The following is a 55,163-nucleotide window of genomic DNA, read 5'->3' as shown; positions in this document are numbered from 1 at the left end:
AAGCCGATCCCCTCGTTACTCGGGACGTGGCCGAAGATCAGGAACGGCGACGCGATCGCGACGCCGATCGCGAGCACGATCACCGCGGCGACGGCCGAGAGCGCGACCCGCCACAGTTCGTGCGCCAGCCACTCGGCGCGGCTCTCGGGGGCGGAAGCGGGCTGGAGGCGGTCGGCCAGCGAGTCGGGCAGCAGCGTCGCGGGGTGGGCGTCGGCGGCGCCGACCGCGAGGGCGGCCAGCCCCGCGGCGGTCGGCAGCGACCACGTGTTCATGAAGCCGAACACGCCGGCGACGGCGCCGAGACCGCCGAAGACGAGCGCGAGCCGCCGCTTCCGCTCGGCCGCCGGCGTGACGTAGTACGAAAGCGCCAGCGCCGCCGCGAACACGACGTAGGGGTTCGCGAACGTGTGGCCGTGGAGGTCGGCTTTCACGAAGGAGTACAGCGGCACCTCCTGAATCGTTCCCGGGACGACGTAGCGGGTGTACCACCAGCCCCAGTCCAGCGGTTTAGAGAGGTTCGCGACGGTCGCCGCGAGGTCGCCGCCCTCGAAGCGCTGGGCGACGAAGCCGAACGCGGCTTGCTCGACGATCCCGCGGACCGAGTCGGGGAGGTACGGCGTCGCGAGCCGGACGGCCGTGGTCGCCGCGCCGCCGAGCGCGACGAAGAACGCGCCCGCGACGCCGCCGACTCGGAGCGAGCCGCCGCGGCGGGAGACGAGCGCGCCGCCGACGCCCGCGGCGGCGACGAACAGCATCCCGTAGAACGTCGCGATGCCGAGGTTGAAGCCGTAGCGCATCGCCGTTCCCGTCAGCATCGCGAGGCTCGCGACCTGCAGTTGGGTGCCGTAGTAGTACCGCAGCGGCTTCCCGGCGAACCAGACGTCCTCGGGCGGGAGCTGTTCGGCGCGTTCGAGCGTGTTCACCAGCGCGAAGTGGAGGAACTGCTCGCCGGCGGCGGCGGTGATCGCGGGGTTGGCCGCCCGGAACGCGAGCATGATCCCGAAGCCGACGACGAACACGCCGTACATCGCTCCAACGGACCGCCAGTCGGGGCGGGCGCCGCGGCGCCACGCGAGCACCGAGCCGGCGAGGACGATCCCGAGCCCGAGCAGCAGCGTGTGGAGGCCGAACGTGAGCTGGCCGATCCAGAAGATCAGGATCGCGAACGGAACGAGTGCGGTCGGGAGCGCGAACGCGGCGCCCTTCCGGGGGAGGTGCTCGAAGAGGGCGGCGGCGATCGGCGCGCCGATCGCGGTGAACGCCGCGACGAGCGCGAGATACGCGAGGACGGGGAGCCACTCCATGGGGTAGGCCTACAGGCGGATCGTTTTGGTCTTTCTGGACGCCTCTCCAGTTCTCCCGGCTGCGCTGACGGATCGCCGGCGGTGCGGTGGCGCGAAAGCGGGCGCGACTTCGTGTCGCGCCTCAGCGCGAGGGACGAGGGAGCGAAGCGACCGAGTCGGCTGGGGAGGTGTGTGGGCTGTGCGGTCGGGCGGGACTGAAAGGGGCTGGCCGCTCCGGGAAGGTGGGCGACGCAAGGACCGCAGGCGAACGAAGTGAGCCGAGGACCGCAGCGAGCCCCCCGACTGGAGCGGGCAGGGGGCTTTCACGGTGGTGTCGGTGCTACTCACTCGTTCACGACGAGCCAGATCGATGGAAGAAATCCACCCGAAAGGGACGCCACCGACGAATCGACCGAAAACTCAACAGATCGGTTCGCTCTCGCCGTACGCCGCCAACGCCACCACGCACGTGTGCTCGCCGGGCGCCGCCTCGGCCGACTCGATCAGCGTCTCCTCGTGGTCGAACGACCACTCTCGGAGCTCCCGCCCCGCCGCGAGCCCCGCCTCCAGCCGGGACTGCACGTCGACCTCGGATTCGGCGTCGGCCTCGTAGAACAGCCCCGGGCCGGGCCCGGTCGCCCAGCCGATACCGGCGGCGACGGTCTCGGGGCCGACCGCGCTCCGCTCGGCCTGCACGACGTTGAGGCGGTTCCCCGCCGGGCCGAGATCGGGCGCCTGCTCGACGGTTACCACCTCGGCGTCGGCCGGGACGATCGAGGAGACGGGGACGAGGTTGTAGTTGTGAAGGTTCGCGTCGGCCAGCGCGGCGTCGTAGGCGGCCTTCTCCGTCGGCGCGGTGCCGGCGCCGGCGACGACGTGGATGATGCTGCTCACGGCCGATCTCGACGCCGGGCGGAGAAAGGGGCTACGGACTCACCCCGGGAAGCCGACGGCGATGACGATGACCACGATCACGAACCCGATCACGACGGTCGCGACCCCGTAGGTGATCACGCCGAACGTCAGCGCGATCCGGCCGTCGTACTCGCCGTCGGCTTTGGGCCGCCACCGGCCGAGAAGCGGGAGCGCCACCCCGACGACCAGCCACCAGAGCACGAGGTTCACCAGCGTCATCCCGGCGAGCCAGCCGACCACGTTGCGCTCCAGGCTCCCGCCGTGGAGCGCGACGGGAACGAAGATCGCCACCAAGTGGACGATCGCGAACGCCGTCGTCCCGGCGAGGTAGTTCGGGATCAGGTAGTCGGTCGGCCAGTCGGCGAACAGGCGTCTCACCGCGCTCGAGATCAGGATCGGGAGGAGCGCGGCGCTGTCGAACACCCAGAGGGCGAGGAGGAACAGCAGCACGTCGGGAACGATGCCGGGGACCATGCCCGGCGCTGGTGTCGATGCCGTGAAACGCTTTGTGGTGCTACCCGCGTTCGGCTCTGCGCTCCCGGAGCGCGATCAGGAGGCTCACCCCGGCGAGCACGCCCGCCGTCGGGAGGACGAAGATCCACAGCACCGCCTGCGGCAGGCCGAGCAGCGCGAGCAGTCCGGCGCCGACGGCCGCGAGCCACGCGCGCCCGGTGACAGCGCCGGCCGTGCCGAGGACGGCCGCGCCGGCGAGTGTGCCGAACAGCAGCAGCCGGAGCGGCGTGTACCCGGGGCGGTCGAGATACACGACGAGTACGCCGAGAAACAGCAGCAGCGCCGCCAGCGCCAGTCCCTGCGCCGGATGGGTGTCCGGGAGCCGGTCGCCGGCGCTCATCAGCCCGTTACTGGAACGCGACCGGGCCGGTCGTCGGCGCCTCCTCCGAGGTCTCCTCGATCTTCTCGTGGGCGTCCTCGAAGTCGGTCGTCCGGACCTCCTCGCGGCCGTCGCGGATCGCGAACATCCCGGCCTCGGTCGTGAGGGCGGCGATGTCGGCGCCGGAGTACCCCTCCAGCGCCTCGGCGAGCTCGTCGAAGTCCACGTCGTCGCCGAGGTTGAGCTCGCTCGCGTGGATCTCGAGGATGCGCTTGCGCCCTTCCACGTCGGGCTTGGGCACTTCGATGAGGCGGTCGAAGCGGCCGGGCCGGAGGATCGCCTCGTCGAGCATGTCGAAGCGGTTGGTCGCGGCCATGATGCGCACCTCGCCGCGGTCGTCGAACCCGTCCATCTCCGAGAGCAGCTGCATCATCGTGCGCTGGACCTCGGCGTCGCCGGAGGTCTTCGAGTCCGTCCGCGTCGTCGCGACGGCGTCGATCTCGTCGATGAAGATGACGGCGGGCTCGCGCTCGCTCGCGAGCTCGAACAGGTCACGGACGAGGCGAGCGCCCTCGCCGATGAACTTCCGGACCAGCTCGGAGCCGGCCATCTTGATGAACGTCGCGTCGGTCTCGTTCGCGACGGCCTTCGCGAGCATCGTCTTCCCCGTCCCGGGCGGGCCGTGGAGCAGCACGCCGCTCGGGGGCTCGACGCCGACCTCGCGGAACGTCTCGGCGTTGATCAGGGGGTCCTCGACGGCCTCGCGCACCTCGCGGATCTGGTCGTCGATGCCGCCGATGTCGGCGTAGGTGACCTCCGGCGACGCCTCGACCTCCATCGCCTGTGCGCGGGCGTCGGTCTCGTCGTCGAGCAGCTCCTGGACGGAGAAGGAGTCGTCGATCGCAACGCGGTCGCCCGCCTCGACCTCTCCCTTCAGCGCGGGGGAGAGCTCGGTCAGCACCTCCTGATTGTTGCCGTGCTGTTTGATGACGACGCCGTCGTCGGTCAGCTCTTCGACGGTCGCCAGATACAGCGACGACGTCTTGAGCGTCTCGTTGCGGCGCTTGAGCTGGTCGACCTCGTCGCGGAGCTCCTCCTTGCGCCCCTCGGCGTCCTGGAGGCGCTCGTTCAGCTCCTCGTTGACCTGAACGAGCCGCTCGAAGTGTTCCCGGATCGCCTCCAGGCGCTCGGCCTGTGACATCTCGGGGTCCAGGTCCAAGCGGGGGCGGTCGGGAAGGGACGGGCTGCGTGACATCTCTCTGGTTCGGTTAAGGGGTAGGCGTAAATGTGCCTTTGGGTCGGGGAATCGCTCGCTCCAGCCGCCAACCGCGTACGTCGGTCGGAACGCGAAAGCGGGCGTCGCGTCAGTTCAGGTCGAGCAGGTCGGCCGCGTCCTCGAGCCGGTCGCCGTACACCGACAGCGCGGACTCGATGGGGTCGGCGCTGGTCATGTCGATGCCCGCGATGTCGAGCACGTCGATGGGGTACTCGCTGCCGCCGGCTTCGAGCGCGGCGCGGTAGTCCGCGGCCGCGGGCTCGCCCTCCTCGCGGATCTTCTCGACGATCGCGACCGCCGCGGAGATCCCGGTCGAGTACTGGTAGACGTAGAAGTTGTAGTAGAAGTGGGGGATGCGCATCCACTCCTTGGCGATCAGGTCGTCCACGTCGGCGTTGGCGTAGAACGTCCCCTTCAGGTCGCCGTAGATCTCGTCGAACGCGTCGGGGGTGAGCGGCTGGCCGTTCTCGGCGCGCTCGTGGATGCGCTGCTCGAAGTCCGCGAACATCGTCTGGCGGTACAGCGTCGAGCGGAACCGTTCGAGGTACTGGTCCAGCGCGTGGGCGCGGATCTCGTCGTCGTCGACGTTCTCGAGCAGGTAGTGGGTCAGCAGCGTCTCGTTGACCGTGCTCGCGACCTCGGCGACGAAGATCTCGTAGCTGGAGTACTGCCACGGCTGGGCTTCGCTGGCCAACTCGGAGTGCATCGAGTGGCCGAGCTCGTGGGCCAGCGTGTACATCGAGTTCACGTCGTCCTGGAAGTTCATCAGGATGAACGGCTGGGTGTCGTACGTCCCCGAGGAGAACGCGCCCGAGCGCTTCCCGCGGTTCTCGTACACGTCGACCCAGCGGCTCTCCAGCCCCTGCTCCATCCGGGCCTGGTACTCGTCGCCGAGCGGCGCGACGGCCTCGACGACCCACTCCTTGGCCTGCTCGTAGGTGATCTCCGGCCCCTCCTCGCCGGTGAGCGAGGTGTAGAGGTCGTGCATGCCGAGTTCGTCGACGCCCTGGGCCTGTCGCTTGAGGTCGGCGTGGCGCTGGAGGTAGTCGAGGTTGTCGTGGACCGTGTCGACGAGCGTGTCGTACACCTCAGTCGGCACGTTCGTGCCGTCGAGGGCGGCCTCGCGGGCGGTGTCGTAGTTCCGCGCTCGGGCCAGCTTCACGTCCTTCTTCGTGCTGTTCTGGAGCGCGGTTCCGACCGTGTTGCGGTAGTCGTCCCAGGTCTCGTAGTACTGCTCGTACACCTCACGGCGGAACTCGCGGTTCTCGTGTTTCTGGAGCTTCGTGAAGTTGCTCTGGGTGATCTCCACCTCCTCGCCGTCGGGCTTCTCGACGGTGGGGAACGTGAGGTCGGCGTTCGAGAGCATCCCGTAGATGTCCGACGGCGCCCCCGTGACCTCGGAGAGGTCCGCGAGGAGTTCCTCCACTTCGGAGGAGCGCGTGTGGGGTTTCATCCGCAGCGCGTCGTCGAAGAAGTGTTCGTACTCCTCGAGCGCGGGCTCTTCGGCCATCAGTTCCTCGACCTCGTCCCAGTCGAGCTCCTGAAGTTCGGGCTCGAGGAAGCTGGTCGCGCTGGAGGCGTCGGACTGCAGCGACTCGGCCTTGGCGGCGAGCGCCTGGTACTCCTGGTTCCGCGTGTCCTCGGCGGAGCGCAGGCGGGCGTAGGCGGCGACTTTCGACACGTCGCGCATCACGGCCTCGTACTGTTCGAGCAGTTCGGCCAGCGTCTCGGCGCTCTCGGTCGCGCGACCCTCGTACGCCCGCAGGTCGTCGACGCGTGCCTCCACGTCGTCGTAGGCTTCCTGCCACGCCTGCTCGTCCGGGAAGATCGATTCCAGATCCCACTGGTACTCCTCGTCGATGTCCTCGCGTTCGGGGACGGTGCTCATCGTGATACTGTAGTGTCGAATCCGGTGGTAAGTCTTCCCACTTCACCCGACGAGGCGGCCGGTTTTGCCGTGTTTTCCGTCCGCCGCCACACTCGCCCGGAACGTCTTTGGGCCGCCCTCCCACACGCCGGGGCATGGACGGATTCGACGCCGCGATCGGCCGAACCTGGATCGACGACCGACCGGGCGAGTTCCTCACCGACCTCACCGCGATCGGAAGCCGGATGGGCGGAAGCGAGGGGGAGGCCCGGGCCGCCGATATCGTCGCCGACGCGTTCCGCGACGCGGGCGTCCGCGAGGTCGAGCAGGACCCCTTCGAGATGCAGGCCTGGCAGCGCGGGGACTCCTCGCTCCGCGTTCGATCGCCGGTCGAGCGGGAGTTCGAGACGATCGCGCTGCCGTACTCCCCGGCAGGGGAGGTCGAGGGCGAACTGGTCGACGCGGGCTACGGCACGCCCGAGGAGATCGACGAGCTCGACGTCGAGGGGAAGATCGTCGTCGCCTCGACGACGACGCCCGAGGGCGGGCGGTTCATCCACCGGATGGAGAAGTTCGGCTACGCGATCGGGCAGGGTGCGGCGGCGTTCGTGTTCGTCAACCACGTGCCCGGCCAGCTTCCCCCGACGGGCTCGCTCACGTTCGGCCGCGAGGCCGAGGCGCCCGCCGTCGGCGTGAGCAAGGAGACCGGCGCGTGGCTCACCGAGTTCGCCGAGGACGACGTTCGGGTCCGCCTCACCGTCGACGCCGAGACGACGACGGGGCGGAGCCAGAACGTTCAGGGGCGCCTCGGCCCCGACACCGACGACGAACTCCTCCTGCTGGCCCACTACGACGGCCACGACATCGCGGAGGGCGCGCTGGACAACGGCTGCGGCGTCGCGACGGTGCTCACCGCCGCCCGCGTGCTCAGCGAGGCCGAGAACGGACTGGACCGCGGCGTCCGCGTCGTCGCCGTCGGCTGCGAGGAGGTCGGGCTGCTCGGCGCCGAACACCTCGCGGAGTCGGTCGACCACGACGACGTGGCGGCGGTGGTGAACGTCGACGGCGGCGGGCGGTTCCGCGATCTGGTCGCGCTGACACACACCTCCGAGTCGACGGGCGAGGCGGTCGAGCGCGTGAGCGAGCGGGCGAACCACCCGATCGAGGTGGAGTCCGACCCGCACCCGTTCAGCGACCAGTGGCCGTTCGTCCGTGCGGGCGTGCCGTCGGTCCAACTGCACAGCGACAGCGGCGAGCGCGGGCGCGGCTGGGGGCACACCCACGCCGATACGCGGGACAAGGCCGACGGGCGGAACATCCGGGAGCACGGCGTCCTGACCGCGCTGCTGGTCGACGAGCTGGCGTCGACGGACGCCGACCGGCTGGACCAGGAGGAGCTCGCCGAGGCGTTCCGGGAACTGGAGTTCGAGACGGGGATGAAGGCGGCGTCGCTGTGGCCCGAGGGGTGGGAGTGACCAACCACGGCGCGCGACCGGCCGTGCGCTCCGTCGCGCGACCGCGGAGCGCCATGCCGTGGTTGTTGTGACACCAGATCGACGCAGTAAGCAACGCCGCACAACGCTGAGCCCGGTGCGCGACCGCGGCCACGCCGCGACTCTCGACCGCCGACCTACTCCCCCAGCCCGTCCAGTACCGTCTCCGTCACGCGAACGCGCTCCAGCGCGCCCACGCGCCGCTGGCCGAACACGCCGCGGGCGCTCTCGAGCGCTTCCTCGTCGACCGAGAACGTCACGTCCGGGTAGGTGACGCCAGTCAGCACCAGCGGCTCGGCCGCCGTCCGCGGGACGCCGCGGCCGCCCTGTAGCGACTCCTCGCTCAGCACCTCGGCCACTCGGGAAAGCGGCTGCCCGTCGACGGCCACCTCCGCGAGCACGCCGACCAGCCGCCTGACGAACCCCCGTGGGAAGCCGCCCGCGGAGACCCTGACGACGAGGAACTCCCCGTCGCGTTCGAGCCGGACCGAAACGTCCCGGACGGTCCCGCTCTCGTCGCTGGTGAGGTTGTGGAAGTCGTGCTCGCCGGCGAGCCGCTCGGCGGCCTCGCGCGCGGCCCGGTCGTCCGCGTCGGGGGCGTGGAGGTGGTACGTGTAGCGCCGCTCGCTCGCGGCGTGTGTCGCGTGGAAGCCGTCTGGCACGTCCGCGGCGGCCCACGCCCGGATCGACCCCGGGAGCCGGCCGTTGAGCGCGGCGGGCGTACACCAGTCCGGCGCCTCGAACGCGACCGTCTGGGCGACCGCGGAGACGCCGGCGTCGGTCCGGCCCGCGGCGGCGTACCTCGGCGGCGTCTCCCCCTCGTCGACGATCCCGGCCTCGACCAGTGTTCGGAGGAGCGTCCCCTCGACGGTCTGCACGTCGGGCTGGCGCTGGAAGCCGTAGAACTCCCGGCCGTCGTAGGCCAGCCTGAACGCCCGCATCTACCGCGGCACCGTCAGTACCGGTGCGGGGGAGTGCCGGACGACCTTCTCGGTGACGCTGCCCAGCAGCGCGTGTTGCAGCCCTTCGCGGCCGTGGGTCGCCATCACCACCACGTCGACCGCCTCGGCGGCGTCGACGATCACGCTCGCCGCTGGGCCGCGACCGACCCGGCTCTCCACGTCCAGCCCGCGCTCCTCGGCGCGCTCGGCGGCCGTCTCCACCGCCGCCTCGGCCTCCTCCTCCAGCGCCTCGTGGAGCTGCTCGGTCTCGACGGTCATCGGATCGAACACCGCGGGATCGATCGCACTCACGAGGTGGAGCGTGGCGTCGTACTGCGCGGCGAGATCGACCGCCCGGCCGACCGCCGGGTCGTCCTCGGCTTCCCCGAGCGCGACGGGGAGTAGCACGTCGTCGTACATGAACCGAGGTTTCGGTCGGCGACCCTAAACGGTGCCGGCCGGGGGCGCCGGACCGGCGCTGTGACCCACGAACACCCCCTTCCTTCGAGTAGAAAACCCGGCGAAGTAACCGCGGTCTCGTCGGACGCGTTTCACTTCCGCCGTGGTTCGGTCAGGGTTATACCGACCGCTTCCCTACCCCTACACGAGTGCCGCGACGGCGGCCACACGCCTCACACCATGACCAGCAACAGCCACCAGACAGTACAACCGAATTTGTACTACTGCAACCGTACCGGGAACCAAACGGTTAATGCGGGTCCACGGAATAGGACTTCTCCGCTACAGATGTTCGATCTACCCACTCCCGACGAGAACCGCATCCGCCCACACGGGGTGAGTGCACAGTGAGTTCGCCCGATCTCGGCGCCGACGAGCTGACGCTCCCGATCAAGCGTACCGACGGCGAGACGCTGGAGGACCGCCTCACCGAGAACGCCTACCAGAACATCCTCCCCGCGCGGTACCTCCGGAAGAACGCCGACGGCGAGGTCGTCGAGGACCAGGAGGAGCTGTTCGCCCGCGTCGCCAAGAACATCGCGCTGGCCGAGGCGGTCTACGAGGCCGAGCGCCAGGGCGTCGAGGTGACGGTCACGCCCGAACAGCTCAAGCCCGACCACCCGCGGCGCGACGAGCTCGCCGAGGACGTGTTCGGTGCGGGCGTCGACGCCGAGACCGACACGGAGACGACGCTGAACGAGCACAACGTCAACAAGTTCGCCTACGACACCGTCGTCCCCGAACTCGACGAGGAGATCGCGGCGGCCGTCCGCGAGACCCGCGAGGAGTTCGAGACGCTGATGACGGATCTCTCCTTCATGCCGAACTCGCCGACGCTGATGAACGCCGGCGACGAGCTGCAGCAGCTCTCTGCCTGTTTCGTCGACTCTCCTGCTGACGACATCACCGACATCCACCAGACGGCCAAGGAGGCCGCCGAGGTGTTCCAGTCCGGCGGCGGCATGGGGTACGCGTTCTGGAAGCTCCGCCCGTACGGCGACTCCGTGGGCTCGACCGGCGGGATCGCCTCCGGCCCGATCACGTTCATGCGGACGTTCGACCAGATGTGTGAGACGATCGCCCAGGGCGGCGCCCGCCGCGGCGCCCAGATGGGCGTGATGCGCGTCTCGCACCCGGACGTGATCCAGTTCATCCACGCGAAGAACAAGGACGTGAGCCTCGCGAACACGCTCCGTCTCAACGACCCCGACGACTTCACGCACAACTCCTTCGCGGACGCGCTGGAGGAGGCTCGCGACCTGATCGACGACGAGGGCCGCGTGCCCGAACACCTGCGCAACGCCGTCGAGGGCCACCTCTCGAACTTCAACATCTCCGTCGGCGTCACCGACGACTTCATGGAGGCGCTGAAAAAGGGCGAGGAGTTCACGTTCACCAACCCCCGGACGGAAGAGCCCCACATCGCGACGCCGGAGACGAAGGAGCTCTACGACATGTTCGGGCTCGGCGAGCACGTCGAGGTCGGCGAGGAGCTCTCGGTGCCCGCCGAGAAGCTCTGGGACCAGCTCATCGAGGGCGCCCACGAGAACGGCGAGCCGGGCGTGATCTACCTCGAACGCGTCAACAAGCGCCACTCCTTCGACGTGGAGGAGCACCCCGACCACCGCATCCTCGCGACGAACCCCTGCGGCGAGCAGCCGCTGGAGGAGTACGAGGCCTGTAACCTCGGCCACATCAACCTCTCCACGCTCGCGGCACAGGACGCGCCCGACTGGCGTGTCTGGGCCGACGAGCACGCCGACGAGTACGACTCCCACGAGGAAGCCGTCTCGGCGTTCCTCGACGAGGCGATGAACTGGGAGGACTTCGACCACCGCATCGCGTACGGCACGCGCTTCCTCGAGAACGTGGTCACGATGTCGGACTTCCCGGTCGACGAGATCGAGCAGAAGGTCCGACAGATGCGCAAGATCGGCCTCGGCGTCATGGGGCTGGCCCAGCTGTACATCCAGCTCGGCGTGCGCTACGGCACCGACGACGCCGACGAGATCGCCCGCCAGCTCATGACCCACATCAACCACGGGTCGAAGGACGCCAGCCACGAGCTGGCTCAGGAGCGCGGCACCTTCGCCGACTGGGAGGACTCGAAGTTCGCCGACCCCACGTCCTACCCCGAGTGGTTCGAGCACCACACCGGCGAGGACCCCGAGGAGTGGGCCGAGGGCTACCCGCTGCGCAACCACAACACGACGACGATCGCGCCGACGGGCACCACGTCGATGATCGGCAACACGACCGGCGGCTGTGAGCCGATCTACAACGTCGCCTACTACAAGAACGTCTCCGGCGACGTGCAGGGCGACGAGATGCTCGTCGAGTTCGACGACTACTTCCTCCGCGCGCTGGAGGACAACGACCTCGACGTGCAGGCGGTCAAGGAGGAGGCTCAGGAGCAGATGGCCAACAACGAGTTCGACGGCGTCGAGGGGCTGGAGACGGTCCCGGACGCGCTGGGCGAACTGTTCGTGGTCACCGGCGACCTGAGCGCCAAGCAGCACGCCTCGATCCAGTGTGCGGCCCAGGAGGGCGTCGACTCCGCCATCTCGAAGACGGTCAACGCGCCCAACGACGCCAGCCTCGCGGACGCCAAGGAGGCGTTCGAGTACGTGTACGACAACGGCGGCAAGGGCGTCACCTACTACCGCGACGGCACCCGCAGCAAGCAGGTGCTCACCACCCGCGCCGACAACACCGAGTTCGCCGACGAGGACGAGGCCGCCGAGGCGCTCGTCGAGCAGATCACCGAGGTGTTCGGCGGGCTCGAAGGGTTCCTTGAGAACGAGGACGTGCAGGCCGCCCTCGACACGCAGGTCGAGCAGATCCTGGCCGACGCCGACGGCGAGGACACGCCGCTGGGCCGCAAGCGCCCGCGCCCGGACGTGCTCCACGGCGTCACCCAGCGCATCGACACCGGCTACGGGAAGCTGTACGTCAACATCAACGAGGACCCCCAGACCGGCGAGCCGTTCGAGCTGTTCGCGAACATCGGCAACTCCGGCGGCTTCACCGCCTCCTTCACCGAGGCGCTGGCGAAGACGATCTCCACCTCGCTCCGCTCGGGCGTCGACCCCGAGGAGGTCGCCAGCGAGCTGCAGGGCATCCGCAGCCCGAAGGTCGCGTGGGACAAGGGCGAGCAGATCCAGTCGATCCCCGACGCCATCGGAACGGCGATGCGGCGCTACCTCGACGGCGAGATCGACAAGGGGATCCCCCAGCAGCAGACGATCGACCAGCTCGACGAGGAGGCTGCCGAGCCCTCGACTGACGGTGGGGCGACGACCCAGCCGCCGAGCGAGCCGACGAACGTCGATATCGACGACGCTGCGGGCGCCGCCGAGGCCGCCACCGAGGACGACGCCACGAGCGAGCTGATCGCGTCGGGCGAGAGCCCGGAGTGTCCCGACTGCGGCTCGATGAGCCTCTACTACTCCGAAGGCTGCAAGACCTGCGAGTCCTGCGGCTGGAGCGAGTGCTAAGCTAGCGAGCCGTCGACGTTTTTACGCTTCGCCGTCTTCCGCCAGCGGCAGCGACACGGTGATCCGGTTGCCATACGTCGCCGGCGCGTCGACGTGGATCTCCCCGTTGGAGAGCTCCACGGCCAAGTAGACGAGCCAGAACCCCAGCCCGCTGCTGTGGTAGACGTTCGTCATCTCGTCGTAGTCGCCGGTGAGCACGTCCGCCTCGATCGCGGGGATCGGCTCCCCGTCGTCCTCGACGACGAGCTCGGCGCTGGTGTCCGTCTTCCGAAGTCGGACCGTCACCGTCGGGGTCGCGTCCTCGCAGTGCTGGACGGCGTTCTCCAGTAGCTCGGTGACGGCCTGCTCCAGCTCCGGCCGGCCTTGGACGACTGCCGGCGCCAGCGTCCCCACCTCGATCACGCTGTCGGGGTAGCGGTCGCGGACGGTCTCGACGCCCGTGACGACCGCCTCACGGACGTCGAACGGTTCGCGCCACCGTTGATCAGTGAGCAGGTCGATGATCTCGCGCTCCTTCTCGGCGCTCTGGAGGAGCTCGTTCCCGACGCGGTGGATGATCTCGGTGTACTCCGCCGCCTCGGGGAACTCGTCGTCGATCAGGGCTGCCTGCCCGAGCACGACGTTGAGGTCGTTCCGGAGCGTGTGCCTGAGGAGGTTGTCCATGACGACCAGCTGTCGCTCCCGACGCCGTCGGTCGGTGATGTCCCGTGCGAACCCGGCGACGCGCACGACCTCGCCGTTCTCCGTGATCGGCTCGCCCTGGACCCACACCCAGCGCTTGAACTCCTCGTCGGGGTTGACGCGGTACTCCATCTCAACCGAGTGGCCGGCGGCGACACGCCCCATCGCCTCCTCGACCGCCGGCCGGTCCTGTGGGTGGATGGCGTCGAGGAACGCGCTCGGATCGTCGTACGCCTCCTCGATCGGTCGGCCGAAGATCTCCTCGTAGGCGGGGTTGACGAACAGCAGCTCCGACCAGTCGGCGTCGAACATCCAGAGCACGTCGCCCGACACCGCGGCGATCCCCTTCAGCCGGCTGGCGGTCTCCGCCCGCTCACGTTCGGCCTCCACGCGGTCGGTCACGTCCCGCGAACTCACCACGTAGCCGTCGAGCTTCTCGTCGGTGAGGTTCGACATCCGGCTCTCCAGCCACACCCAGCCGCCGTCGCTGGTCCGGTACCGGTACTCGATGGTCCCTTCGAGGAGGCTGTCGCTCCGAACCGTCCGGTAGAACTCCTCCCGGACGGTCTCGACGTCGTCCGGGTGGACGAACTCGAAGACGTCCACACCCACGAGTTCGTCGGGCTCGAAGCCGAGGATGCGCTCGGCCGCCGCGTTGACGTAGGTGAAGGTTCCGTCCTCGTCCAGGAGCGCGATCTTGTCCTGAGCCCGATCAAGGAGGAGTCCGAACAGGTCGGACTGATCCATCGTCTATCGTTCGACGCTCTGTGGGGATAATTCCCACGACAGTTCAGATATCACAATTCTTCCACTACGGCCGGATCGTCTCGCTGACCCAGCCCGTCGCGCCCGAGGGGCGGACCCCCTCCCGCTCCCGGGTTTGCCGCTCGCCGTCGCCGTCGATCGCCCGGACCACCACCTCGTGTCGCTCCTCGGCGTCGTACTCGTGTTCCCACATCCGCCACGCGTCGACGGCCTCGCCGTCGGGCTCGGGCTCGTCGGCGTCGAGCGGCACCGCGCCGGGGAGCGGCGCCGAGAGCGTCGCGTCGGTCCAGTTTTCGCCGCCGTCGGTCGACACCTCGACGGCGTCGATCCCGCGCGTGCCGGCGTAGGCGTGCCCGCCGACGCGGGCCGTCCCGTCGCGGACGGTGGTGCTGTGGAGCTTGGCGACCGTGTTCACCTCGCCGGTCCCCTCCCAGCCGCGCTGCTCCCAGTAGCCGTCCTCGGGCTCCTCGCGGATCTCGATCTCGGTGAGCCACTTGGCGTTCGTCTCGCCCCAGTGCCCCGGCACGAGCGTCCGGAGGGGCGCGCCGTGGCTCCTGGCGAGGGGGCGACCGTTCATCCCCCACGCGAGTAGCCCGTCTTCCAGCGCGGACCGCGGGAAGGAGACGAAGTAGTCGTCGGCGGCGTGGAGCGTGACACAGCAGCTCTCCGGGGCGTCGACCGCGTCGAGCACCGTCGAGACGGGGACGCCGTCCCAGAGCGCGGTGTCGATCTTCTCGCCGTTCAGCGAGTCGCTCACGCAGCGCAGCGTGACGAACCGTCGCTCGGCGTCGAACGCTTGCAGCTCCGAGAGCGTGAACGACCGCTCCGCGGGCACCTCGCCGGTGACGGCGAGCGACCAGTCGTCGGCCGAGATCGACGGATCGACGGTCGCGATGTCGACGGTGTAGAACCCCTCCGAGACCAGCCCGTCGGCGTCCGGCAGCGGGAGCGAGCGCTCCTCGGCGACCGAGAGCAGCGACTGGGCGGCCGGGTCCGGCGGCTCGGGGCTGCTCGCCGATCCCGAGCCGGCGCCGCCGAGTCGGACCGCGCCCGCCGCGAGCGTCCCGAGCGCGGCGGCGCCGGCCTGCAGCAGGCGGCGGCGTCCGGGCGACCGCACGGCCGTCCGCCCGGAGCCGAGGGGCCGGGACGCGGCGAGTACGACAACCGCCGCCGCGACGCCCGCACCGGCCGCGCTCGCGAGGCTGCCCGTGAGCAGCAGCGTGATCCCGCCGACGAGCGCCAGCGTCGTCGCCCCAGCCGCAGCGGCGCCGTCGACGGACCGCCGGGCGAGGATCGCCGCCGCCGCGTACGCCCCGAGCAGCAGGAGCCCGGTGACGACCGCCAGCAGCGGCTGCGCGAACTCCCCGAGGCCTCTGACTTCGACCGCGACGAACCCGGGTGCGGCGTCGCGCACGACCGCGGCCCCGCCGGCGCCGACGAACGCGGGCGTGTCGCCGGCGACGAGCAGCGATCCAGCGACGGCGGCGACCCCCGCGAGCACGCCGATCACGGCCTCGATCGACTGCCTCCGGCTCGGACGGTACATACCCGTGTTGTGGTGTGCCACGGGGGAAAGCGTTCCTCCGGCGGCATCGCTCGTAACTGCTTTCTCGTCGGCGCTCTCACTCCCGACCGTGAGCGACACGGAGGAGTCCACGGCGCCCGGCCGGCCCTGCCCGCACTGCGGGGAGACGATGGTTCACCGCCACTGCGAGTACGTCTGCCCGCAGCACGGGGTCGTGTTCGACTGTGCGGACACGTTCTACTGATTTCCGTGCCACCGTGCCGCACAGTTAAGCCGCTCCGGGGCAATTGATACGGTACGCGATCGCTCCCGAACACCGTCCCGGCGAGCGTCGCATCACCATGGTCGAACAACGACAGCTCGCCCGGAGCAAGCAGATCCACCGGGAGACGGGCAAAACGTTCTACGTCGCGACGCGGTTCCTCCCGGAACGGGTGCGTCACCCGACGTACGTACTGTACGCGTTCTTCCGCGTCGCCGACGAGGTGGTCGACGGCGACAACGATCTCGCGCCCGCGGAGCGCGCCGAGCGACTGGAGTCGTTCCGCCGCGCGGCGCTGGGCGAGGAGCCGACCGACGACCCCGTGCTCGCGGCGTTCGCGGAGATCCGCGAGGAACACGACATCCCCGAGTCGGACGTGAACACGTTCGTCGACGCGATGGCGACCGACGTGGAGAAGGCCCGCTACGAGAGCTACGACGAGCTCCGCGAGTACATGGACGGCTCCGCGGCCGCGGTCGGGCGGATGATGACCGCCGTGATGGCGCCGGAACACGCCGAGGCGGCGCTGCCGGCGGCGACCGCGCTCGGCGAGGCGTTCCAGCTCACCAACTTCGTCCGGGACGTGCGCGAGGACGTGCTCGAACGCGACCGGATCTACCTCCCTGCGGAGACGCTCGAAGCGCACGGGTCGAGTCACGAGCAGATCGCCCGACTGGAGTTCGACAGCAACGTCGCGGGCGCGGTGCAGGCCGAGCTCTCGCGAGCGGAGGCGCTGTACCGCGACGGCGTCGCCGGCATCGAACTACTCCCCGAGGACTGCCAGTTCCCGGTGCTGCTCGCGGCGGTGCTGTACGCCGACCACCACCGGCTGATCCGGAAGCTCGACTACGACGTGGTGTCGACGACGCCCTCGCTGTCGACGCCGCGGAAGCTCTGGCTCGCCGCCCGGACCCGGATCGCGTGGCAGCGAAACTCGGATCCGCTGGCGGTGTTCCGCACCGTGAGCGCGATCCCGACCGACGAGAACTGTCACCGACTCCACCGACTGACCGGGCGGCTGCCGGTGCCTTAGCTCGGCGGCCACCAGTTCAGCGACTCGTTTCTATCCGCGAGATACTCGTCGGCGATCCCGGCGTCTCGGAGCCGATCGAGTCGATCTCCGTGACGGTCTCGCAGGCTCTCCGTCATCCAGCGGTCAGCTGGGTCGTACTCGGGGTTCACCCACAGACGTCCGGCTTCGTCGAACGTCCATAGCGCCGCGTCGAACGCGAAGTGGTGGGTCCAGTTCAGCAGCAGCGCATTCCGGGGGTCCTCGGCGATGTCCGGTCGCTCGGCTCGCGGGAGGACGTGTGAGACCGTGAGCAGGCTCGGGTGATCGATCCCCGTGACTGCACAGCGGCCGTCGAAGCGGTCGTAGACGGACTGCTTGAACGACTCGGAGACGCGCACCCCGGCTCGGGTCTGCGTGACCGTGCGGCCGGCGGTGTCGACGGGGTCGAACGGCGCCGGCGGAGTGTCGACAGCTTCGTCGTTCTCGACCACCTCGCTCGTCCGGCCGTCGAGGTGGCGCATCTCGAACTCCAGCACCTCGCGTTCGCCGCTCTCGTCGTACACCGTTTCGTGCCCTTCGACGGCGACTTGGCCCTGGTACTCCCAGCCCGGCCCGTCGCCGGACTTGTAGAAGAAGTAGATCGGGACGGGGTCGGATTCGGCCTCGATCAACGCGGCGTTCCCCAGCGTCTCCGGCGACTGGTCGCCCTTGTCGGGCAGCCCCTCCCCGACGTAGGTGAACGTTCTCGCAGAGACGTCGTCGTCGTAGGGCCCGCCTTCGCGAGCGAACAGCAACACGTAGCGATCCCCTTCGTCGTCGTTCCGGACGTTGATGCCCGAGACGCGGTAGCCGAAGCCGGTGTCGAACAGGGCCTCGATGTCGGTCTGCTCGTAGCGCTCGCCGCGTTCGATCTCCGGATGGGGATGCTCCATCGCGTTCGGGAGTGGGCTCGGCGGGCGGACTGTTCAAGCTACCGCCCCGAACTCCCGACGAACGGCACCATCCCCGCGTCGAACCGATCCGTCCGGAGCAGCCCCGCGCCGATGACCGCGGCGACGAACACGGGCAGCCAGTTGCCGTAGACGGCGTTCACGCCGCCCCACAGCAGGACGAAGCTCACCATGTCGTCCAGCGCGAACTCACAGGCCTCCAGCCGCGCGCCCAGCGCGGTCCGGTCGAACGTCGCATCGAAGACGACCACCGCGACCGTCGCCGAGAGCACCCAGCCCGCGTAGTTCGAGAGGGGGACGCCGTAGAAGGCGCCGCCGCCGTACGTCCAGAACCCCAGCGCGACCGCGCCGGGGTCGAGCACCACGTCCATCGCGAGCACGAGCGCGATCACCGAGAGCAGTCTGGGCAGCGCCCGATCCGCGAGCGTCCCCAGCAGGAGCAGACAGAGCAGGTACGCGTTCGCGACCAGCGGGAGGAAAAAGACCGGGAGCGCGACCGGCACGCCGCCCAGCATCGGGCCGAGCGAGACGCCGTACTCGAACTGGCCGTACGGCCAGCCCGTCGTGACGCCGACGATCTCGATGGCGTAGCTGTACGCCGCCAGCGCGGCGACGCCCAGCGCCGCGCGGCGGTCGACGACCGGGAGCACGCCGACGATCAGCGGCGAACGCATCACGACCACGCCCGCCAGCACGAACAGGGGGTTGAACGCCAGCGGTTCGGGGAGCCACCCCTCCGCGCTCGCGATCAGCGAGACGGCGCCGACCGCCGGGAACACGACCGCGATGGTGAAGCGGTGCTCGCGGATCAGCTCCGCTAGTGCGAGCTCCCACGACCGACGGTCGGTGGGGTCGTCGGGCAGCCATCGGGCGACGCTCACGCGATCCACCCCTGCATCGCGAACAGCCCGCCGAGGGTCAGCACCATCCCCACGACGCCGTTGACGAACGGGAACCACCAGTATGCCCGGTCCACGTCGACGCCGGTGCCGACGGTGCCGAGCAGGAACAGCGGATAGACCCCGAGCAGCGCGCCCAGCCGCGGGTCGAGCAGGCCGAACGCGACCGCGGCGAGCGTCCAGCAGCCCCCGCAGTAGAGGTACGTCCGCTGCTCGCCGAGCACGGTCGCGGTGGTCTCGATCCCGGCCGCGCGGTCGGGCTCGATGTCGGGGACCGCGGAGTAGGTGTGCATCGCCATCGTCCAGAGCCAGCCGCCGACGAGCGCCGGCGCGGGCGGGTGCGTTCCTGCGATCGCGGCGTAGGCGGCCGCGCCCGGGAGGAGGTACAGCCCGTTCGAGAGCGAGTCGAACAGGGGCCGGGCTTTGAACCGCAGCGGCGGCGCGCTGTAGGCCGTCGCCAGCGCGAAGAAGCCCGCGAGGTAGGGCCACGCGACCCGGGGCGTGAGCGGGAACAGCGCGAGCCCGACGAGCCCCGAGAGCGCGACGACGGCCGTGACTTCCGAGGAGTCGCGCCAGCGCGCTTCCGGGCTCCCCTCCGCGGCCTTCTTGGGGTTCTCGGCGTCGATCTCGCGGTCGAAGCGGTCGTTGACACCGTAGAGATAGACGTTGGCGGGCAGCAGGAAGTAGAGGAAGAGGGCGGCCGGCAGCGCCGCGAGCAGGTCGCTCACCGCGTCGGCGGCGTAGGCGACGCCGACGAGGACGGGCCCGGCGGTGTACAGCCAGAACCGCGGGCGCGAGAGCGTCAGCAGGTAGCGCAGCATCAGGCTTCGCGGTCGCTCATCGCCTCGGCGGTCAGCTGTCCGCTGATTAGGCACATCGGGACGCCGATCCCGGGGGTGGTGTACGAGCCGGTGAAGTACAGCCCGTCGACCTCGCTGGAGGCGTGGGAGGGCCGCAGCAGCGCGGTCTGCCGGAGCGTGTGCGCCAGCCCGAGCGCCGAGCCCTGCATGGAGTTGTACCGCGCGCCGAACTCCGAGACGGAGAACGTCTCCTCGACGACGATGCGGTCACGCAGGTCGGTGTCGGTGTTCTCGGCGATGTCGTCGAGCACCGTCTCGCGGTAGGCTTCCCGCGTTTCCTCGTCGTCGTCCAGCCCGGGCGCGATGGGGACGAGCGCAAAGAGGTTGCTGTGTCCCTCGGGCGCGACGGAGTCGTCGGTCTTCGAGGGCGCACAGAGGTAGTACGCCGGGTCCTCGGGCCATGCGGGCTCGTCGAAGATCGTCTCGAAGTGCTGGTCCCACTCCGTGGGGAGGACGAGCGTGTGGTGGGCCAGTTCGGGCAGGTCGCCCTCGACGCCCATGTAGAGCAGGAACGCCGAGGGGGCGTAGGTTCGGGAGTCCCAGTACGCCTCGCTGTACTGGCGTTTGTTTTCGGGCAGGAGCGCCTGCTCGGTGTGGGCATAGTCGGCGTCGCTGACGACGAGATCCGCGAGTTCGTAGCCGCCGGAGTCGACGCGCCAGCCCTCGTGGCGGTCGCTCGGCGCGAACTCGGCCGGGTCGGCGGCGGCGTAGTCGACCTTGAAGCCGCCGCGCTGGCCGTGGATCTGCTGGACGTCCGCGCCGGCGCGGTACTCGACGCCCAGCTCCGCGCCGAGGTCGACGAGCCCGTCGATCACCGCCGCGAGGCCGCCCTCGGGGTAGTAGACGCCGAGGTCGAAGTCGACGTGGCTCATGAGGTTGTACAGCGCGGGCGTGTTGTGCGGCGACCCGCCGAGGAAGACGAGGGTGTACTGCATCACCTGCTGGAGCTTGGGGTGGTCGAAGTAGTCCTCGACGTGGTCCTGCATCGAGCCCAGCAGGGCGAGCCCCTGTGCCCGTTTCCCCACTTCGGGGTCGAGGTAGTCACGCAGCCGCGGGCGATCCTCGTAGACGAAGTGCTCCATCCCCACCTCGTAGGTGTACTCGGACTCGTCGAGGTAGGATCGGAGGGCGTCGCCGGCGCCGTCCTCGTACTGCTCGAAGCGTTCGACGTTGGTCTCCACGTCGGGCGCGAGGTCGAGCGAATCGCCGTCTTTCCACTGGATCCGGTAGTGGGGGTCGAGCCGGTTCAGCTCGTAGTAGTCGCTCACGTCCCGATCGAAGTGGGCGAAAAAGCGCTCGAACACGTCGGGCATCAGGTACCACGACGGCCCCATGTCGAACCGGAAGCCGTCGCGTTCCATCACGCTCGCGCGGCCGCCGAGCTGCTCGTTGCGTTCGAGCAGCGTCACGTCCGCGCCGGCGTCGGCGAGGTAGCAGGCCGTCGAGAGGCCGCCGACGCCGCCGCCGATCACGACGATGTCGCGGCCGGCGAGGGAGGCGAGATCCGGAGCAACGTCCATGCGCTCACCAGGGGCGCGTGGGGCTTAAAACGGCCGACGCCGGTAGGAGCGGCTCCGGGAGGCGTACCGATAAGTCGGCGGCGCCCCTCCGGCCACCATGGAGAACTCCACAGTCGTCGTCACCGGCGCCGGGGGCGCGATCGGCGGGGCACTGGTCGAGGCGTTCGCCGACGAGGGCGCGACGGTGTTCGCGGGCGTCCACAGCGACGAGGGGCAGTTCGCGGACACCGACCGCGTCGAGACGATGCGCGTCGACGCCCGCGACGAGTTCGACGTGGAGTACCTGATGGAGGACGCCGCCGGCACCGGGGAGATCGACCTCGTGCTCCCCTGTGCGGCGGTGTTCCACGGCGATCCGGGCGAGCAGCGGCTGGCCGAGGAGGGGTACGCCGCGTTCGACGACGAGTACCGGACCAACGCCCGCGGCGTGTTCGTCGCGATCAAGGAGGCGCTCCCCCACCTCGCCGACGACGCGCGGGTGCTCGTCCCGTCGGGCTCGATCACACAGGACGCGAAGCCGGGGTACGGCGGCTACGCGGTGTCGAAAGCCGCCGCCGAGGCGGTAGCGCGGCAGTTCGCCGCCGAGATCGACCAGGCCGTCGGCGTCGTCGATCCGGGCGTCGTCGCGAGCGACCTCACGGGCGAGCAGGGGCGCGATCCCGCCGACGTGGTCGGGCTGTTCCACTGGGCGGCGACGGCGTTGGCGGCGGGCGAGCTGGACGGCGAGCGCGTCGGGCTCGGCGACTGGAAGAAAGCGACGCGGTAGAGCCGTACGTTCTTGACCCTGCCGCGCGTTCGTTCGGCCATGCAACTGGAGGCCATCCGGACCGCTGAGGGGGAGACGGTCTACGTCGACCGGACCGACGGCGAGAAGGGCTCGAAGGGGGCCTTCTTCGTCGCGTACGTCTCCGAGGCCGGCGAGGAGCGCTGGGGCTTTTTCTGTCAGAACTGCGAGACGACCGACAACGCGGTCGACCCGATGGGCCGGATCGAGTGCAACGTCTGCGGCAACGTGAAAAAGCCCGACGAGTGGGATGCAGCCCACGAATAAGCCGGATAGCGACTGCCCTAGAACGCCGCCTCGATCCCCGCCGCCAGCGCCTCGACGGCTTCGTCCACGTCCGCGCGGTCGACACACAGCGGCGGCGAGCAGATGACCTGCGTCGCGGGCCGGCCCGTGCCGAACAGCACGCCGTGGTCCTGTGCCACCTCGCACACCGCCTCGACGGGGTTGTCGGCGTCGGGCTCGACCCGCGGGTCGACGAACGGTTCGCCCGTCTCCGGGTCGGCGAACACCACCGACCAGAGCAGTCCCCGACCGTGGACGGTGGCTACCTCGTCGTAGCGGGCTTCGAGGTCGCCGAGGCGCTCCTCAAGGTACGGCGCCAGCTCGCGGCAGTTCTCGATCAGGCCGTCGGCGTAGGCGTCCATCGCGGCGTTGCCCGCGGCGCAGGCCACGGGGTGGCCGGCGAACGTCTGGCCGAGCGGGTGGCCCGCCGCGCGGATCCCGCTGCCGATCTCCTCGCGGGCGATCACGCCCGCCAGCGGCGCGTACGCGCTCGTGACTCCTTTCGCGAACGTGATCATGTCCGGCTCGACGCCCTCGGTCCCGATGCCGAACCAGTCGCCACAGCGGCCGAACCCCGAGATCACCTCGTCGACGATCAGGAGCACGTCGTACGCGTCACAGATCTCTCGGACGCGCTCGAAGTAGCCCGGCGGCGCCGGGTAGGCGCCGGAGGTACCCGCGATCGGCTCGGTGAGCACGGCCGCGACCGAGTCCGGCCCCTCGTTTTTGATCACGAACTCCAGGTGGTCGGCGGCCTGCTGCCCGATCTCCGCGGGCGTGTCGCCGTCGAAGGGGGAGTCGTGGACCATCGGCGGCAGGAACTTCCCGACGCCGGTGGTCGCCGCGTGGCGTTCGACGACGGCGCGGGTCTCGGGGTCGCCGGAGAGGCCGCCGGCGGCGTACGTCGAGCCGTGGTAGGAGCGCCAGCGCGTCAGCACTTTGGAGGCGTCCTGCTGTTCACGGGCGATCTGGATCGCCGACTCGTTGGCCTCGCTGCCCGAGATCGAGAAGAACACGTCGTTCAGGTCGCCCGGCGCGCGGTCAGCCAGCCGCGCCGCCAGTTCGTCGCGTGCCGGCGTCGTCTTCGAGGAGGAGACGTACGGGATCTGCCGGGCCTGCTCGGCCATCGCGTCGACGATCGGCTCGCAGGAGTGGCCGGCGTTCACGCAGTACAGCTGTGCGACGAAATCGAGGTACTCGGCGCCGTCGTCGTCGGTGACGCGGGCGCCCTCGCCCGCCGTGATCGAGAGCGTCTCCCCCTCGGGGGCGTACCAGTGCGGGATGTTCCGCGATCGGTCCGTGCGTGCCATACGCTCGCAAAGTCGAACGGGTGGTTAACTCTATCCCCGACGCCGCTACCACTAACTGCGCCCCGGCGGTCGCTCCCGTATGACCGAACCACAGTACGTCGTCAACGTCGACCCCGTGATCGCCCGCGAGGGGACAGACGGGACGGAGTACCTCGTGATCGTCCGGAGCGACGACGAGGAACACGCGCCCGGGATGCTGGGGTTCCAAACATAGAGAACATAAGAATTGAATAAAGTTCTCTGCTGTCCGGGGGACAGACGTGAGAGTGAGCGGGAGTACCCGCCGGTTGAAACAATTATGACGTTTCGCGTTCGCCGGCATAAGTGACTTTCTCTCAGAGATTGGTGAAATATAGTCTGGATTTAACCGATTGTCCACTTCTAAAAGAGTGTACTAAAAATATGTACACTCTAAGGTAGCCCACAGTCGCCGTGAGAAACTTCGTGGGGTTATGAGTAGCTGGGGCCGTCTCAAAATCAAAGCGATTCTAAGGCTACTCACGGCTCTTAGAGAGCATAGGAGATTCTGACCTAAGCCGCCGATTTTCAGACTGTTGGGGAATAGTAGAGGAGCGAGTATGGGAGAAGCCCTTAGAGACGGTAATAATTCTTCTAAAGTGTTTAGCACATAGACGGAGAGAGAAACCCCGCCTCAATGCGCCGAAACTCTCCGGACCCAGATACAACATTAATCCGGTGTGAACTTGCGTTGCTGTGTTCACTAAGTAGACAATAATTGCTGTGTTCTCGTAACGACCGAAGGGAGCGAGAACTACTCGAAAAGAGAGAGGGAAAGGAAAGGGGACTACAGGGGATAGGATAGGAGAGTAGAGTTTGACAGCGCGTGTCTTTGAGACGAGAGGAAAGGAAAGGGGACTACAGGGGAGAGGGAAGGGAGAGAGAAAAGACGCGCTGTTCTGTTAATGAACATACTTATCAGACGGCAGAGAAAAGTAACCTTATGGGAATAGCTATTCGGAATGGAGTTGCCCTTGCAGGGAAGATGGCACTTGTCGGTTTTATTCCAGTTATTGCCGCTTCTTCTCAGTTAGATGGCCCAGAGGGTAATATGGGGATAGTTCTCTTTTGGATCTTAGTGTTGGCTGTTTTACAGGGTGTCGTGATAATGAACCAAGCGAAGATTGTCGCAGAAGGGGTTTTTCGATCTCACGAAACATCTTCTGAGTGAGTCCCCGCCGAAATACCGGGATTACTTTTTGCTACGCTCGAAAATGCCCATAGCCGACCGTTCCAGCTTGTGGATAATCTCGACAAGTTCGGAATCCCCTTCAGCCTCGGCGTCGATACGGAGTTCCTTCAGGTTTTGAGCCAACACCAACGAACTACTACGGTACTGGTCAAGTTCCCTGTGAGCTTCCTGTAGATCGCCGGCTATCTCCCGAAGGGTCATATCGGTTTCTGCGTAGGAGAGTGATTCCGTGGTGACGGCGTCGGGTATTCCGATTGTGCTATCAGACACAAAGAATCTTTTAGCAGGCTTCTACTTAGTTCTAAGCTCTTAAAGATCCGACATTGATTCTTTGGCGGCACTTACGTTGCGTAATGCCGCCTACCCCAGTAAAGCCGTGGAGGGGGTATTCCGGCGGGAGAAGGTGGGGGTTTGACCCTTTAGAAGTCCGTGAACCGTTTCGACTTCTCTTTGGCTTCCTCGTCAGACATATTCACGTATATCATAGTAGTGTCAAGTTCTGAATGGCCCATCAATTTTTGAAGTGTGACCACATCTACTTTCTTGAGCTTATCCATCGCAAATGAATGTCTTAGGGTATGTGCGGTTATTTTGTGCTGTTCTCTGCCATTTGAATATATGGCTGCAGTTTCCTGTATCCCTGCATTTTCAGCTGCTTTTTTCACCATACGATTGAGATAATTGCCAGAAATATGCTCTCCATAATTTGTCGGGAACAAAAAGTCTGAATCAGGGGCGTAAGTCATACTCTCACGACCACCACGGTTTAGCCAACGGTCCAGTAGTAGAGAAGTATCTTCTCGGAACCCGACAATACGGCCTTCCGATTTTCGGGGCGGAATCCTGATAGTATCGTCTTCATTGACGTGTTCGACCTTCGCGTTAGCCAACTCTCCCCGCCTGAAGCCGCAGTCGAACAACAAGCGAATGATAAGCTCATTTCGCAAGCGGGGAGCGGGGACATTATTTATTAATTTTTCAATCTCTTTGTGGCCAATGTATGGATATTTGTCTCCGTCCGACTTTTCGAGAGATTTCTGCTTTTTTGAATCCCCATTAAGCATCTTTCTGTCTTGATCGTTAAATCCATCATAGGGATTAGTTGGTACGTCCGGCATACCATCATACCTATCTTCGATCCTATTACAATCTTGATAGAATATGGAAATAGCTGAAACGCGTTGACTGACTGTAGACGGAGCCTTACCGTCAAAAATCAAGTCTTCGACAAACAGCCGGAGATCGGTTGTTTCAGCTTCCCAGAGTGTCTTATTTCGTTCTTCAGCGAGCCAACTTTTCCAAGTCCGAACGTGGGTTATATACGTGTCAGCAGTTGCTTCGGTGGATTCACCAATATCTGACGTTCGACGTTTTTTAAACTCCGTTAGAATACGTTCAAAGTCCATCAATTGTTACCAATATGGGCGTAGAAGTTCTGGCCTTCGACATTTTCGACTCTCTCGACAATGCCCATCTCATTGCCCATCTGTGACAGAACCTCCTCAACACGGTGGGGACTTTCATTAATTTCTTCTGCCACTTCTTCTGCCGATTTCCCGGTAGGCCCTTCCTGTGAGTCTATCTCCGGTAGTGCGTCAATGATGTTGTTTTTCAGCTCAACCCGTTTGGTGGTCGTAACCTCTTTCTCAATCTCCGTTAGCCGTTCGTCAAAGGCTGTAAGGGCGCTTTCGATGTTTTCGAGAGTGTCAGGTACATCCTCAAAAGCCTCCGGAACAGCCTCCGCCTGTTGCGTTTCGTGGCCTTCTGCTGTGCGTGGGGCCACGGTTGGAGTATCGGAAAGCTCGTGTGCGACAGACTTCCGGATTAGATCCGACAGACTGCTGTATTCCGTTGATTGTTCTGCGGCGTTGTCCCATTCTGCTTTCGTCTCCGGGTTTACGGTCAAGTTGACACGCACCTTATCAGCCATATGACCCAAGAGACACACGGGCTATGAATAAAACTTGTGTAATATTCGCCGGGAAGCTGGGGTTCCCCGGCGGGAAAGTCGAGGCCGGCCCGGGCGAGTCGGACGTGCTCGACGCGACCGCGAAACGCGAGGCGCGCGAGGAGGCCGGCGTCGAGATCGACAATGTCGCGCAGGTGACGAGCACGACGTTCGAACTCGACTACGGCCCGACCTGTCTCAACGTCGTCGTCACCGCCGACTACGCCGGCGGCGAGGCCCACGCGGCCGACCCCGAGGAGGTCGCGGCCGTCGAGTGGCGGAGCGCCGAGTCGGTGATCGACGACCCCGACACGCCGCCGTGGACGGCGGAACTGCTGGCGGAAGTCGTAGCGTACCGGGAGTAGGCCGCAGCTCGCGCCGAGAACGAAGATTTTGTCCGTCCGTTTCGACTCCCCACGACGTGATCAGTCTCGGGATCGCGCTGGCGTTCGGCGCGCTGGTGTTGTTCGGGGGATGGGCGGTGACCGCTGGCGTCGCGACGCGGTCGCTATCGGCCGTCAACGCCGTCTTCCTCTCCTACGTCGCGAGCATCACGCTCGTCGGCGGCTACGTGCTCTGGATGCGCCGACCGATCAGCGGCACCGGGACGGACGTGGGGTTCGCGCTGCTGTCGGGGGCGTTCCTCGCGGTCGGATCGATCAGCTTCTACGCCGCGCTCGAACGGGGGAGCGTCGCGATCGTGTCGGCGATCGCCGCGCTGTACTTCGTCGTTCCGGTGATCGTCGGTGTACTCTACTTCGAGGCGGAGCTCAGCACGGCGAACGTCGCCGGCATCGGGCTGGCGGTCGTCGCCGTCGTCCTCATCGCGTCTTGACGCCGCTCTTCGGCGGCGACCCCCGCGTCGAGCCCGATCAGGGGTGGGCGTAGTACGCCACCGACTCCTCGTCCTCGTGCTGCTCGTCCACCCGTGCGAAGCCGACGCGCTCGAACTGCAGCATCGCGTCGGCGTCGTAGTCGGCATACCCCGGCTCCGCGTGGCCGGTCTCGTCGCCCTCGATCGTTCGCAGGCGCAGGGGGACGTTCTCGCTCGCGGGCACCCAGTGGATCACGTCCACGTCGCCGCTCTTGACCACTTCCAGATCGTCGTCGGTGTGCTCGAAGCCGTCGGCGGTGCGCTTCACCGGTCCGAACCCTTTGAGCCAGACCTTGCCGCCTTCCTCGGGGAGGTCCCCTTCCTCGACGAGCACCGCGTCGCCGACGGGGATGTCGCGGGTCCCGCGGTCCTCGTGGTCGGGGTGCAGCGGCGGGTTCGCGACCTCGGGACCGCCCGAGATCGGGAGTTCGACGCCGTCACGGACGAAGAACCGCCGGTCGGCGTCGTCGTCGATCAGCTCGCGGTTGTTCGAGTAGACCGTCGACATCGCGAGATCCACGTCCGAGGTGGAGAGCCCGAGTTCGAGCATCGCGTCCACGAGCGCTTGCCCGCGGATGCCGCGCCGGCGGACGGACGCGATGGTGGGCGCGCGCGGGTCGTCCCAGCCCGAGAGCTCGCCGTTCTCGATCTTCTCGATGATCGTCGACGTGCTCATCTTCACGTCGTAGGCGTCGATCTGGACGTGGCCCCAGTGGAGCACTTCGGGGTACTCCCAGTCGAAGTAGTCGTAGACGAACCGCTGGCGCTTCGCGGAGTCCTGCAGGTCGATCCCGCGGATGATGTGGGTGACGCCGGTGAGCTGGTCGTCGATGCCGGACTGGAAGTCGAGCATCGGCCAGCAGCGGTACTCGCTGGCCTCCTCGCGCGGGTGGGGAGTGTCGACCATCCGGAACGCCACCCAGTCCCGGAGTGCGGGGTTCTTGTGCTCGATGTCGGTCTTCACGCGGAGCACCATCTCGCCGGAGCTGTACTCGCCGGCGATCATCGCGTCGAACTCCTCGTGGACCGTCTCCGTGTCCTTGTCGCGGTGCGGGCAGGCCTCGGCGTCGTTTTTGAGTTCGGAGAACGTCTCGCCCGAGCAGGAGCAGGTGTAGGCGCCCCCCGCGTCGATGAGGTTCCGGGCGTGCTCGTAGTACGTCTCGACGCGATCCGAGGCTTTGAGCACCTCGTCGGGCGTGAAGCCGAGGTACTCGATGTCGTCGAGGATCGCGTCGTAGGCGTCGAGGTCGGGCCGCTTCGTCTCGGGGTCGGTGTCGTCGAACCGCACGATGAAGTGGCCGTCGTACACCTCCTCGGTGTAGGTGCCCATCACCGCCGGCATCCGGGCGTGGCCGAGATGCCACGGGCCGTTGGGGTTCGGCGCCGCGCGCATCCGGATCTCGTCGTACTCGTCGGCGTTCGGGAGCCCGGGGAGGATCTGGTCGTCCTCCTCCTCCTCGGCCATCAGCTCCTCGTACAGCGCCTCGTCCAGCTCTTCGAGGCGCTGTTCCTGCTCGTCGGCGTCCATCCCGTTGACCCGCGAGACGACCGGGGCGACGACGCCCGCGATCTCGTCGCCGTGCTGGCGGAACTCGGGGTTCTCGCCCATCAGCGGCCCCATGATCGGGCCGACCTCGGCGTCGCTGCCGTGTTCGAGCGCGTTGAACAGGGCGTGCTTCTCGGCCTCCCGTTCGATCCGCTCGCGGATGTCGTCGTCCATTACCGTGGAGTACTGCCCGGCGTCGCAAAAAGGGGTGTGAATCGGGCGGACTGGGTTCTTCAGCCGGCGTGAGGCATATATACCCCCTGGTGGGTACGCCGATATATGTTGAGTGACAACATTCTGGAGGGAATAGCTACGGCAGGTAGTTTGTACTTCCTGTTTGACTTCATGGTCTGGAATGGCGGACTCGTGAATCCAAGCATACTGACACGGATTCAGTCGGTGGGGTTCTGAATAGTAACCCCAACTAGACCAGTCTATAGTCCCGAAACCGAGGGAATCTACGTCCGATGGTACGCCCCCCACTTCGGGAGTGACCGTCGATACAGCCCCATCCCGACCGCACCGAGCACTGCGCCACCGACGCCCAACCCAGCCAATAGCCCCGCCGACACCGGCGCGAGCGCGAACGCGACCACGAGAATCGGCACCAGCGGGATCGCGACCGCGGCGCCGAAGGCGGCGTACAGCCCCGTGTCGAACAGGAACTCGTTGGGCGACAGCCCGGCGAGGTAGATCGTCAGCCCGAACACGTAGCAGGCGACGCCGACGAGCACGACGGCGCCGACGAGCGCCTCCGCGAGGGGGGTGCCGCGCCAGAGAACGCCGACCGCGTAGAACGCCAGCCCGACCGCCGGCCCGAGCAGCAGGAACGCCCGGAGCTTCCCGTGGAACACGGCCGCGGCGTCGAGCGGGTGAGCGAGGTAGCTCTCAACGTCGTCGTTCGTCGTGAGCCAGTTGTACGTGGTAAAGCCCGTCAGCCCCAGTACGGCGCCGAAGGAGACGCCGACGGAGGGCGCGACGCCAGTGATGTCCGACGCGAGGTCGACCAGCCCGGCTGTCACCCCCAGCAGCACCGCGGCGGAGAACAGCACCTTCCCGAAGCCGCCGGAGCTGCGGTGGACGTCGAGCAGCGTCTTCGCGGCCACGGGGTCCTCGACGCGGGCGAGCCAGCGGCGGAACTCCGGGCCGACGGTGCGATCGGTCGACCGGACCTGCGGGTCGAACGTCGCCGCGCCGACGGCGTAGGCCGCGACGATCAGCGCGCCGGCGGAGACGGCGCTCGTGAGGCTCGGGTTCTCGTAGAGCCCGTAGGGCGTGTAGTCGAGCACCGGGACGCCCGTGTACCACGCCGCGGCGCCCCCGGCGAGGAGGACGAGCAGGAGCCCCCTTCCCGGGAGTCCTTTCGCCGAGAGCCCGACGCCGGCGATGGTGAGCCCGATGCCGAGCACGAACGTGGTGACGAGGGTGACCCACAGCAGCGGGATGGCCGCGAGACCGATCCCGGCACCCGAAAGCGCCGCGGGCGCGACGCCGACGGCCATCGGCAGCAGGAACAGCGCCGCGTAGTAGCACACGTCCTTCACGACGAAGATCCCCAGCAGGCGCGCCTGCGAGAGCGGGAGCGTCCGGGCGGAGAACACCACGAGCGTCACGTCGCCCAGTACGTTCCCCACCGCGTCGCGGCCGACGAAGCCGATCGAGCCCGTGTGCAGGCCGAAGACGAACGCCAACGCGTGCATCCCCGCGACGACCGCGCCGGGGTCGGTGCCCGTGAAATCGAGCAGCCAGACGGCGCCGGCGACCAGCGCGACCACGAGCAGCGGGAACGCGCCGAAACTGCCGCCGCCGAGCAGTTGGCTGTGTAGTCGCCACTCCTCGCGCAGCATCTCGCGGAACACCAGTTTGTCGCGCTCCCACCGGCTCGGTGGGTCGCCGCCGGGACCGCTCCTGGCCTCACTCATCGCTGGCCCACTCCGCCTCGTCGTCGACGTGCGCGACGAACACGTCCAGCAGCGTCTCCCCCGCCGCCAGTTCGCTCGGGACGACCTCCGTGACCAACTCGCCGGCGTTGACGATGCCGACCCGCGAGCAGAGTTCGGCGGCCACCTCGACGTTGTGCGTGGAGACCACCACGGTGTTGCCCGCCTCGCGGTAGTTCGTGAGGAAGCGCTTCACCCGTTCCTGCACGATGGGGTCGAGGTTCGCGAGCGGCTCGTCGATGAACACCACCTCGGGCTCGTGGAGGAACGCGCCGGCGATCATCGTCTTCTGCTGCTGCCCGCGGGAGAGATCCGTCGACAGCGTGTCGAGCTTCTCGGCGAAGCTCAGACGCTCGGCCCACGTCTCGGTTCGCTCGTCCACCTCCTCGTCGGCCATCCCCCGGACGGCGCCGACGAACTGGAAGTACTCCCGGGGCGTCGAGAAGCTCGGCGGCGACTCCTTCTCCGGGAGGATGCCCACCTTCTCGCGGACGCCGATCGGATCGGCTTCGGGGTCGACGCCGAGGACTTCCGCCTCGCCGCCGTCGGCGACGGTCTGCCCCGTCAGCACGCTCATCGTCGTGGTCTTCCCGGCACCGTTCGGGCCGAGTAGCCCGTACAGCTCGCCCGACTCGACCGCGATCGAGAGCCCGTCGAGCGCCGCGAGATCGCCGTAGGACTTCCGCAGGTCGTCGGTCCGGATCACGCTCATGAACACTCGTTCAGCCGGGGGGAAGATAGTTCGTCCGCCGCGGCTATCGACTGTGAAAACCGGCGCCGTCGCCGCCACCGGAACCGTTACCCCGGTCCTGACCGAACGTTCAGTCATGAGCTGGGACCGATCGTCGATGGCCGAACAGACTGACAGGACCGTGATCGTCACCGGCGCGAACAGCGGGCTCGGCTACGAGGCCACCGAGGCGTTCGCGGGCCACGGCGCCGACGTGGTGCTGGCCTGCCGGAGCCTCGACCGGGCCGAGGCAGCCGCCGAGGAGATCCGGGCGACGCTCGCCGACGGGCCCGCGTGGGCGTCGGCGCCCGACGCCGGCTCGCTGACGGTGATGGAGCTCGACCTCGCCGATCTCGACTCGGTCGCGCGCTTCGCGGACGCCTTCCAGTCGAACTTCGAGGACCTGCACGTGCTCTGTAACAACGCCGGCGTGATGGCGGTCCCCCGCGGGGAGACCGCGGACGGCTTCGAGCGCCAGTTCGGGATCAACCACCTCGGTCACTTCGCGCTCACGGGCCACCTGTTGGACGACCTCCGGACGACGGCGGGGGAGACCAGAGTGGTCACCCAGAGCAGCGGCGTCCACGAGCAGGGGGAGATCGACTTCGACGACCTCCAGCACGAGGAGTCCTACGACAAGTGGGGCGCCTACGCCCAGAGCAAGCTCGCGAACCTCCTGTTCGCGTACGAACTGGATCGCCGACTCGACGCGGCGGATGCCGACACGATCAGCGTCGGCTGCCACCCCGGGTTCGCCGACACGAACCTCCAGTTCCGCGGGCCCGAGGAGTCGGGGTCGACGCTGCGGCTGTGGGCGATGAAGGCCGCCAACGCCCTGCTCGCCCAGTCGGCCACGCAGGGCGCGCTGCCGATGCTGTACGCGGCGACCGAAGCCGAGATCGACGGCGGCGAGTACGTCGGCCCCGGCGGGCTCATGAACATGCGCGGCGCGCCGGAGACACAGGAGTCGAGCGCGGCGTCGTACGACGAGGAGACTGCGGCACGGCTCTGGGACGTTTCAGAGGAGTTGACGGGCGTGGAGTACGATCTCCCCGAGGCGTAGAAACGACGACGAACTGCGAAAAGGGACCGAGGGAGTTACTGGAACGTCGGCGCGGCGGGCTCCTGTTCCTCGCGCTCCACGTCGCTGCGCTTGAAGCGCTGCTCGATCTCCTGGTACTGCTCGCGGGTCTCGTCGGTGACCGACGGGACGACTTCGTCGAGTGCCTCCTCGAAGTGGTCCATCGTCACGCGGACGTTGCCCACGCTCTCGGCGGCCTCCTCGGGGTCGACGCTGTTGATGAACTCCCGGGTGGCGTTCATCGACGCCTCGCGGGCCAGCGCCTCCAGATCCGCGCCGACGTAGCCGTCGGTACGGGCCGCGATGTCGTCGAGATCCACGTCGTCGGCCAGCGGCTTCTCGCGGGTGTGGACCTCGAGGATCGCGCGGCGCGCGTCCTCGTCGGGCACGGGCACGTGGACGTGGCGGTCCAGTCGGCCGGGGCGGATCAGCGCACTGTCGATCAGGTCCGGCCGGTTCGTGGTCGCGACGACGACCACGTCCTCCAGCTCCTCGAGCCCGTCGAGCTCCGTCAGGAGCTGGCTCACGACGCGTTCGCCGACGCCCGAGTCACCGCTGTTCTGCCCGCGCTCGGTCGCGATGGCGTCGATCTCGTCGAAGAACACCACCGTCGGGGCGTTCTCGCGGGCCTTGCTGAAGATCTCGCGGACGCCCTTCTCGGACTCGCCCACGTACTTGTCCAGCAGCTCCGGCCCCTTCACCGAGATGAAGTTGCTCTCGGCCTCGTTCGCGACGGCCTTCGCGAGCAGCGTCTTGCCCGTGCCGGGCGGGCCGTACAGCAGCACGCCCTTTGCGCTGTCGACGTCCATCTGCTCGAACACCTCGGGGTAGTCCAGCGGCCACTGGATCGTCTCGCGCAGGCGCTCCTTCGTGCCTTCGAGGCCGCCGACGTCCTCCCACGTGATGTCGGGGACCTCGACGAACACCTCGCGCAGGGCGCTGGGTTCGATGCCGCGCAGCGCCTTCTTGAAGTCGTCCTCCGTCACGTCGAGGCGTTCGAGCGTCTCCGCGTCGATCTCGTCCGCCTCGAGGTCGAGTTCGGGGCGGAACCGCCGGAGCGCGATCATCGCGGACTCCTTCGCGAGCGACTCGAGGTCCGCGCCGACGAACCCGTGGGTGTTCTCCGCGAGCTCCTCGATGTCCACGTCGTCGGCGAGCGGCATGTTGCGCGTGTGGACCTGCAGGATCTCTTCGCGGCCGTGGGTGTCCGGCACGCCGACCTCGATCTCGCGGTCGAAGCGGCCGCCGCGGCGGAGCGCGGGGTCGATGGCGTCGACGCGGTTGGTCGCGCCGATCACCACGATCTCGCCGCGCTCCTCCAGCCCGTCCATCAGGGAGAGGAGCTGGGCCACGACGCGGCGCTCCACGTCGCCGCCGGCCTCGTCACGCGCGGGGGCGATGGCGTCGAGCTCGTCCATGAAGATGATCGCGGGGCTCTGCTCTTGGGCCTCCTCGAACACCTCACGGAGCTGCTCCTCGGACTCCCCGTAGTACTTCGACATGATCTCGGGGCCCGAGATGGTGTGGAACGAGGCGTCGATCTCGTTGGCCACCGCCTTCGCGATCAGCGTCTTCCCCGTGCCGGGCGGGCCGTGCAGCAGCACGCCCTTCGGGGGCTCGATCCCCAGCCGGCCGAACAGCTCGGGGTGGCGCATCGGGAGCTCGATCATCTCCCGGACCTGCTCGAGCTCGTCGTCGAGGCCGCCGATGTCCTCGTAGGCCACGTCGGGACCCTCGGTGGCCGAGCCGTCGGCGCCGGCGCCCCCGCCGCGCTCCTGTCGGATCTGCTCGGCGGGCTGCTGGCTGATCTCCACCTCGGTGGAGTCGGTGATCACGACCGTCCCGCTGGGGTCGGTCTCGGCGATCTTCAGGGGCACCGCCTGCCCCTGCCCGCCCATCAGGCCGAAGCCCAGCGGGAGCTGGACGTCCTGCCCGGTCGTGACGGGCTGGCCGGAGAGCTCCTTCCGGACGAGGCTGCCGATGTCGCCGCGAATCCCCATGTTCTGGGGGAGCGCCACGGTGACGCTCTCGGCGGGGTTCACGTCGGCGGGCTCGACCTCGACGCGGTCGTCGATGCCGACGCTGGCCTCCTGTCGCAGCCGACCGTCGATGCGCACGACGCCCGTGCCGTCGTCCTCGGGGTAGCCCGGCCAGACCCGGGCGATCGCGGCGCCCTGCTGGCCCTGGATGCGGATGAAGTCGCCCCCCGAGAGATCCATCTCGTCGGCGGCGACGCGGTCGACCGCCGCCAGTCGGCGGCCGGCGTCTTTCTGCTTCAGCGGCTTGACGGTGAGCTTCATGCGTCCACCTCGATCGTCAGCACGCCGTTGTTCACGCTGCTCTCACGGGGCTCGCCCGGGAGTTCGACCTCGCGCTCGGTCGAGGTCCCGTCCGGGCCCTCGACCACGACGATGGCGGTCTCGCCGACCGTGTCGACGGCGACCTCCCCCTCGGCGTCGGCGAGATCGAGCGCGACCACGAGACTGTCGTCGTACTCGTAGACGCGACCGAACTCCTCGTCACTGATACTGCGTTGGTGAGTGGTCATTAGCTAACTCCAAGTAATCGGGGTATCTATTTAAACCTTTTGCCAAAAAATCGCATGACGGCAGCGGGTCGGTGGATTAGGGGTGAGGTAGCGGTTCCGTTCCGGGTCATGCCTCGCCGGGGCGGCCGTCGGTCCCGCGGATTTATGCTCGCCGCGGGTGACACGACGGTATGAAGCGGGTTTCGCACCACGGTCGGGGGATCTCGTACCGTCGTTCGGCGCGGACCGACGACGGACCGGGGCTGCTCTGTGTGCACGGCAGCGGCGGGAACGCGGGCGTCTGGAACTCCCAGTCGCGGCTCTCCGACCGGACGCCGGTGACGGCGATGGATCTGAGCGACCACGGCGAGAGCGGGTCGCTGACCGCGCAGGCGGGGTACGAGACGCTGTCGGGCTACGCCGACGACGTGGTCGCCGTCGCCGAGGAGACGGGCGATCGAGTGCTCTGTGGCAACTCCCTCGGCGGCGCGGTGGCGATGCTCGTCGCGCTGGATCGCGACCTCGATCTCGACGGCCTCGTGCTCACGGGGACGGGCGCACGCCTGCCCGTGCTCGACGACCTGCTCGTCTGGCTGGAGTCCGATTTCGACCGCGCGGTGGAGTTCCTCCACGGCCCGGACCGGCTGTTCCACGACCCCGACGAGGAACTGGTCGAGATCAGCGAGGCGGCGATGCGCGAGACGGGGCAGGACGTCACCGCCCGGGACTTCCGGAGCTGTCACAGCTTCGACGTGCGCGACCGGCTCGACGAGATCGACGTGCCGACGCTGGCGATCGTCGGCGAGCACGACAAGCTCACGCCGCCGCACTACCACGAGGCGCTGGCGGCGTCGATCCCCGACTGCGAACTCGCGACGATCGACGACGCCGCCCACCTCGCGATGCTCGAACAGCCCGCGGCATTCAACAACGCGCTGGAGTCGTTCCTCGACCGTCTCTGATGCCCGAACACGTCGCCACGACCGACCCCGAGGGCGTGGATTTCGGCTGGGTGATGCAGGTGACGTTCGTGCTGACGATCGTCGTCGGCGCGCCGCTGGTGGCGCTGCTGTCGACGCAGGTCGCGCTGCCCGACTGGGGCTCGCGAGTCTCCTTCGCGGTCCGCGTGGGCGCGCCAGTGTGGGTGGTGACGGGGCTCTGCGTGTACCTGTACGCGCGGTGGCAGGAGTCGGACGGTTCTGCGTAGTTGGCGGACGATTCTGCGTAGTTGGATTTCTCTGAGGGTTTCGACGGGGACCGTGACAGCGGCCGCGACAGCAACTCGATCGTTGGCCACTTGCGACCGCACCGCCCCGCACAGCCCACGAACCTCCCCACCCGACTCCTTCCCTCGTTCCACTCGGTCAGTCGTCCCTCGCGCTGACACGCGGCACGAGGCCGCGTGCGCCTCGCGCCGACAGCGACGGCGGTGCAGTAGCGGTGGACGCCTCGCGGCCGTCGACGAGAGCGAAGCTCTCGTCTGCCAACCAGAAATCTCCGATTTCTGGTGACGGCCGACAGTCGGCGGCCGCGGGGGGAGGGGTGGGGACTCGGGGCTGTGTCGAGCCTCGTGCTCGGCACTCTGCGGTTACAAGTGGCCAGACATCGAGATGCTGTCGCGGTCGCTGTCTCAGTTGCCGACGATAGAGACGCTGTTGCTATCACCTCGTTCGGAAAAGCCGATACTGCCAACGAACCCGCCTAATCCAACAACGACCGAGCGATGATCGTCTTCTGGATCTCGCTGGTCCCCTCGTAGATCGTCGTGATCTTCGCGTCGCGGTAGAACCGCTCCACGTCGAACTCGCTCATGTAGCCGTAGCCGCCGTGGATCTGGACCGCCTCGTTGGTCACGTCCACCGCTGCCTCGCTCGCGAAGTACTTCGCCATCGACGCGATCACCCGCGAGTCCTCCCCCGCGTCGGCCTGCCGCGCGGCCTCCCGGCAGAGCAGCCGCGACGCCTCCACCTGCGTGGCCATGTCGGCGATCTTCTGCCGGATCGCGCCGATGTCGCCGATCGGCTTGCCGAACTGTTCGCGCTCGCCGGCGTAGGCGATCGCCTCGTCCAGCGCGGCCTGTGCGACGCCGACCGCCTGCGACGCGATCCCCAGCCGGCCGCCGGTGAGGATCTTGAACGCCGCCGAGAGCCCCTTCCCCTCCGGCGTGAGGCGGTACTTCTCCGGGATCTCGACGCCGTCGAACGTCATCCCCGTCGTGTCGCTGGCGCGCAGGCCGAGCTTGTGCTCCTTCTTCCCCACCTTCACCCCGTCGTAGTCGGCGGGGACGAGGAACTGCGTGATCGACCCCCGGTCCTCGGGGTCGGTCTTCGCGAAGACGATGTACACGCCGGCGCGCTCGCCGTTGGTGATCCACTGCTTCTCGCCGGAGATGCGGTAGCCGTCGTCGGTTTTCTCGGCGGTGGTCGTCATCTCCGCGGGGTTCGATCCCGCGCCGGGCTCGGAGAGACAGAACGCGCCGACGGGCCGGCCGTCGACCATCTCCGGGAGCCACTCCTCCTTCACCTCGTCGCTGCCGAACTCCGCGATACAGGAGGTCGCGAGACAGTGGACCGACAGCGCGGTCGCGACCGCGAGGTGGCCGTAGGCGACCGCCTCGTTCACGACCGCGTAGGTGGCGCTGTCGGCGTCGAAGCCGCCGTACTCAGCCGGGACGGTCAGCCCCGTGAGGTCGAGTTCGGCGAGGTCGTCCCACGCGTCCTCGGGGAACGTCTCCTCGGCGTCGAGCTGCTGGGCCGCGGGCCGGAGCTCCTCGAGCGCGAACTCCTCGACGGCGTCCCGAAAGGCGCGCTGCTCGTCGGTCAGCGCGGAGTCGGTCTGGATCTGCATGGCCGAGTGGTGGGCCGCGCGGCGCAAAAACGGTCCGACTCCCGGGCCTCAGTCGTCGTTCCGCAGGTAGCCCACCACTTCGAGCGGCGGCGCCGGGATCCCGCCGCCCTGAGCGAACGTCGGGCTGCCGCCGCCGCCGCCGCCGAACTCGTCGGTCACGTCCTGCACGACCGCGTTGGCGTCGCTGTCGCCGTCGGTCGCGACGACGACGAACGTCTCGCCGGACGTGCCCGCGACTGCCACGCCGTCGATCTCCTCGCCGACGTACCCCTCCAGCTCGCCCTGCAGGTCGTTCGGCGTCGTGTCTTCGACGGCGCCGACGAGCCAGCGCCCGCCGTCGCGCTCCACGGGGTCGAGGTCGTCGAGCCGGTAGGAGAGGAGTTCGGACTTGAGGTCGCCCACCTCCGCCCGAAGCTCGTCGCGTTCGCTCGTGAGTCGGTCGACGGCGTCGGGGATGTCCGCCGGCGCCACGTCGAGGTCGGTCGCGGCCTCGCGGGCCGCGTCGTGGAGCTCGGCGGCGGCGTCGATCGCGTTCGGCCCGACCGCGAACTCCACCCGGGTCGCCCCCTCGCCCGGGTTCGAGCGCTCCAGCACGTGGATCGGGCCGATCTCGCTCGTGTTCGAGACGTGGGTGCCGCCACAGGCCGCCACGTCCCAGCCCTCGACGGTGACGATGCGCACCTCGTCGGCGTCGCTCATCGCGCCCTCCTCGGTCTTGGTGTTGAACGCCACCTCCTCGCGCTCGCGGGCGGTCTCCGGCGCCTGATACTCCCACGTCACCGGCAGGGAGTCCCAGACCGCGCGGTTCGCGAGCCGCTCCATCTCGACCATCACCTCGTCGGTGATCTCGGTGTCGGCGGTGAAGTCGACGCGCACGCGCTCCTCGCCGATGTCGAAGCCGGCGTAGCCGACGTCGTCGAGCACGCGTCGCCCCGCCCCGAACAGCACGTGGCTGGCGGTGTGAGCGCGCTTGCAGTAGGTGCGGAACGCGGCGTCGACGACGCAGTGGACCGTCTCCCCTTTCTCGAAGTCGGGTGCCTCGGCGAGCGTGTGCACGACGCCGGCCTCGGACTTCTGCACGTCGACCACGTCTACGTCGTCGATCACGCCGCGGTCGGCGGGCTGGCCGCCGCCCTCGGGGTAGAAGTACGTCTCGTGGAGGAGTACCTCGCGGCCGTCGACGGCCGCCGCCTCGGTGTCGAAGGAAAGCGTCTCGGGGTTGTCGGGCGCGAGCGTCTGCATGGGTGCGGGAAACGCCCCAGTCAGCAAAAACCCGTGGGCTCCGGCTATCGTCGCCCGCGCCGTCCCGACGCCTGCCGCCTACTCCTCCGCCAGTTCGATCCCGAACCGGTCTTCCAGCTTGGCGATCACGCTCCCGCCCACGTCGGCGCGGATCGCCCGCCCCTCCTCGACGGCGATCAGGTCCTCGGCGTCGATCTCCAGCTCGTCGGCCAGCTCCGCGGGCGTGAGGCCGGCGTCCTGTCGGGCCTCGGTGACCAGATCGCCGTAGTCGGAGACGAGGTACGGGAGGCTGTCCTCGTCGTACTCGGCGCCCTCGACCCACTCGGTGTCGGGCTGGTTCGAGTCCATCAGCTTCGCGGTGTTCTGGGCCGCGCGCTTCTTGCGGTTCGTGCGCTCGCCGTCCCGCGTGCCCTCCTGCTGCTCGCGTTTCTTCTCGTCCTTGTGGCGATTGGCGCTCATCGGCTCGCAGTCCGAACAGACGAGCAGCTCCGCCCCCGCGACGTTGGCTTTCCGCAGCGACGCCGACTCCGTCCCGCAGAGCTCACACGCGTCGCCGTCGTCGCCACCGCCGCCGCTTCCGGTCGAGTACTTGGCCATGCGCCGGCTACGTGCCGGGCCGACATTAATTCGTGGTCGTCTCCCCGGGTCAGCCGACCAGCGCCGGCCCCGCGGTGACCAGCGCCACGCCGAGGACGATCAGCGCCGCGCCGACGACGACGCCCCGGGTCACGCGTTCGAGGTCGCCGAGCAGGAAGTACGCGAACGCGGTGGTGAAAAGCGGCGCCGTCGCCGCCAGCGGGTCGACGATCGCGACGGTGCCCTGCGGGTGGCCGAGCGCCGCGAACAGCGACAGCAGCGCGAACGCGGTGATCGTCCCGCTACCCGCGAAGTACGCCCACGTCTCTCGGGGCGCGTCGCGGAACTCACCTAGCCGCCCGCGGGCGGCCGCGTAGCCCGCGAGCACGGCGAGCGCGGCCAGCTCGTTGATCGCGACCGCCTCCAGCGAACTCACGCCCGAACTGGTCAGCCCGTAGCGCCGGAGCACGTTCCCGATCGCGAAACAGATCGCCGCCCCGACCGGGAACAGCAGTTCGTACGACTCCCAGCCGCCGATATCGCCGCCTTTCCCGAGCGCCAGCGCAGCGAGTCCGACGACGAGCACGACGACGCCGACGGCGGTGGTCAGCGCCGCGGGCTCGCCGAGGAAGCCGACCGCGAGCAGCGTCGCGAACAGCGGTCGCGCGGAGACGCCGGCGCTGTTGACGCTCGCGCCCACGCGGTCGACGCCCGCGAACGTCGCGAGCCGGCCGAGCGCGGTGCCGAACACGCCCGCGACGACGAACACGCCGATCGTCTCGGCCGACAGCCCCGCGAACGCGCTCCCGCCCCGGAGCGCCGCGAGCGCGAGCAGGTAGAGCCCGCTGTCGACGATCACGACGACCAGCGACGCCTGCAGCGAGGTCCCGCCCGCGGCCATCCCGCGCTTGGAGAGCACCGGCGAGAACCCCCAGAGGAGTGCGGGGACCAACGCGAGCGCGTACACGACCGGCGGCGCGGCCAGTGCGTCTGCCATCGTCGGCATCTCCGCCGCGGGACGGAAGGAAACGTCGGTCGCGGCAGCGCGTGTCGCCGGAACGTCCGCCGTCGACGGGGCGGCCGATACCCCGTCACGCCATCGCGTACCGACGGGATTATGCGCCCCACGCTCCCGAGTTTCTCTAGGCGATGAAACTACACGAGTATCAGGCCAAGGAGGTGTTCGCCGACGCCGGCATCCCGGTGCCGGAGTCCCGACTCGCTTCCTCGGTCGACGAGGTCGTCGAGGCCGTCGGAGAGATCGGCTACCCCGCCGCGATCAAGGCACAGGTCCACGTCGGCGGCCGCGGCAAGGCCGGCGGCATCGAGATCGTCACGAGCGAGGACGAGGCCCGCGAGGCCGCCGAGTCGATCATCGGCATGGACCTCAAGGGCTACACCGTCGAGCGCGTGCTCGTGGAGGCCGGCGTCGACTTCGTCGACGAGCTGTACGTCGGCGTCACGATGGACCGCTCGGCCGGCGAGCCGGTCGCGATGGTCTCGACCGAGGGCGGCGTCGACATCGAGGAGGTCGCCGAGGAGACCCCCGAGGCGATCGCCCGCGAACACGTCGACCCCGCGTTCGGCATGCACCCCTACGAGTCCCGGAAGGTCGTGTACGAGGCCGGCGTCGACCGACAGTTCGCCGGCGAGGTCGCGTCGATCCTGCGGACGCTGTTCGACCTCTACGAGAGCTCCGACGCCTCCGAGATCGAGGTCAACCCCGTGATGATCACGGCCGACGACGACGTGATCGCCGCGGACGCCGTGATGAACATCGACGAGGACGCGCTGTTCCGCCAGCCCAAGCTCGCCGAGATGGAGGAGGACAGCTACGAGGACGACCTCGAGCGCAAGGCCGGGGAGTACGGCTTCGACTACGTCCGACTGTCGGGCAACGTCGGCATCATCGGCAACGGTGCCGGCCTCGTGATGACGACGCTCGACCTCGTGGACTACTACGGCGGCACCCCTGCGAACTTCCTCGACATCGGCGGCGGCGCCAAGGCCGAGCGCGTCACTCACGCGCTGGACATGGTGTTCTCCGACGAGAACGTCGATTCCGTCGTGTTCAACATCTTCGGCGGGATCACCCGCGGCGACGAGGTCGCCAAGGGGATCAACGAGGCCTTGGAGCAGTTCGACGAGATCCCCAAGCCGGTGACGGTCCGGCTGGCCGGGACCAACGCCGAGGAGGGGATGGAGATCCTGAACACCGACCTCGTGACGGTCGAGAAGACGCTGGAGTCGGCGGTCCAGCGTGCGGTTGCTGACGCCGAGGAGGTGAACCAATGAGCATTCTCGTCGACGACGACACGCGCGTTGTGGTACAGGGCATCACCGGCGGGGAGGGGAACTTCCACGCCGAGCAGATGATCGAGTACGGCACCAACGTGGTCGCCGGCGCCGTCCCCGGCAAGGGCGGCCAGACCTCGGCGGGCGTCCCCGTCTACGACACCGTCGAGGAGGCGGCGATCGAGGAGGACGCCGACGCCTCCGTGATCTTCGTCCCGCCGGCCTTCGCGGGCGACGCGATCTTCGAGGCGCTCGACGCGCCGCTCGACCTCGCGGTCGCGATCACCGAGGGCGTCCCCACGCAGGACATGGCGAAGGTGAACAAGCGCCTCTCGGAGGTCGACACCCGCCTGCTCGGCCCGAACTGCCCGGGCATCATCACCCCCGGCGAGGCCAAGCTCGGCATCCTCCCGGGCAACATCTTCGCGGAGGGGAAGGTCGGGCTCGTCTCCCGTTCGGGCACCCTGACCTATCAGGTCGTGGACAACCTCACCCAGCGCGGCATCGGGCAGAGTACCGCCGTCGGGATCGGCGGCGACCCTATCATCGGCACCTCGTTCATCGACGCGCTCGAACTGTTCGAGCAGGACGACGAGACCGAGGCGGTCGTGATGTGCGGCGAGATCGGCGGCGAGGACGAGGAGCAGGCCGCCGCGTACATCGCCGAGAACATGGAGACGCCGGTCGCCGGCTTCATCGCCGGCCGAACGGCGCCGCCGGGCAAGCGGATGGGCCACGCCGGCGCCATCGTCTCCGGCAGCGGCACCGGCACCGCCGAGAGCAAGATCGACGCGCTCAACGACGCGGGCGTCCCCGTCGGCGACACGCCCGAGGAAGTCGCCGACCACGTCGAGAGCTTCCTGTAGGCTACTCGTCGTCGGCCGCCCCGCCGACCGCGGCCGACGTTTCCGCCTCGATGCCGACCCGCGGCTCCGTCGGTTCGCCGACCGTCGCCGCGAGCACCGAGGAGACGCCGCGGCGGAGGCGCTCGGAGAGCGCCTGTTCGGAGATGTCGAACTCCTCGGCCAGCGTTCCGAGGTCGGTCTCGCGGGGCACTTCGTAGTAGCCGGCGTGCAGCGCCTCCCGGAGCGCCTCAGTCTGTTTCTCGGAGAGCCCGTACTCGCTGCCACCGCCGTCGTCGGCGTCGTGGGCCCGCAGGAGATCGACGGTGAACCCGCTCTCCCGGAGGCGGCTGATGTACTCGCTCAGCGCCTCCCGGTTCGGGAGCCGCACCTCGAGCACCGCCCCGTCGACGGTCGTCTCGATCGAGAGCCGCGAGGCGCCGGTCTCCCGGTCGATCGGGGTGGGGTTGGTGGTGACCTCACGGTTGACCGTCACTCGGTAGAGCCGTCGGTCGCCGCGGTCGTCGATACACTCGTGTTCGCCGATCGTTGGATCCTCCGGAAGCGCCGCCTCGAACGCCTCGAAGTCGCCGCCCGAGGCCCACACGAACAGCATGGGGTCGGCGGTGCGGTCGGCGGCAGTCGCCCACTCCCGTTTCAGGGTCATCCCGGGCGCCGCCTCCAGCGACGGCCGCAGCACCAGCTGTGCGTCGGCCAGACGGAGTTCGGCGATGAGGCTCACGGCCCCCGCTTCGGCGGCCTGTTACTAAGGTTATGGGGCGAAGGAAAAGGGGTGGACGGGAAGGGGGTCACACCCCAATGTCAGAGGCAGCCCATCCGGCGTGAAGGCGCCGGTGGACACGTAACTGTTCAACGCGATTCGGGGTAGTCCTTTGGCTTGTGTGGTCCGGGTTTTATAAATACTCTGTGATAGTTCACTCCGACGGCGCCCCCGACGCGTCGATTCGGGCGGCGTCGTACGGTCGATCCTGTCCTCCGAGCTCGCCGACCGTCGACTCCAACACGGCGGCGACGCCGCGGCGGAGGCGCTCGGAGAGCGCCTGTTCGGAGATGTCGAACTCCTCGGCCAGCGTTCCGAGGTCGGTCCCGCGGGGCGTCTCGAAGTAGCCCGCCTCCAGCGCCGCACAGAGCGCCTCGACCTGTTTCGTCGAGAGGTCGTACCGCCCGTGGTCGTCGTCGGCGGGGTACGCCCGGAGCAGTTCCACCTCGTAGCCGTGCTCGCGACAGTGTGCGATGTACGCCGCCAGCGACTCGTGATCGGGCAGCCGCTCCGTGACGATCGCGTAGTTCGCCCCCGTCACCATCCGGAGCTGGGAGGCGCTGGTCTGTCGGTGTAACACGCCCGGGTCGATGAGGTCGGCGGTGTCGTCGAGGACGACCTCGTACAGTCGCCGGTCGCCGCCGTCCTCGATCAGCTCGAACTCCCGTACCGTGGGGTCCTCGGGCAGCGCCGACTCGAACGCCTCGAACTCCCCGCCCCACCCCCAGAGGAACACGACGGGACCGACCGGGGCGGAGACGCTGTACTCGGTCTCGGCACGCATCCCGGGGGCCGCACTGAGCGCCCGACTCAGTGCGAACGGCTCGCCGGAGATCCGGAGTTCGGCGATCAGACTCATGACCCTCCGTTCGACCCCCCCTTACAAAGGTGGTGGGGCGACTCCGGGCCGACCCCGGCTCCGGACCGACGCCGACCCCCTTCGAGTCGGCCGGATCCTCACTCGAACAGCAACCCCAGCGCCGACAGTTCGACGCGGTCGGTTTCGGCCCCGCCACCGGCGCCGCCGAACCCGCGCCCGGTCGCCACCAGTGCGGCCGTGTCGCCGTCGGCCAGCACATCGCGCTCTCGAAGGCGTGAGAGCGCGGCCAGCGTCGTCGCGGAGGCGGGCTCGACCGCCAGCCCCGCGTCCGCGAACCGCTCGCCCGCCCGCTCGATCGCGTCGTCGTCGACGGCGACGACCGCGCCGTCGGTCGCTCGCGCCGCCGCCAGCGCCCGGGTCCCGCTCGGCGGGTCGGCGTTGGCGATGGAGTATGCGACCGTCTCGCCGCCCTCGACGGGGGTGACGGTGTCGTCGCCGCGCGCGAACGCCTCGGCGATGGGCGCACACGCGGCCGCCTGCACGAAGCAGAGCTTCGGCGGCGAGTCGAGCAGCCCCGCGGCGGTCAGCGTCCGGACCGCCTGCCACGCGCCGCTGGCGTGACCGCCGCTGCTGACCGGGAGCACGAGCGCGTCGGGTGTCGGCGACTGTCGGCCAGCACCGGAGAAGTTCAAGTTCACGTCTCCGCGTCGCCGGAACTGCGCCAGCACCTCCAGCGCCGTCGTCGCCTGCCCGGCGACCCGCCACGGGGCGTCGCTGTTCAGGAACCGCACGCCGGCGTCCCGACCCGCGTCGAGCGCCTCGTAGTAGAGCCGCCCGTAGTCGCCGTCGACGCGCACCAGCCGCGGGCCGTAGCGCGCGATCGCGGCCAGCCGCTCGTCGGCGATGTCCGCGGGGACGAGCACGGTGCAGTCCATCCCCGCGTCGGCGGCGTGGGCGGCGACGCTCTCGGCCATGTTGCCGTGGGAGACGGTGCCGACCCGGGTTTCGCCGCGTTCGCGCATGGCGGCGACGCCGAACGCCGTTCCGCGGTCCTTGAAGCTCCCGGTGGGGTTCAGCCCCTCGTGTTTGACGTACACGCCCACGCCGTCGGTGTCGAGCGACGCGGAACGCAGCAGCGGCGTGCCGCCGGCCGCGGTCGGCAGCCCCGCCGGCGGTTCGGGGGCGTCGACCCCGAGCAGCGGCAGGACGTCCCACATCGACTCGACGTGTGCGGGCCAGCCGTCGGGCACCGCCCCGGGGTCGGCGTCGAGCCAGCGCGGTTCGCCGCAGTCACACCGGACCCGGCGCTCGTCGTCGGTTCGGCTTCCACACTGCCAGCAGACGCGGCGCATGGCCGGTGGTTCGCTGGCGCGTGCAAGAAAGTCGGGGTCACCGCTCCAGCGAGTCGATTCCGGTGATCTCGAAACGCGCGCCCCCGGTCGCGCTCTCGACCGCGGTCACCGTCCAGTCGTGGGCGTCGACGATCCGACGCACGATCGAGAGCCCGTACCCCGTGCCGGCCTCCCGGGTCGTGTAGCCGTACTCGAAGATCTCCTCCCGGGTCGACTCGGGGATTCCGGGACCGTCGTCGGCGACGTAGAACCCGTCGGTCAGCGGGCCGACAGTGATCGCACAGCCGTCGTCGGTCGTGCCGTGCTCGACCGAGTCGTCGGGCGCTGCCCGACTGCTCGCGGAGCCGTGTTCCACGCTGTTCCGGAACAGGTTCCCCAGCAGTTCGTCGAGCCGGCTCCGGTCCGCCTCGACGGTTCCGAGTTCGCCCTCGATCTCGAGTGTCGACCGGCCGGACTCGACGCTCCGCCACGCCTCCCGGACCGCGGCATCGAGGTCGACCCGTTCGGTGTCGCCGATCTCCTCCCCCTCCTTCGACAGCGCCAGCACGTCGTCGACCAGCTTCTCGATCCGGTCGAGCGCCTCCCCGACGCGATCGAGCTCCTCGCTGTCGTACTGCTCGCTCGCGATCTCGGTGTACCCCGTCGCGACCGAGAGCGGGTTCCGGATGTCGTGGGCGAGAATCTCGGCGAACTGGTCGAGCCGGTCGCGCTGTGCCCGCAGCTCCGCCTCCCGCTCGCGGCGCTCGCTGATGTCGCGGAGGATGCCGGTGAAGTACTGCTCGCCGTCGAACTCGTGCTCCCGGAGGCTGATCAGCACGGGCACCTCGTGGCCCTCCTTGTGCAGTGCCGGGAGTTCGATCCCGTCCCAGTCGACGTGGCGCTCCCCGGTCTCGACGTACGCCTCGAGCGCCGCGGCGTGAACCGGGCGGAGCCGCTCGGGGATGATCTTCATCTTCGAGCTCCCGACCAGCTCCTCGGGGGTGTAGCCGAGTATCCCCTCGATCGCCGGGTTCGCGTAGACGATCCGGCTCTCGCCGTCGATGGTCAGCATCCCCTCGGCGGCGTTGTCCACCAGCGCGCGGTAGAACTCGTCGGGGGAGGCGGGGAGCTCGCGATGCGCCATTCCCGTAGATATCGGTCGTCTCGCGTGAAATTTCTGCTGGTGACGGCGCGACGGACTGGTGTCGACAGGGAAGGGGATTTAACGCCCGGGGTCGGACACCGCTCCATGCCGACGGCCCCGCTGAGCGAGCTGGTTCCCCTCGATGCGGGCGATCGCCGCGTGGACGTGCTCGTGGTCGACGACGACGAGCAGGTGGCCGAGATGACGGCGACGTTCCTCGAACGGGAGCTGGCGAACGCTCGGACGACGACGCTGACCGACCCTGCGGCGGCGGTCCCGACGCTCCGGGCGGAACAGTTCGACTGCATCGTGAGCGACTTCGACATGCCGCCGCTGTCGGGGCTCGAACTGCTGGAGCGCGTCCGCGGCGCGGGGATCGAGATCCCGTTCGTCCTGTTCACGAGCAAGGGCAGCGAGGAGATCGCCAGCCGCGCCATCTCCGCCGGCGTCGACGAGTACCTCCAGAAAGGCGGGCCGGAGACGTACTCGGTGCTCGCCAACGCCGTGGCGAACCTCGTCGAGAAACACCGGGCCGAACAGGAGCTCCGGCAGGGGTACCGCGCGCTCGAGTCCGCCGAGGAGGGGATCGGGATCATCGACGAGGACGGCGTCTACCGATACGTCAACGAGGCGTACGCCGCGGTGTACGACCGGGACCGGACCGAGCTGATCGGCGAGCACTGGGGACTGCTCTACCCCGACGACGAGGCCGAACGGTTCCGCGAGGAGATCCTGCCCGAGCTCGAACGCGAGGGGTCGTGGCGGGGGATCTCGACGGGGATCACGAGCGACGGCGAGCGCGTCCCGGAACGGCTCGTGCTGACACAGATGGACGACGGCGGCCACGTCTGTATCGTTCAGGAGATCAGCCGGGGCGAACGGGTCGAGGCGCTGTTCGAGCTCTCGCCGGACATCGTCGTCGTCCACGACGCGGACGGCGACATCCTCGACGTGAACCGCCGGGCTTGCGAGGAGCTGGGCTACGAGCGCGAGGCGCTCGTCGACATGTCGGTCTGGGACGTCGACGCGACCGCCGACCCCGAGCGCGCGCGGTCGTTCTGGCAGGAGCTCCCGATCGACACTCCGCGGCGGTTCGAGGGGCGTCTCGAACGCGCCGACGGCTCGACGTTCCCCGTCGAGATTCACCTGATCCGGCTGACCGTGAACGGCGAGGACCGCTTCGTCGCGATCGACCGGGACATCACCGAACGCAAGGCCCGCGAGGAGGAGCTGCTCCGCAAGAACGAGCGGTTGGAGGAGTTCTCCAGCGTCGTGAGCCACGACCTGCGGAACCCCCTGCAGGTCGCACAGGGGCGGCTCGAACTGCTCGCCGAGGAGGTCGACAGCGAGCATATCGCGGACATCCGCGGCGCGCTCGACCGGATGGGGACGCTGATCGACGACCTGCTCGCGATCGCACAGGAGGGGGCAGACGCCATGGAGTTCGAGCCCGTCGGGCTCGAGTCGATCGCCCGCGAGGCGTGGGCCACCGTGGAAACCGGTGAGGCCTCGCTGGCCGTCGACGCGGACGGCCGTGTCGAGGCCGACCGGGACCAGCTCCGCCAGCTGTTCGAGAACCTGTTCCGGAACAGCGTGGAACACGCCGGTCCCGACTGCACGGTGACGGTGGGCGCGCTCCCGGACGGCTTCTTCGTCGCCGACGACGGCCCCGGTGTCCCCGAGAGCGATCGCGAAGCGGTGTTCGACCCCGGCTACTCCACCAACAGCGAGGGGACGGGGTTCGGACTGAACATCGTCCGGAGCGTCGCCGACGCCCACGGCTGGACGGTCTCGCTGACCGCGAGCGACGACGGCGGCGCCCGCTTCGAGATCACGGGCGTCGCGTAGTCCTCAGCGCCCGCCCCGGACCGCCACGAGCACCGGCACGTCGACGCTCCGGAGCACCTTCGACGCGACGCTGCCGAGCAGCGTCCGCTTCACGTTCCCGCGGCCGTGGGAGCCCATCACGACCGTATCGACGGCGTGTTCCTCGACGTACGCCTCGATCTCCGCGGCGGCGCCCGTCGTACTGGTCTTCTCGACGGCAGTTCGGACGCTGACCCCGGCGTACTCGGCTTCGAGCGCGTCGGCCACCTGCCGGACGGCCTCCTCGCCGCGCTCCTCCAGGCGCTCGACGAACTCGGGCTGGAGGCCGCCGGCGTCGAACGCCCCGCCGGCGTCGGTGAGGTCGACGACGTTCAGCACGTCGACGGTCCCGCCGTCGATCCGGGCGAGTTCGGCGGCGTGGGGCAGCGCCAGCTCGGCGTTCTCGCTCCCGTCGGTCGGCAGGAGCAGGCGGTCGGCCGCGAACGACTCGGCGGCGTCGGGGACGACGAGCACCGGCGTCTCGCTGTGGTGGAGCACCTGCTCGGTCACGCCGCCGAGCAGCCGCCGTTTCACGCCCGAGAGCCCCTGCCGGCCGACGACCACGAGGTCGGCGTCGGCCGCGTGGTCGGTCAGCCGCGTCGCGGGGTCGCCCTCGGCGAGTTCGTCGTCGACGGGGTGGCCGACCTCGTCGGCGATCTTCTCGATCCCCGCCAGTACGGCGGCCCGTTCCCGCCGGAGTTCGGTCTCCTCGCCCGACCCCGCGGCGAGGTCGAGCGCGCTCTCCTCGACGACGTGGAGCGCGGTCACCGACGCGTCGACGCGCGACGCGAGTTCGAGGGCGTACCGCGCCGCACGCTCGGACTCCTCGCTACCGTCGACGCCGACCAGGATGCGGTCGTACATACGCCGGGGTTTACGGGCCGTCCCCTTACCGTTGCCGCCACGGCCGCGGGCAGTCGCTACTCTCGGATCGCCCGACGCCGTTCTGCCACGAGGTCGAACGCGTCCTCGGTGTCGCCCAGCACGAGCAGCGCGTAGTAGCGCAGGTACGTCTGGACCGGGACGGCGACCAGTAGCGAGAGGACGATGGTCGCGACGACGAACAGCACGACGACGAAGACCAGCACCGCGCCGCCGACGATCTCCGACACCGAGAGGAGTACGCCGCCGGCGATCCCGAGGACGACCAGCGGGATCGCGAGCACCAGCAGGCCGACCCCGGTGACGACGCCGGTGAGGATCCCGACCGCGATCGAGAGCACGATCCGCAGGACGGCGTACGCGAGGTACTCCTTCCACTCCCCGACCATCGTGGGCCAGAACCGCTTCCACGCCCCGAGGACGCTTCGGTCCTCGGCCACCATCACCGGGACGACGAACTGCGTCGTGAAGCCGGTGAGCAGCCCGCTGACCATCGCGACGACGAGCGCGACGCCGATCGCGGCTAGGAGCACGGCCACCGAGAACTGTCCGCCGGTGACCAGCGGCCAGAGCGCGGCCACGATCGCGCCGCCGGCGATCGCGAGCGAGAGCAGGCCGACGACCAGCCGGAAGCCGAACAGCCGCACGCCCTGCCGCCAGCGGTCGCTCCAGTACTCACGGATCGAGACGCGCTCGCGGCGCAGCGACTCGACGAACACGAACTCCATCACCGCGCCGACCAAGCCCAAAATCAGGCCGAGCAGCAGTATCGCCCCCACGATCGCGCCGACGATCGCCCACTCGGTCGGGGTGAGCGCGTTGACGATCTCTGAGTAGCTGGGTAGCTGGCCGGGCTCGTTCGGCGTCCCGCTCGGGGGGCTTCCCCCGCCGAACTGGACGGGGTTGACCGCGCCGGTGCCGCCGAGGAAGAACACCACGAACGCGAGCTTGAGCCAGCGCCCGAGATCGAACGGCCAGAGGAACGACCGCGTGGCGTCGAGGGCGTCGTCCACGTTCTCGAGGGCGGACAGCGTCATCGAGCCACCCCCGTCGACGGGCGGGGGTCGGAGGGCGGTACGCGTGGACCATGGAGGGACATACGCCACTCGTCGGTTCGCAACGAAATATAGCTTCGGCCGTGTCGGCGGCGTTCGGACACGACTGAACCCCGGGACGCGACGCCGCCGCGCGACCCCCGATCGAGACGGCCCGCCGTCTCACACAGCACACTCCCGGAGGGGCAAGGGGTATATGCGAGGCACCCCCACCTAAGCGTGTCAATATGGTAGACGATACCAAACATCTAAGTAGGCGAGACGTGCTCCGCGCGACCGGCGTCGCCGGAATCGCAGCGACGGCGGGCTGTGTCGACCTCGGCGGCGGCGGTGGCGGCCCCTACGAGATCGGGATGGTTGACTCCCAGACCGGCTCGCTGTCCGCGTTCGGGGAGCGCAACCAACGCGGCCGCGATCTCGCGCTGTCGCACGTCAACGACGTCGGCATCGGGGGCAGGGAGCTCTCGATCAGCGTTCAGGACTCCCAGAGTCAGCAGTCCACCGGGGTCAGCGCCGCCCAGCAGCTCGTCAATCAGCAGGGCGTCCCGTTCCTCATCGGCGCGGTCGGGTCGGGCGTCTCGATCGCGATCTACCAGAGCGTGATCGAGGGGACGGACGTGGTTCAGCTCTCCCAGAACTCCACGAGCCCCGCGCTCTCGGATTTCCCGGGCCTGCTCCGGATGTCGCCGACCGGCCGCACGCAGTCCTCCGCGCTCGCGGACCTGATCAGCGAGGACGGCAACGAGTCGGTCGCGCTGACGTACGTGAACAACGACTACGGCTCGGGGATCACGCAGGCGTTCCGGAACGCCTACGACGGGGAGATCCTCTACGACTCCTCCCACGATCAGGGGCAGTCCTCCTACAGCAGCGTCGTCAGTCAGATGGCGAACACGGACGCCGACGCGTGGCTGTTCATCACCTACCAGCCGGAGTTCACGACGATGACGCAGGAGGCGTACAGCAGCGGCGTCGAGGATCAGGCGACGTGGTACGGCGCCGACTCCGTGCAGGGGTCGGACGTGCTCGACAACACCCCCGAGGGGAGCCTCGAGGGGATGAAGGTCGTCCTGCCGTCGGCGCCGGTCGACCAGGAGAACTACCAGTCGTTCGCCTCCGAGTTCGAGGCGGAGTACGACCGTGAGCCCACCGTGTGGGCGGCGTACGCCTACGACTGCGTGGTGACGGCCGCGCTGTCGATCCAGGCCGCCGACGAGTTCACCGGCGCGGCGCTGAACGACGTGGTCCGGGACGTCACCCGCCCCGAGGGCGAACAGGTGACCTCCTTCGAGGCCGCGAGCGAGATCCTCGCCGACGGCGGGAGCGCCAGCGACGTGGACTATCAGGGCGTCAGCGGCCCGATCGACTTCGACGAGAACGGCGACCCCGTGGCGTACCTCCAGATCCTCACGGTGCAGGACCACGAGTACGAGTCGACGGGGTTCATCACGGGCGAGTAACCCGATGCGCCAATGATGGGCAGTCTCTCCGCCGCCGGCGTGCTCGCGTCGGCAGTCGCACAGCAGAGCGGCAGCTACCTCCCACAGCTGTTGAACTACGTCGCGAACGGCGTCGTGTTCTCGGCGATAATCGTGCTCGGGGGGATCGGGCTGTCGCTCGTCTACTCCATCGGGAACTTCGCGAACTTCGCCCACGGCGACACGATGACCGTCGGCGCGTACGCCGGCCTCGTCACGCTGGGCGCCGTCGGCACCGCGGGCCCGACGCTGTTCGCGCTCCCGATGGGGTTCTACGCGGCGCTGTTGGCCGGGATCGCCGTCGCGGCCGTCGTCGCCGTCGCCACGCACTACCTGATCTACGAACCGCTGGACGCGGACTCGATCGGCCTGCTCATCACGAGCATCGGCGTGGCGTTCGTCTACCGGGCGCTCGTCCAGCTCCGGTTCGGGACGGGCACGTACGAGTACGACATCGCCACCCTCCGACCGATCCCGTGGCTCGAAGATCTCACGGGCATCACGCTCACCGAACACGAGGTGGCGATCGTGCTCGTCTCGGCCACGCTCGTCACCGCGCTCCACGTCGTGCTCCAGTACACGACACTCGGGCGGACGATGCGCGCGACCGCCGACAACGAGGAGCTCGCGAAGGTGTCGGGCATCCGCACCGAACGCGTCATCACGTCGATGTGGGTCATCGGCGCCGGCCTCGCGGGCGCCGGCGGCGTGTTCCTCGGGCTGTACAATCAGCTCAGCCCCCGGATGGGGTTCAACCTCCTGCTCGTCGTGTTCGCGGCCGTCATCCTCGGCGGCATCGGTAGCGTCTACGGCGCGATGCTCGGCGGCTTCGTCATCGGGATGGTGAACCGCCTGACGCCGGTGCTGACCGACGTGGGCATCCCCATCGAGCCGGCGTACGCAAACGCCATCGCGTTCGTCATCATGGTGCTCGTGCTGCTCGTGCGCCCGACCGGCATCGCCGGGGAGGAGGTGACGTAGATGGCCGACGAGACACGCTCCGCCTTCGAGGAGAGCGAGGACACGAGACAGGCCCAGATCGAGCGGGCGACCAACGCCGTGCTCGCGGCGGCGGCGCTCGCCCTGCTCGGCGGCACGCTGGTCGGCCTCGTCTCGCCGTCGTACCTCCTCTTCCTGGTGTCGCTGGCCGCGATGTACGGCCTGCTCAGCCTCGGGCTGAACGTCCAGTGGGGGTACGCGGGCCTGATCAACTTCAGCGTCGCCGCGTTCTTCGGCCTCGGCGCGTACGTTCCCGTGTTGCTGTCGGCGACCGGCTCGCCGATCACCGACGCGGTGCCGCCCATCGTGGGGCTGTTCGTCGCGATCGTCGTCACGGTCCTGCTCGCGCTCGCGATCGCGATCCCGACGCTGAGCCTGCGCGAGGACTACCTCGCCATCGCCAGCCTCGGCCTCGCGGAGGTCGTCCGGCTGGTGTTCCGGAACCAGGAGAACTGGACCGGCGGGACCAGCGGCGTCGGCGGCATCCCGCTGTTCTTCGAGGGGGTGCCCGTCTTGGAGACGCTCCCGCGGGACATCGGCACCGTCGACTTGGGGATCTACACGCTCGGCTTCCAGTTCTGGAACGGGCTGCTGAACGCGCTCATCGTCGGGAGCTTCGTGCTCGTCGCCTACCTCGTGTTGCGGCGGGTCCACCGCTCGCCGTGGGGGCGCGTGCTGCGGACGATCCGCAGCGACGAGGACCTCGCGGAGGCGCTCGGGAAGAACACGTACGCGTTCCGGATGCAGGCGTTCGTGCTCGGCAGCGTCGTCGCGATGTTCGCCGGCGTCTACTACGCGTACTCGAACTACTTCCTCACGCCCGGCATCTTCGACCCGATCTACACGTTCTACGCGTGGATCGCGGTGATCCTCGGCGGCAGCGGCTCCAACCGCGGCGCGCTGTTCGGCGGCGTCGTCATCGTCGCCATCATCGAGGGGACGCGCTCCTTCGGTGTCAGCGCGTCGTGGCGGCTGTTCGCCGTCGGCCTGCTGATCATCCTGGTGATGCGGTTCCGGCCACAGGGCGTGTTGCCGCCCCGGGACGAACTCATCTGGCCGGGTGCTCGCAGAGGTGGGACCGATGAGTGAGCCCGTGCTCCGCACCGAGAACCTCCGGAAGTCCTTCGGCGGCCTCACGGCCACCGACGACGTGACGATGGCAGTCGAGCGCGGCACCATCACGGGGATGATCGGGCCGAACGGCGCGGGGAAGTCGACGTTCTTCAACCTCGTGTCGGGGTTCTACGAGCCCGACGGGGGTTCCGTCGTCGTCAACGGCACGGAGACGACGGGGATGGAGCCCCACGAAGTGACCGAGCACGGCCTCGTCCGGACGTTCCAGACCCCCCGGAAGCTGGAGGGGATGACCGTCCGGGAGGCGATGCTCGTGGGGCCGCAGAACCAGCTCGGGGAGTCGTTCATCCCGCTGTTCACCCAGCCCGGCGCGGTCGCCGAAGAGGAGCGCCGGAACCTCGAACGCGCCGAGGAGCTGCTGGAGCGCTTCGAGATCGACCACCTCGCCGGCCAGCCCGCGACCGACATCTCGGGCGGGCAGCTGAAGCTGGTGGAGCTCGCGCGGGCGATGCTCGCGGAGCCGGACCTGCTGCTGCTGGACGAGCCGGTCGCGGGGGTGAACCCGACGCTCGCGAACAAGCTCGCCGACATCATCGAGGAGCTGAACGACGACGGGATCACGTTCCTCATCATCGAGCACGACATGGGGTTCATCATGG

The 55,163-nt window shown here is 68.5% G+C and carries 53 protein-coding genes (2 of these 53 cut by a window edge); 20 read left to right on the top strand and 33 right to left on the bottom strand.

The genetic code is table 11. The features are described 5' to 3' along the window. The 6 genes from ACQUSM_RS09480 to pepF form a co-directional block, all read right to left on the bottom strand. A protein-coding gene (locus ACQUSM_RS09480) for a DUF2298 domain-containing protein (RefSeq protein ID WP_435118039.1) crosses the window boundary here: on the bottom strand, positions 1 to 1,304 show its 5' portion. Its footprint begins 1,072 nt before the window's first position; only the first 1,304 of its 2,376 coding nucleotides appear in the window; it begins with the start codon at positions 1,302 to 1,304; its stop codon lies beyond the left edge, outside the window. Between the two features lie 399 nt (positions 1,305 to 1,703). Beyond that, positions 1,704 to 2,177: a pyruvoyl-dependent arginine decarboxylase gene (locus ACQUSM_RS09475; protein ID WP_435118038.1), complete on the bottom strand. Its 474-nt coding sequence runs from the start codon at positions 2,175 to 2,177 to the stop codon at positions 1,704 to 1,706. Positions 2,178 to 2,216: 39 nt separating this feature from the next. After that, entirely contained in the window at positions 2,217 to 2,672 is a 456-nt protein-coding gene (locus ACQUSM_RS09470; protein WP_435118037.1) for a hypothetical protein, read from the bottom strand. A 40-nt stretch (positions 2,673 to 2,712) separates the two neighbouring features. After that, a complete protein-coding gene (locus tag ACQUSM_RS09465) occupies positions 2,713 to 3,051 on the bottom strand; it encodes a hypothetical protein (RefSeq protein WP_435118036.1) in 339 nt (112 codons plus the stop codon). Between the two features lie 7 nt (positions 3,052 to 3,058). Next, positions 3,059 to 4,285, bottom strand: a complete 1,227-nt coding sequence (pan2, locus tag ACQUSM_RS09460; protein WP_435118035.1) for a proteasome-activating nucleotidase Pan2 — start codon at positions 4,283 to 4,285, stop codon at positions 3,059 to 3,061. Between the two features lie 109 nt (positions 4,286 to 4,394). Beyond that, the gene (gene pepF, locus ACQUSM_RS09455) at positions 4,395 to 6,194 is read right to left on the bottom strand and encodes an oligoendopeptidase F (protein WP_435118034.1); all 1,800 of its coding nucleotides are present in this window, start codon (positions 6,192 to 6,194) and stop codon (positions 4,395 to 4,397) included. Positions 6,195 to 6,328: 134 nt separating this feature from the next. Here pepF and ACQUSM_RS09450 point away from each other — a divergent pair, with 134 nt between their 5' ends. Further along, positions 6,329 to 7,648 carry a M28 family peptidase gene (locus ACQUSM_RS09450; protein WP_435118033.1) on the top strand — a complete coding sequence of 440 codons (1,320 nt, stop codon included), beginning with the start codon at positions 6,329 to 6,331 and terminating at the stop codon, positions 7,646 to 7,648. A gap of 155 nt (positions 7,649 to 7,803) precedes the next feature. Here ACQUSM_RS09450 and truA read toward each other — a convergent pair whose 3' ends face one another. Beyond that, entirely contained in the window at positions 7,804 to 8,607 is an 804-nt protein-coding gene (truA, locus tag ACQUSM_RS09445; protein ID WP_435118032.1) for a tRNA pseudouridine(38-40) synthase TruA, read from the bottom strand. Continuing rightward, positions 8,608 to 9,027, bottom strand: coding sequence for a universal stress protein (locus tag ACQUSM_RS09440; protein ID WP_435118031.1), 420 nt, complete (start codon positions 9,025 to 9,027; stop codon positions 8,608 to 8,610). Positions 9,028 to 9,413: 386 nt separating this feature from the next. Here ACQUSM_RS09440 and ACQUSM_RS09435 point away from each other — a divergent pair, with 386 nt between their 5' ends. After that, entirely contained in the window at positions 9,414 to 12,563 is a 3,150-nt protein-coding gene (locus ACQUSM_RS09435) for an adenosylcobalamin-dependent ribonucleoside-diphosphate reductase (protein ID WP_435118030.1), read from the top strand. A 21-nt stretch (positions 12,564 to 12,584) separates the two neighbouring features. Here ACQUSM_RS09435 and ACQUSM_RS09430 read toward each other — a convergent pair whose 3' ends face one another. After that, positions 12,585 to 13,991 carry a PAS domain-containing sensor histidine kinase gene (locus ACQUSM_RS09430; RefSeq protein WP_435118029.1) on the bottom strand — a complete coding sequence of 469 codons (1,407 nt, stop codon included), beginning with the start codon at positions 13,989 to 13,991 and terminating at the stop codon, positions 12,585 to 12,587. A 64-nt stretch (positions 13,992 to 14,055) separates the two neighbouring features. Then, the gene (locus ACQUSM_RS09425) at positions 14,056 to 15,555 is read right to left on the bottom strand and encodes a molybdopterin-dependent oxidoreductase (protein WP_435118028.1); all 1,500 of its coding nucleotides are present in this window, start codon (positions 15,553 to 15,555) and stop codon (positions 14,056 to 14,058) included. Positions 15,556 to 15,643: 88 nt separating this feature from the next. Between ACQUSM_RS09425 and ACQUSM_RS09420 the strand changes: the two genes are divergently transcribed. Further along, positions 15,644 to 15,778: an HVO_2523 family zinc finger protein gene (locus ACQUSM_RS09420; protein ID WP_379732852.1), complete on the top strand. Its 135-nt coding sequence runs from the start codon at positions 15,644 to 15,646 to the stop codon at positions 15,776 to 15,778. Positions 15,779 to 15,875: 97 nt separating this feature from the next. Beyond that, positions 15,876 to 16,829: a phytoene/squalene synthase family protein gene (locus tag ACQUSM_RS09415; protein WP_435118027.1), complete on the top strand. Its 954-nt coding sequence runs from the start codon at positions 15,876 to 15,878 to the stop codon at positions 16,827 to 16,829. Here ACQUSM_RS09415 and ACQUSM_RS09410 read toward each other — a convergent pair. The 4 genes from ACQUSM_RS09410 to ACQUSM_RS09395 are packed head-to-tail and all read right to left on the bottom strand — an operon-like array spanning position 16,826 to position 21,037. Further along, a complete protein-coding gene (locus tag ACQUSM_RS09410; RefSeq protein WP_435118026.1) occupies positions 16,826 to 17,740 on the bottom strand; it encodes an HNH endonuclease in 915 nt (304 codons plus the stop codon). The genes ACQUSM_RS09415 and ACQUSM_RS09410 overlap by 4 nt on opposite strands. Positions 17,741 to 17,778: 38 nt before the next feature. Next, positions 17,779 to 18,639 (bottom strand): bisanhydrobacterioruberin hydratase, encoded by an 861-nt coding sequence (gene cruF / locus ACQUSM_RS09405; protein WP_435118025.1) that lies wholly within the window; start codon positions 18,637 to 18,639, stop codon positions 17,779 to 17,781. Continuing rightward, positions 18,636 to 19,478: a prenyltransferase gene (locus tag ACQUSM_RS09400; RefSeq protein ID WP_435118024.1), complete on the bottom strand. Its 843-nt coding sequence runs from the start codon at positions 19,476 to 19,478 to the stop codon at positions 18,636 to 18,638. The genes cruF and ACQUSM_RS09400 overlap by 4 nt, the downstream gene beginning before the upstream one ends. Then, a complete protein-coding gene (locus tag ACQUSM_RS09395; protein WP_435118023.1) occupies positions 19,478 to 21,037 on the bottom strand; it encodes a phytoene desaturase family protein in 1,560 nt (519 codons plus the stop codon). Before ACQUSM_RS09395 ends, ACQUSM_RS09400 begins: the two co-directional genes overlap by 1 nt. Before the next feature lie 97 nt (positions 21,038 to 21,134). Between ACQUSM_RS09395 and ACQUSM_RS09390 the strand changes: the two genes are divergently transcribed. Both ACQUSM_RS09390 and ACQUSM_RS09385 read left to right on the top strand, forming a co-directional pair. Continuing rightward, positions 21,135 to 21,803, top strand: coding sequence for an SDR family oxidoreductase (locus ACQUSM_RS09390; RefSeq protein WP_435118021.1), 669 nt, complete (start codon positions 21,135 to 21,137; stop codon positions 21,801 to 21,803). A 39-nt stretch (positions 21,804 to 21,842) separates the two neighbouring features. Next, complete coding sequence (locus ACQUSM_RS09385; RefSeq protein WP_435118020.1) at positions 21,843 to 22,088, top strand: DUF5816 domain-containing protein; 246 nt, start codon at positions 21,843 to 21,845, stop codon at positions 22,086 to 22,088. 17 nt (positions 22,089 to 22,105) lie between these two features. On the opposite strand, the gene ACQUSM_RS09380 is transcribed toward ACQUSM_RS09385, so the two are convergent. Continuing rightward, entirely contained in the window at positions 22,106 to 23,416 is a 1,311-nt protein-coding gene (locus tag ACQUSM_RS09380; RefSeq protein WP_435118019.1) for an aspartate aminotransferase family protein, read from the bottom strand. A gap of 79 nt (positions 23,417 to 23,495) precedes the next feature. Between ACQUSM_RS09380 and ACQUSM_RS09375 the strand changes: the two genes are divergently transcribed. Both ACQUSM_RS09375 and ACQUSM_RS09370 read left to right on the top strand, forming a co-directional pair. Beyond that, positions 23,496 to 23,630, top strand: a complete 135-nt coding sequence (locus ACQUSM_RS09375; RefSeq protein WP_435118018.1) for a hypothetical protein — start codon at positions 23,496 to 23,498, stop codon at positions 23,628 to 23,630. Positions 23,631 to 24,260: 630 nt separating this feature from the next. Then, on the top strand, positions 24,261 to 24,605 hold the full coding sequence (locus ACQUSM_RS09370; protein ID WP_435118016.1) for a hypothetical protein: 345 nt from the start codon (positions 24,261 to 24,263) through the stop codon (positions 24,603 to 24,605). A 21-nt stretch (positions 24,606 to 24,626) separates the two neighbouring features. On the opposite strand, the gene ACQUSM_RS09365 is transcribed toward ACQUSM_RS09370, so the two are convergent. From ACQUSM_RS09365 to ACQUSM_RS09355, 3 genes are all read right to left on the bottom strand, one after another. Beyond that, positions 24,627 to 24,896, bottom strand: coding sequence for a hypothetical protein (locus tag ACQUSM_RS09365; protein ID WP_435118015.1), 270 nt, complete (start codon positions 24,894 to 24,896; stop codon positions 24,627 to 24,629). A 149-nt stretch (positions 24,897 to 25,045) separates the two neighbouring features. Further along, positions 25,046 to 26,032: a tyrosine-type recombinase/integrase gene (locus tag ACQUSM_RS09360; RefSeq protein ID WP_435118014.1), complete on the bottom strand. Its 987-nt coding sequence runs from the start codon at positions 26,030 to 26,032 to the stop codon at positions 25,046 to 25,048. Continuing rightward, entirely contained in the window at positions 26,032 to 26,556 is a 525-nt protein-coding gene (locus ACQUSM_RS09355; RefSeq protein ID WP_435118013.1) for a hypothetical protein, read from the bottom strand. The genes ACQUSM_RS09360 and ACQUSM_RS09355 overlap by 1 nt, the downstream gene beginning before the upstream one ends. 23 nt (positions 26,557 to 26,579) lie before the next feature. Between ACQUSM_RS09355 and ACQUSM_RS09350 the strand changes: the two genes are divergently transcribed. Together ACQUSM_RS09350 and ACQUSM_RS09345 are read left to right on the top strand one after the other, a co-directional pair. Beyond that, positions 26,580 to 26,939: an NUDIX hydrolase gene (locus ACQUSM_RS09350; RefSeq protein ID WP_435118012.1), complete on the top strand. Its 360-nt coding sequence runs from the start codon at positions 26,580 to 26,582 to the stop codon at positions 26,937 to 26,939. A gap of 56 nt (positions 26,940 to 26,995) precedes the next feature. After that, positions 26,996 to 27,409, top strand: coding sequence for an EamA family transporter (locus ACQUSM_RS09345; RefSeq protein WP_435118011.1), 414 nt, complete (start codon positions 26,996 to 26,998; stop codon positions 27,407 to 27,409). Positions 27,410 to 27,446: 37 nt separating this feature from the next. On the opposite strand, the gene ACQUSM_RS09340 is transcribed toward ACQUSM_RS09345, so the two are convergent. The 3 genes from ACQUSM_RS09340 to ACQUSM_RS09330 form a co-directional block, all read right to left on the bottom strand. Further along, a complete protein-coding gene (locus ACQUSM_RS09340) occupies positions 27,447 to 29,168 on the bottom strand; it encodes a glutamate--tRNA ligase (protein ID WP_435118010.1) in 1,722 nt (573 codons plus the stop codon). 284 nt (positions 29,169 to 29,452) lie between these two features. Next, on the bottom strand, positions 29,453 to 30,916 hold the full coding sequence (locus ACQUSM_RS09335; protein ID WP_435118009.1) for a hypothetical protein: 1,464 nt from the start codon (positions 30,914 to 30,916) through the stop codon (positions 29,453 to 29,455). Beyond that, the gene (locus tag ACQUSM_RS09330; protein WP_435118008.1) at positions 30,909 to 31,646 is read right to left on the bottom strand and encodes an ABC transporter ATP-binding protein; all 738 of its coding nucleotides are present in this window, start codon (positions 31,644 to 31,646) and stop codon (positions 30,909 to 30,911) included. The genes ACQUSM_RS09335 and ACQUSM_RS09330 overlap by 8 nt, the downstream gene beginning before the upstream one ends. 115 nt (positions 31,647 to 31,761) lie before the next feature. On the opposite strand from ACQUSM_RS09330, the gene ACQUSM_RS09325 reads away from it, so the two are divergent. Then, positions 31,762 to 32,727 carry an oxidoreductase gene (locus ACQUSM_RS09325; RefSeq protein WP_435118007.1) on the top strand — a complete coding sequence of 322 codons (966 nt, stop codon included), beginning with the start codon at positions 31,762 to 31,764 and terminating at the stop codon, positions 32,725 to 32,727. 35 nt (positions 32,728 to 32,762) lie between these two features. Here ACQUSM_RS09325 and ACQUSM_RS09320 read toward each other — a convergent pair whose 3' ends face one another. Continuing rightward, positions 32,763 to 35,045 carry a CDC48 family AAA ATPase gene (locus ACQUSM_RS09320; protein WP_435118006.1) on the bottom strand — a complete coding sequence of 761 codons (2,283 nt, stop codon included), beginning with the start codon at positions 35,043 to 35,045 and terminating at the stop codon, positions 32,763 to 32,765. Then, positions 35,042 to 35,293: a DUF7127 family protein gene (locus ACQUSM_RS09315; RefSeq protein WP_435118005.1), complete on the bottom strand. Its 252-nt coding sequence runs from the start codon at positions 35,291 to 35,293 to the stop codon at positions 35,042 to 35,044. The genes ACQUSM_RS09320 and ACQUSM_RS09315 overlap by 4 nt, the downstream gene beginning before the upstream one ends. 170 nt (positions 35,294 to 35,463) lie before the next feature. Here ACQUSM_RS09315 and ACQUSM_RS09310 point away from each other — a divergent pair, with 170 nt between their 5' ends. Together ACQUSM_RS09310 and ACQUSM_RS09305 are read left to right on the top strand one after the other, a co-directional pair. After that, positions 35,464 to 36,234, top strand: a complete 771-nt coding sequence (locus ACQUSM_RS09310; protein ID WP_435118004.1) for an alpha/beta fold hydrolase — start codon at positions 35,464 to 35,466, stop codon at positions 36,232 to 36,234. Further along, positions 36,234 to 36,479, top strand: a complete 246-nt coding sequence (locus ACQUSM_RS09305) for a DUF5822 domain-containing protein (RefSeq protein WP_435118003.1) — start codon at positions 36,234 to 36,236, stop codon at positions 36,477 to 36,479. Before ACQUSM_RS09310 ends, ACQUSM_RS09305 begins: the two co-directional genes overlap by 1 nt. Before the next feature lie 494 nt (positions 36,480 to 36,973). Here ACQUSM_RS09305 and ACQUSM_RS09300 read toward each other — a convergent pair whose 3' ends face one another. The 4 genes from ACQUSM_RS09300 to ACQUSM_RS09285 form a co-directional block, all read right to left on the bottom strand. Beyond that, a complete protein-coding gene (locus ACQUSM_RS09300) occupies positions 36,974 to 38,119 on the bottom strand; it encodes an acyl-CoA dehydrogenase family protein (RefSeq protein ID WP_435118002.1) in 1,146 nt (381 codons plus the stop codon). A gap of 48 nt (positions 38,120 to 38,167) precedes the next feature. Continuing rightward, a complete protein-coding gene (locus tag ACQUSM_RS09295) occupies positions 38,168 to 39,361 on the bottom strand; it encodes an alanine--tRNA ligase-related protein (RefSeq protein ID WP_435118001.1) in 1,194 nt (397 codons plus the stop codon). Between the two features lie 78 nt (positions 39,362 to 39,439). Continuing rightward, positions 39,440 to 39,958, bottom strand: coding sequence for a helix-turn-helix domain-containing protein (locus ACQUSM_RS09290; protein ID WP_435118000.1), 519 nt, complete (start codon positions 39,956 to 39,958; stop codon positions 39,440 to 39,442). A gap of 49 nt (positions 39,959 to 40,007) precedes the next feature. After that, positions 40,008 to 40,934 carry an EamA family transporter gene (locus ACQUSM_RS09285; protein WP_435117998.1) on the bottom strand — a complete coding sequence of 309 codons (927 nt, stop codon included), beginning with the start codon at positions 40,932 to 40,934 and terminating at the stop codon, positions 40,008 to 40,010. A 152-nt stretch (positions 40,935 to 41,086) separates the two neighbouring features. Here ACQUSM_RS09285 and sucC point away from each other — a divergent pair, with 152 nt between their 5' ends. Both sucC and sucD read left to right on the top strand, forming a co-directional pair. Next, positions 41,087 to 42,232, top strand: coding sequence for an ADP-forming succinate--CoA ligase subunit beta (gene sucC, locus ACQUSM_RS09280; protein ID WP_435117996.1), 1,146 nt, complete (start codon positions 41,087 to 41,089; stop codon positions 42,230 to 42,232). Continuing rightward, the gene (gene sucD, locus ACQUSM_RS09275; RefSeq protein WP_435117994.1) at positions 42,229 to 43,098 is read left to right on the top strand and encodes a succinate--CoA ligase subunit alpha; all 870 of its coding nucleotides are present in this window, start codon (positions 42,229 to 42,231) and stop codon (positions 43,096 to 43,098) included. The genes sucC and sucD overlap by 4 nt, the downstream gene beginning before the upstream one ends. A gap of 1 nt (position 43,099) precedes the next feature. On the opposite strand, the gene ACQUSM_RS09270 is transcribed toward sucD, so the two are convergent. The 4 genes from ACQUSM_RS09270 to ACQUSM_RS09255 form a co-directional block, all read right to left on the bottom strand. Next, on the bottom strand, positions 43,100 to 43,816 hold the full coding sequence (locus tag ACQUSM_RS09270; RefSeq protein ID WP_435117992.1) for a helix-turn-helix domain-containing protein: 717 nt from the start codon (positions 43,814 to 43,816) through the stop codon (positions 43,100 to 43,102). A 193-nt stretch (positions 43,817 to 44,009) separates the two neighbouring features. Continuing rightward, the gene (locus ACQUSM_RS09265) at positions 44,010 to 44,714 is read right to left on the bottom strand and encodes a helix-turn-helix domain-containing protein (RefSeq protein WP_435117990.1); all 705 of its coding nucleotides are present in this window, start codon (positions 44,712 to 44,714) and stop codon (positions 44,010 to 44,012) included. A gap of 98 nt (positions 44,715 to 44,812) precedes the next feature. Then, a complete protein-coding gene (locus tag ACQUSM_RS09260) occupies positions 44,813 to 46,027 on the bottom strand; it encodes a threonine synthase (RefSeq protein WP_435117988.1) in 1,215 nt (404 codons plus the stop codon). 37 nt (positions 46,028 to 46,064) lie between these two features. Further along, positions 46,065 to 47,150 carry a two-component system sensor histidine kinase NtrB gene (locus tag ACQUSM_RS09255; RefSeq protein WP_435117985.1) on the bottom strand — a complete coding sequence of 362 codons (1,086 nt, stop codon included), beginning with the start codon at positions 47,148 to 47,150 and terminating at the stop codon, positions 46,065 to 46,067. Between the two features lie 105 nt (positions 47,151 to 47,255). On the opposite strand from ACQUSM_RS09255, the gene ACQUSM_RS09250 reads away from it, so the two are divergent. After that, complete coding sequence (locus tag ACQUSM_RS09250; protein WP_435117983.1) at positions 47,256 to 48,998, top strand: PAS domain S-box protein; 1,743 nt, start codon at positions 47,256 to 47,258, stop codon at positions 48,996 to 48,998. A 3-nt stretch (positions 48,999 to 49,001) separates the two neighbouring features. Here ACQUSM_RS09250 and ACQUSM_RS09245 read toward each other — a convergent pair whose 3' ends face one another. Beyond that, a complete protein-coding gene (locus tag ACQUSM_RS09245) occupies positions 49,002 to 49,880 on the bottom strand; it encodes a universal stress protein (RefSeq protein ID WP_435117981.1) in 879 nt (292 codons plus the stop codon). Positions 49,881 to 49,936: 56 nt separating this feature from the next. Next, entirely contained in the window at positions 49,937 to 50,935 is a 999-nt protein-coding gene (locus ACQUSM_RS09240) for a DUF7544 domain-containing protein (protein ID WP_435117979.1), read from the bottom strand. 245 nt (positions 50,936 to 51,180) lie between these two features. Here ACQUSM_RS09240 and ACQUSM_RS09235 point away from each other — a divergent pair, with 245 nt between their 5' ends. The 4 genes in view from ACQUSM_RS09235 to ACQUSM_RS09220 are tightly spaced (at most 12 nt apart) and all read left to right on the top strand, a layout consistent with a single transcriptional unit that may run on beyond the window. After that, positions 51,181 to 52,413, top strand: a complete 1,233-nt coding sequence (locus tag ACQUSM_RS09235; RefSeq protein ID WP_435117977.1) for an ABC transporter substrate-binding protein — start codon at positions 51,181 to 51,183, stop codon at positions 52,411 to 52,413. A gap of 12 nt (positions 52,414 to 52,425) precedes the next feature. Then, on the top strand, positions 52,426 to 53,412 hold the full coding sequence (locus ACQUSM_RS09230; RefSeq protein WP_435117975.1) for a branched-chain amino acid ABC transporter permease: 987 nt from the start codon (positions 52,426 to 52,428) through the stop codon (positions 53,410 to 53,412). Beyond that, on the top strand, positions 53,413 to 54,519 hold the full coding sequence (locus tag ACQUSM_RS09225; protein ID WP_435117973.1) for a branched-chain amino acid ABC transporter permease: 1,107 nt from the start codon (positions 53,413 to 53,415) through the stop codon (positions 54,517 to 54,519). Further along, positions 54,512 to 55,163 carry the 5' portion of an ABC transporter ATP-binding protein gene (locus tag ACQUSM_RS09220; RefSeq protein ID WP_435117971.1) on the top strand. 122 nt of this gene lie beyond the right edge of the window, so only the first 652 of its 774 coding nucleotides appear in the window; the start codon lies at positions 54,512 to 54,514; its stop codon lies beyond the right edge, outside the window. Before ACQUSM_RS09225 ends, ACQUSM_RS09220 begins: the two co-directional genes overlap by 8 nt.

Source organism: Halolamina sp. C58 (genome assembly GCF_051195095.1).
Taxonomy (GTDB): domain Archaea; phylum Halobacteriota; class Halobacteria; order Halobacteriales; family Haloferacaceae; genus Halolamina.
This window is presented reverse-complemented; position numbering and strand designations above follow the sequence as displayed.

Bases quoted from the DNA above. Each gene is read 5' to 3' on its own strand.
- ACQUSM_RS09470 (WP_435118037.1), bottom strand. From the start codon at position 2,672: ATGGTCCCCGGCATCGTTCCCGACGTGCTGCTGTTCCTCCTCGCCCTC.
- ACQUSM_RS09465 (WP_435118036.1), bottom strand. From the start codon at position 3,051: ATGAGCGCCGGCGACCGGCTCCCGGACACCCATCCGGCGCAGGGACTG.
- pan2 (WP_435118035.1), bottom strand. From the start codon at position 4,285: ATGTCACGCAGCCCGTCCCTTCCCGACCGCCCCCGCTTGGACCTGGAC.
- pepF (WP_435118034.1), bottom strand. From the start codon at position 6,194: ATGAGCACCGTCCCCGAACGCGAGGACATCGACGAGGAGTACCAGTGG.
- ACQUSM_RS09450 (WP_435118033.1), top strand. From the start codon at position 6,329: ATGGACGGATTCGACGCCGCGATCGGCCGAACCTGGATCGACGACCGA.
- truA (WP_435118032.1), bottom strand. From the start codon at position 8,607: ATGCGGGCGTTCAGGCTGGCCTACGACGGCCGGGAGTTCTACGGCTTC.
- ACQUSM_RS09440 (WP_435118031.1), bottom strand. From the start codon at position 9,027: ATGTACGACGACGTGCTACTCCCCGTCGCGCTCGGGGAAGCCGAGGAC.
- ACQUSM_RS09430 (WP_435118029.1), bottom strand. From the start codon at position 13,991: ATGGATCAGTCCGACCTGTTCGGACTCCTCCTTGATCGGGCTCAGGAC.
- ACQUSM_RS09425 (WP_435118028.1), bottom strand. From the start codon at position 15,555: ATGTACCGTCCGAGCCGGAGGCAGTCGATCGAGGCCGTGATCGGCGTG.
- ACQUSM_RS09415 (WP_435118027.1), top strand. From the start codon at position 15,876: ATGGTCGAACAACGACAGCTCGCCCGGAGCAAGCAGATCCACCGGGAG.
- ACQUSM_RS09410 (WP_435118026.1), bottom strand. From the start codon at position 17,740: ATGGAGCATCCCCATCCGGAGATCGAACGCGGCGAGCGCTACGAGCAG.
- ACQUSM_RS09400 (WP_435118024.1), bottom strand. From the start codon at position 19,478: ATGCTGCGCTACCTGCTGACGCTCTCGCGCCCGCGGTTCTGGCTGTAC.
- ACQUSM_RS09395 (WP_435118023.1), bottom strand. From the start codon at position 21,037: ATGGACGTTGCTCCGGATCTCGCCTCCCTCGCCGGCCGCGACATCGTC.
- ACQUSM_RS09390 (WP_435118021.1), top strand. From the start codon at position 21,135: ATGGAGAACTCCACAGTCGTCGTCACCGGCGCCGGGGGCGCGATCGGC.
- ACQUSM_RS09385 (WP_435118020.1), top strand. From the start codon at position 21,843: ATGCAACTGGAGGCCATCCGGACCGCTGAGGGGGAGACGGTCTACGTC.
- ACQUSM_RS09380 (WP_435118019.1), bottom strand. From the start codon at position 23,416: ATGGCACGCACGGACCGATCGCGGAACATCCCGCACTGGTACGCCCCC.
- ACQUSM_RS09375 (WP_435118018.1), top strand. From the start codon at position 23,496: ATGACCGAACCACAGTACGTCGTCAACGTCGACCCCGTGATCGCCCGC.
- ACQUSM_RS09360 (WP_435118014.1), bottom strand. From the start codon at position 26,032: ATGGACTTTGAACGTATTCTAACGGAGTTTAAAAAACGTCGAACGTCA.
- ACQUSM_RS09355 (WP_435118013.1), bottom strand. From the start codon at position 26,556: ATGGCTGATAAGGTGCGTGTCAACTTGACCGTAAACCCGGAGACGAAA.
- ACQUSM_RS09350 (WP_435118012.1), top strand. From the start codon at position 26,580: ATGAATAAAACTTGTGTAATATTCGCCGGGAAGCTGGGGTTCCCCGGC.
- ACQUSM_RS09340 (WP_435118010.1), bottom strand. From the start codon at position 29,168: ATGGACGACGACATCCGCGAGCGGATCGAACGGGAGGCCGAGAAGCAC.
- ACQUSM_RS09335 (WP_435118009.1), bottom strand. From the start codon at position 30,916: ATGAGTGAGGCCAGGAGCGGTCCCGGCGGCGACCCACCGAGCCGGTGG.
- ACQUSM_RS09330 (WP_435118008.1), bottom strand. From the start codon at position 31,646: ATGAGCGTGATCCGGACCGACGACCTGCGGAAGTCCTACGGCGATCTC.
- ACQUSM_RS09325 (WP_435118007.1), top strand. From the start codon at position 31,762: ATGAGCTGGGACCGATCGTCGATGGCCGAACAGACTGACAGGACCGTG.
- ACQUSM_RS09320 (WP_435118006.1), bottom strand. From the start codon at position 35,045: ATGAAGCTCACCGTCAAGCCGCTGAAGCAGAAAGACGCCGGCCGCCGA.
- ACQUSM_RS09315 (WP_435118005.1), bottom strand. From the start codon at position 35,293: ATGACCACTCACCAACGCAGTATCAGTGACGAGGAGTTCGGTCGCGTC.
- ACQUSM_RS09310 (WP_435118004.1), top strand. From the start codon at position 35,464: ATGAAGCGGGTTTCGCACCACGGTCGGGGGATCTCGTACCGTCGTTCG.
- ACQUSM_RS09305 (WP_435118003.1), top strand. From the start codon at position 36,234: ATGCCCGAACACGTCGCCACGACCGACCCCGAGGGCGTGGATTTCGGC.
- ACQUSM_RS09300 (WP_435118002.1), bottom strand. From the start codon at position 38,119: ATGCAGATCCAGACCGACTCCGCGCTGACCGACGAGCAGCGCGCCTTT.
- ACQUSM_RS09295 (WP_435118001.1), bottom strand. From the start codon at position 39,361: ATGCAGACGCTCGCGCCCGACAACCCCGAGACGCTTTCCTTCGACACC.
- ACQUSM_RS09290 (WP_435118000.1), bottom strand. From the start codon at position 39,958: ATGGCCAAGTACTCGACCGGAAGCGGCGGCGGTGGCGACGACGGCGAC.
- ACQUSM_RS09285 (WP_435117998.1), bottom strand. From the start codon at position 40,934: ATGGCAGACGCACTGGCCGCGCCGCCGGTCGTGTACGCGCTCGCGTTG.
- sucC (WP_435117996.1), top strand. From the start codon at position 41,087: ATGAAACTACACGAGTATCAGGCCAAGGAGGTGTTCGCCGACGCCGGC.
- sucD (WP_435117994.1), top strand. From the start codon at position 42,229: ATGAGCATTCTCGTCGACGACGACACGCGCGTTGTGGTACAGGGCATC.
- ACQUSM_RS09265 (WP_435117990.1), bottom strand. From the start codon at position 44,714: ATGAGTCTGATCGCCGAACTCCGGATCTCCGGCGAGCCGTTCGCACTG.
- ACQUSM_RS09260 (WP_435117988.1), bottom strand. From the start codon at position 46,027: ATGCGCCGCGTCTGCTGGCAGTGTGGAAGCCGAACCGACGACGAGCGC.
- ACQUSM_RS09255 (WP_435117985.1), bottom strand. From the start codon at position 47,150: ATGGCGCATCGCGAGCTCCCCGCCTCCCCCGACGAGTTCTACCGCGCG.
- ACQUSM_RS09250 (WP_435117983.1), top strand. From the start codon at position 47,256: ATGCCGACGGCCCCGCTGAGCGAGCTGGTTCCCCTCGATGCGGGCGAT.
- ACQUSM_RS09245 (WP_435117981.1), bottom strand. From the start codon at position 49,880: ATGTACGACCGCATCCTGGTCGGCGTCGACGGTAGCGAGGAGTCCGAG.
- ACQUSM_RS09240 (WP_435117979.1), bottom strand. From the start codon at position 50,935: ATGACGCTGTCCGCCCTCGAGAACGTGGACGACGCCCTCGACGCCACG.
- ACQUSM_RS09235 (WP_435117977.1), top strand. From the start codon at position 51,181: ATGGTAGACGATACCAAACATCTAAGTAGGCGAGACGTGCTCCGCGCG.
- ACQUSM_RS09230 (WP_435117975.1), top strand. From the start codon at position 52,426: ATGATGGGCAGTCTCTCCGCCGCCGGCGTGCTCGCGTCGGCAGTCGCA.
- ACQUSM_RS09225 (WP_435117973.1), top strand. From the start codon at position 53,413: ATGGCCGACGAGACACGCTCCGCCTTCGAGGAGAGCGAGGACACGAGA.